Origin of the sequence: Actinomycetospora sp. CA-053990 (assembly GCF_050948445.1) — a bacterium.
Taxonomy (GTDB): domain Bacteria; phylum Actinomycetota; class Actinomycetes; order Mycobacteriales; family Pseudonocardiaceae; genus Actinomycetospora; species Actinomycetospora callitridis.
In genome coordinates, this window is sequence record NZ_CP192043.1 from 3,413,833 (window position 1) to 3,469,611 (window position 55,779).

Here is a 55,779-nt window from a genome sequence, read left to right on the forward strand (position 1 = left end):
GGCGAGGTGTGCGCGCTGCGGGAGATCCTCACCGACGAGGACGGCAGCCGGACGCGTGCGCTGATCATCGGGCATGCCGACGAGGAGCGGGTCATCCACCTGGCCGACTCGCTGCTCGGGGCGGACGGCCCGGAGCTCAAGCCGGGCGATTCGCTGATGGTCGACTCCAAGGTCGGCTACGCGTACGAGAAGGTGCCGAAGGCCGAGGTCGAGGAGCTCGTCCTCGAGGAGGTCCCCGACGTCGCCTACACCGACATCGGCGGTCTCTCGCGGCAGATCGACTCCATCCGCGACGCGGTGGAGCTGCCGTTCCTGCACGCGGACCTGTTCCGGACCTACCAGCTGCGCCCGCCCAAGGGCGTGCTGCTCTACGGCCCGCCCGGCTGCGGGAAGACGCTCATCGCCAAGGCGGTGGCGAACTCCCTGGCCAAGAAGGTCGCCGAGACCCGCGGTGAGGACAGCCGCGACGTCAAGGCGCACTTCCTGAACATCAAGGGCCCGGAGCTGCTCAACAAGTTCGTGGGCGAGACCGAGCGGCACATCCGGATGATCTTCCAGCGGGCGCGCGAGAAGGCGTCCGAGGGCACGCCGGTCATCGTGTTCTTCGACGAGATGGACTCGATCTTCCGTACCCGTGGTTCGGGCGTCAGCTCGGACGTCGAGACGACGATCGTGCCCCAGCTCCTCTCGGAGATCGACGGCGTGGAGGGGCTCGAGAACGTCATCGTCATCGGCGCCTCCAACCGTGAGGACATGATCGATCCCGCGATCCTGCGGCCGGGCCGGCTCGACGTGAAGATCAAGATCGAGCGTCCCGACGCGGAGTCGGCGATGGACATCTTCGGCAAGTACCTCATCGACGGGCTCCCGGTCCACGAGGAGGACATCGCCGAGTTCGGCGGCAACCGTGCGGCGTGCCTCGAGGGCATGATCGAGCGCGTCGTCGAGCGGATGTACGCCGAGACCGACGACAACCGCTTCCTCGAGGTCACCTACGCCAACGGGGACAAGGAGGTCCTGTACTTCAAGGACTTCAACTCCGGCGCGGTGATCGAGAACATCGTGGGGCGGGCGAAGAAGGCCGCGATCAAGTCGCACCTGGAGTCGCAGCAGTCCGGTCTGCGCGTGCAGCACCTGCTGGACGCGGTGGTGGACGAGTTCGCCGAGTCGGAGGACCTGCCCAACACGACCAACCCCGACGACTGGGCCCGGATCTCGGGCAAGAAGGGCGAGCGGATCGTCTACATCCGCACGCTCGTCACCGGCAAGGGCGCGGCGCAGGGCAAGGAGATCGACACGGCCTCGAACACCGGCCAGTACCTGTGACACGAGAAGCTGTGTACGCCCAGTACCGGTAATCTCGGGTCATGACCGACGAGCACACCCGGCCGTCCCGCACCCCGGAGCGCACCCCCTCGAGGGATCGCAACGAGGTCCGCGGGGCGGCCGGCGTCGCGTCGGAGGCGATCGACATCGTGTCGCGCCCCGTCCAGGGCACGCACGAGGCCGTCGCGGGCACCGTCTTCGGCGCGCTGCGCAGGGTCGGGCTCGGCCCGGCGTCGCGGCCCGTGCAGGTGGTGCACGACGGCATCAGCTCGGGCGTCTACGCCGCGGTGCGTGGCATCTCCCAGCTCGCCGGGCGCGGCATCGGCGTCGCCGCCGGCCTGGCCCGTCCCGGGGAGTGGCGACCCATCACAGGCAACCCCACGGGCGCCGTGATCACCGGGGCGATCAACGGCCTGGTCGGCGACCACATGGTGGCCCTCGACAACGACCTCGCCGTCCCGATGGCGCTCTACACCTCGACGCTCGAGGACGAGCACGACGCGCTGCCCGCCGACCCCGAGGAGCTGCGCGCGGCCGTCGCCGACCACCCGGAGCGCGACCTCGGCCGCCTCGTGCTGTTCGTCCACGGCCTCGGCGAGACCGAGCACGCCTGGCGGCTCTACGGCGAGGCGAGCGCGGGGGAGGGCTACGCCGAGCGCGTGGCGTCGGCCACCGGCGCGACGCCCCTGCTGCTGCGCTACAACTCCGGCCTGCGGATCGCCGACAACGGGGCCGCCCTGTCCCTGCTGCTCACCGACCTCTGGAACCGGTGGCCCGCCGAGGTGCGCCGGCTCGACCTGGTCGGGCACTCGATGGGCGGGCTCCTGCTGCGCCACGCCTGCCACCACGCCGTCGAGACCGGTCAGCCGTGGGTCACGACGGTCCGGCGCATGATCTACCTCGGCTCGCCGCACCGCGGGGCGCCGCTGGCCCACCGCGTCGACCAGCTCGCCTCCGGGCTCTCGCGCTGGTCGCGCTCGGCCACCTGGGGCGAGTTCCTCGACCGGCGCTCCGCCGGCATCCGCGACCTCGTGGCCGGGGTGTCCGACGCCGAGGTGCCGCTGCTCGCGCACGCGTCGCACCACGCCGTGGCCGCGTGCGTCACCAGCTCCGAGCACCACCCGCTGGCCAACGCCCTGGGCGACATGCTGGTGCCCGTCGACTCGGCGGGCGGCGCGATCGCCGACGTCCAGCCACTGACGTCGTCGCACCACTTCCACCTGCTCAACGACCCGGACGTCCACGACCACCTGCTGCGCTGGCTCACGGCGGAGGACCCGGCCGACACCGGGGACGACCCGGCGTGACCGGGCCCGCCCCGTCGGAGGACCCGACGGCAGGGGCGGGGGAGGAGCGGACCGGCAGCCACACCCTCAGCAGGCGCGCGCACCGCGCCCGGCTCGTGGTGCTCGGTGCGCTCACCGCCGCCGCCCCGCTGTCGCTGGACACCTACCTGCCGGCCCTGCCCGCCCTCACCGCGGATCTGGCGACGACGCCGTCGGTCGCCCAGCTCTCGCTGACCGCCTGCCTGGTCGGGCTGGCGCTCGGCCAACTGGTCGCGGGCCCGCTGTCCGACGTGCTGGGGCGGCGGCGCCCGATGCTGATCGGGTCGGCGGGGTTCGCGGTCGCCTCGGTGCTGTGCGCGGTGGCGCCGACCGTGGAGGTCCTGATCGGGCTGCGCCTGGCGCAGGGCCTGCTCGGGGCCGTGGGCATCGTCGTGGCGCGCGCGGTGGTCCGCGACACCAGCGACGCGACGTCGTCGGCGCGCTCGTTCGCCACGCTGATGCTCGTCTCCGGGGTGGCCCCGATCGTCGCGCCGGTGCTCGGCGGCCAGCTGCTGCGCGTGACGAGCTGGCGCGGGGTGTTCGTCGTGCTCGCCGTCTACGGGACCCTGGCGGGCGTCGCGGTGCTGTTGCTGGTGCGCGAGTCGCTGCCCCGGTCGCGGCGCCGCTCCGGGAGCGCGGCGGCCACCGCGGCCTCGTTCCGCGTCCTGCTCTCCGACCGGCGGGTCCTGGCCTGCGTCCTGACCGCCGGCCTGCTGTTCGCGGCCATGTTCGCCTACATCTCGGGCTCGACCTTCGTGCTGCAGGATCTCTACGGGCTCTCGCCGCAGGGGTTCTCGGGGGTGTTCGCCGCCAACTCGGTGGCCATCGTCGCGTCGGTGCAGGTGGCGGGCCGTCTCGCGGGATCGGGGCGGGTGCGCCCGGAGCGGCTGCTCGTCGTCGGGCTGGGCGTCGCGGTCACCGGCACGAGCGTGCTGCTGGCGTCGGCGCTGCTCGACGTGGGCCTGGCCGGCATCCTCGCGGGCCTCGTCGTGACCGTGATCGGCGTCGGGTTCGTCCTCCCGAACGCCACGACGCTCACCCTGGCCGATCACCCCGAGCACGCCGGGAGCGCGTCGGCGCTGCTCGGCACCGCCCAGTTCCTGGTCGGGGCGGGCACGGCCCCGCTCGTCGGGATCGCCGGCGGCCGCTCCGCGCTACCCATGGCGGCGACGATGGCGGGGGCCGTCCTGGCAGGTGCGGTGGTGTTCGCGGTCCTGTGGCGGGCCCCGGAGCGGGGCCCCGGGTCGGAGCAGGCCCCGCGCCCGTCGCACCCGTAGGGTCGAGAGCATGACCGCGCGCCGCATCATGGGCACCGAGATCGAGTACGGCATCTCCGTCCCCGGCGACCCGGCGGCGAACCCGGTGATCACCTCGACCCAGATCGTGCTGGCCTACGCCGCGGCGGCCGACGTGCCCCGCGCGCGCCGCGCCCGGTGGGACTACGAGGTCGAGTCGCCGCTGCGTGACGCCCGCGGGTTCGACCTCGGGCCGAGCGCGGGCCCGCCGCCGGACACCGGCGACCTCGACGACCTCGGCGCCGCCAACGTCATCCTCACCAACGGCGCCCGGCTCTACGTCGACCACGCGCACCCGGAGTTCTCCGCCCCCGAGGTGACCACCCCGCGCGACGCCGTCATCTGGGACAAGGCGGGCGAGCGGGTCATGGAGGACGCCGCCGAGCGCGCCGCCACCGTCCCGGGCACCCCGCGCATCCAGCTCTACAAGAACAACATCGACGGCAAGGGCGCGAGCTACGGCTCGCACGAGAACTACCTCTGCGCCCGCCAGACGCCGTTCCCGACGATCATCACCGGCCTGACGCCGTTCTTCGCGTCGCGGCAGGTCGTCTGCGGCGCCGGCCGCGTCGGGCTCGGGGCGTCGGGCGACGAGGCGGGCTTCCAGCTCTCCCAGCGCGCCGACTACATCGAGGTCGAGGTCGGGCTGGAGACCACGCTCAAGCGCGGCATCATCAACACCCGCGACGAGCCCCACGCCGACGCCGACAAGTACCGCCGGCTGCACGTCATCATCGGCGACGCGACGCTGGCCGAGTACTCGACGTTCCTCAAGTGCGGCACCGCGGCGCTCGTGCTCTCGATGATCGAGGGCGGGGTCCGCTTCGACGACCTGCGCCTGCTCGAGCCGGTGCGCTCGGTGCACCGCATCAGCCACGACCCGACGCTCAAGACCGTCGTCGAGCTCTCCGACGGGCGCAAGATGACCGCGCTCGACCTCCAGCACGCCTACCTCGAGCGCGCCTGGAAGCACGAGGAGACCACGCAGGACGGCGAGATCGACCCGATGACCCGCGAGGTGCTCGACATCTGGCAGCAGGTCCTCGACGACCTCGGCAGCGACCCGTTGCGCTGCGCCGACCGCCTCGACTGGGTGGCCAAGCTCAACCTGCTGCAGAGCTACCAGCAGCGCGACAACCTGCCGTGGGACTCGCCGAAGCTGCACCTCATCGACCTGCAGTACGCCGACGTCCGCCAGGCCAAGGGTCTCTACAACCGCCTGGTCTCCCGCGGCTCGATCAAGCGGCTGGTCGACGAGGAGGCCGTCCGCGCCGCGGTCACCAACCCGCCGGAGGACACGCGGGCCTACTTCCGCGGCCGGTGCCTCGAGCGCTACCCCGGCGAGGTGGCCGCGGCGTCGTGGGACTCGGTCATCTTCGACCTCGGACGCGAGTCCCTGGTGCGGATCCCGACCCTGGAGCCCCTGCGCGGCACGCGCGGGCACGTCGGCGAGCTCATCGACAACTCCGCGGACGCCAGCGCGCTGGTCGAGGCCCTGACGCGGGGTTAGTGATCCGCGGTACGGGCGGATGTCGCTCTCGATGGGTAGGGTTCCACCTGCAGTACCGAGGACCCGGGAGGCAGCCATGGCGCAGGAACAGACCCAGCGGCAGGGCGGGGGCGACGACGGCGACGGCGGCGAGGACTCGACCGCCGCCGGCCAGGAACGCCGCGAGAAGCTCGGCGAGGACGTCGACACGATCCTCGACGAGATCGACGACGTGCTCGAGGAGAACGCCGAGGACTTCGTCCGCGCGTACGTCCAGAAGGGCGGCCAGTAACCTCCCGGCGGAGCCTCGCGGCCCGCGCCGGACACCTTGAGAACCCCGCCGCCCCCGCGGCCCGGTACGCCGGGTCTCGGGGGCGGTGTTCCATCACCCGACAGCCCCGCTCGACAGCCCCGCCCGACAGACCCATCCAGCCCACACGACCTGCCTAGGAGCGCCCCCACCGATGGAGCCCTCGTCGGCCCTGCACCCGGCCTACTTCCAGGCAGGCACGGCCTCGTTCGTCGATTTCCTGCGCGAGGTCCGGCCCGACCTCCTGCCGGGGGGGAACGCCCGGCCCGTGACGCCCGAGCAGGCGGGGCACGTCGCCGCCGCGCACGGCACGACGATCGTCGCCGCGGTCTACGACGGCGGCGTCGCGATCGCCGGCGACCGTCGCGCCACGATGGGCAACCTCATCTCGTCGCGCGACATGCAGAAGGTCTACGTCACCGACGACTACTCGGCGGCGGGCATCGCGGGTACGGCCGGGCTCGCCGTCGAGGCCGTGCGGCTGTTCGCGGTCGAGCTGCAGCACTACGAGAAGCTCGAGGGCGTCCAGCTCACCTTCGACGGCAAGGCGAACAAGCTCGCCGGCATGGTGCGGGGCAACCTCGGCGCCGCGATGCAGGGTCTGTCGTTCGTGCCGCTGTTCGTGGGCTACGACCTCGACGCCGCCGACCCGGCCCGCGCCGGGCGCATCGTGTCCTACGACGTCGTCGGCAGCCGCAACGAGGAGACCGACTACGCCGGCGTCGGCTCGGGGTCGCTGTTCGCGAAGTCCGCGCTGAAGAAGCGCCACGACCCCTCCGCGTCGGCCGCCGACTGCGTGCGCACCCTCGTCGAGGCGCTCTACGACGCCGCCGACGACGACAGCGCCACCGGCGGCCCGGACACCATCCGCGCGATCTACCCGATCGTGGTCACCATCGACGCCGAGGGCGCCACGACGCTGCCCCAGGAGGAGACGGCCGCGGTCGCCGAGGCCGTCGTCGCCGGCCGTCGCGAGAAGCCCGGCGGCTGAGCCGCACCCACCGGACAGCACCCCCTCCCGCCCGACCCCACCCGACCGCCCGACCCCAGGAGCGCTCCCCGCCATGACGATGCCGTTCTACGCGTCGGTCGACCAGCTGATGCGCGACCGTTCGGAGCTCGCGCGCAAGGGCATCGCCCGCGGGCGCAGCGTCGTCGTGCTGACCTTCGCCGGCGGCGTGCTGTTCGTCGCGGAGAACCGCTCGAACTCCCTGCGCAAGGTCTCCGAGATCTACGACTCGCTCGGGTTCGCCGCGGTCGGGCGCTACAACGAGTTCGAGAACCTGCGCACCGCCGGCATCCGTTTCGCCGACGTCCGCGGCTACTCCTACGACCGGCGCGACGTCTCCGGTCGCTCGCTGGCCAACGCCTACGCCCAGATCCTCGGGGCGAGCTTCATCGAGCAGCAGAAGCCGTTCGAGGTGGAGCTGTGCGTGGCCGAGGTCGGCGCGACGCCCGACCGCGACCAGATGTTCCGCATCACCTACGACGGGTCGATCTCCGACGAGCCGCGCTTCGTGGTCATGGGCGGCACCACCGAGCCCATCAGCGCGGCGCTGCGCTCGTCGTACGAGCCCGACCTCGAGATGCGCGACGCGCTGCGCATCGCCCTCGAGGCGCTGCAGTCCCAGAACGGGACCTCGTCGAGCTCCTCCGCCGCCTCGACCGCCGAGCCCCTCGGCGTCGACGCGCTCGAGGTGGCCGTCCTCGACCGCGCCCGCCGTCCCCGCCGCACGTTCCGACGGGTGACCGGCGCCGCCCTCGCGGCCCTGCTGCCCGGCGACGAGAGCCCTGCGGCCGAGGAGACCCCCGCCCAGGACACCGGCGCGGGCGACGAGGTCTCCGGCGCCGGCGGCGCCGACCCGCAGGCCTGAGCGTCCCCTACGGTCGCGGGATCTCCTCCCGCGACCGGTACACCGGCACCGGCTTGGGCGCGATCCGGAAGACGAAGCGCTCGCTGTCGGGCTGCACCTCGCCGTCGGTGGCCAGGCCGACCGGCGGGCCCACCACCCGCACCGACAGCCGGGTCCGCGTGTTCGCCACGTAGACGCGGCTGCGGGCGAGGGTGCCGGCGAGGACCGAGATCATGAATCGGGTGCGGGAGAACGGCACGTCGGCGCGCAGGTAGCGGACGTCGAGCACCCGCGCGTCGAGCCGCGGGCGGGACAGCGGAGCCATGCCGCGCGGCTGGTAGCCGCCGTTGCCGACGAAGAGGAGCCAGAGGCTCTGGCGCCGGCCGTCGATCTCGACGACGAGCGGGGTCGCCTCGGCGAGCACCCGCACGAGGGCCATGGCCGCCGACGGCCACTTGCCCCACTGCTCCTCCCAGTCCTCGCGCAGCTTGACCATGTCGGGGTAGCCGCCGAGGCTCGCCGTGTTGACGAAGGCGACGGTGCGCTCCTCGCCCTCGGCGGGGGTGATGTCGACGAGCCCGACGTCGACCAGCACCGCGTCGCCGTCACGGGCGGCGGCCAGCGCCGAGGGCGAGTCGTCGATCCCGACGTCGCGGGCGAAGTGGTTGAGCGTGCCCTCGGGCAGGACGACCAGCGGGACGTGGCGGCGCTGGGCCAGCCCGGCCAGGGCCGCCACCGAGCCGTCGCCGCCGGCGACCCCGATCGCGCGGGTGGCGCCGCCGTCGACCATCGGGCGGTCGAGGGCGGCCTCCACCTCGACGACGAAGTCCTCGCCCGGCGTCGGGATGACGACCTGGGCCTTCGGGAGCACCGCGTGGATCTCGGCGTGCACCTCGGCGACCGGGTCCTCCTCGTCCTCGTCCCCGCCGACCCCGACCACGGGCGCCACGATCTGACCGAGGGTCTCGAGCGGGCCCGGGGTGCCGGCGGACCGGTTGGCGACGATGACGAGCCCCGCGCCGTCACCCAGCGCCGGCGCGCCGCCCGCGGGACGGGCGCGGGCCGGGGCGTGGCGCACCACGGGCCACCAGCGTCGGGTCAGCGTCGCGATGCCGGCGCCGAGCACCGCGCCGGCGGCGACGTCGGCGAAGGTCCGCTCGCCGAGGGACACCCGGGCGGACGACACCCCGACCGCGAGCGGCGCCAGCGCCGCCCCGAGCAGCGGCGACTCCATGGCCGCGCCGGTGACGAACGCCGTCGAGGACGCGGCGTGGGCCGACGGGAAGCGCCGCGACCACGGGCGGGAGCGGGGGAGCAGGGGCTTGGCCAGCGCGTGGGCGACGGTCGACGTGGCGGCGGCGGCCAGGATCCCGCGGACCCCGGCGCGGCGCAGCGGCCCGCGCCCGGAGGCCACGAGACCACCGGCCACGGCGGCCCAGATGAGGCCGCGGTCGGCGGTGCGGTCGAGACGCTGGAGCCAGGAGGACCAGGCGGGGGAGTCGGAGCGGGGAGCGGCCACGACCGGGAGCACGGCTGGGGTCACGGGATGCTTTCGGGTCAGCGGGCGGTGGCGCGGTGCGGCCACAGAGCCTCGTCACGGCGGTAGATCGGCACGGGGTGGTCGGCCACCCGGTAGCGCAGGCGTTGTCCCTTGCCGACGACCTCGCCGTCGGCGGCGACCTCGACCGGTCCGTCCAGCAGCTCGATGTCCAGCGACCGCATGGCGCTCTCCTGGTAGATCCGGTTGTGGCCGAGCACGCCGGTGGCCAGCGCCACGAAGGCGCGGGCACGGGCGAAACGCCGGTCGGCGCGCAGGTAGCGGACCTCCAGCACGCCGGTGTCGAGGCGGGGCCGGTACGACGGCACCATCCCGGTCGGCACGTAGGGCCCGTTGCCGACGAACAGCATCCACACCGACCGCTCCACGCCGTTGAGGCGGACGCGGATGGGCCGGCTGCGCTTGAGGGTCACCAGCAGAGCGGCCACCGCCGAGGGCCATTTGCGCCACCGCGGCTGCCACTTCTCGCGGAGCCGGACCATCTCGGGGTAGCCGCCGAACGCCGAGGTGTTGACGAAGACGACGCGCTGGGGCTCCTGGCGGCCCTCGGCGTCGGGATGGATGCGCAGCTCACCGAGGTCGACGGCGACGGCCTCGCCCGCGCCCGTCGCGTCGATGGCCTCCTGGGTGTCGTAGACGCCGACGTCACGCCCGAAGTGGTTGAGCGTCCCGGCGGGCACGACCGCCAGGGGGAGGTCGAGGTCCTCGGCCACCCGCGCGGCGGCGGCCACGGAGCCGTCGCCGCCGGCGATGCCCAGCGCCCGCACCCCGGGCTGGCGGGCGGCGTCGGTGAGGGCCTCGGCCAGGTCGGCGTGCTCCTCGAGGCGCAGCACCCGGGCACGCGGCAGGGCGCTCACGAGCTCGTCGTACGGGTCGACGCCGGCCTTGCCCGAGCGGCTGTTCACCATGACGACGAGGCCCTCGCCGTCGGGGAGGCTCGGCGCGCCGGCGACGGGGCGGGCGGCGGCCTCGTCGATGTCGCGCACCGGCAGCCAGCGCCGTGTGGCCAGCGCCACGCCGGCCCCGAGCGCCGCGCCCGTGGCGACGTCGCTGGTCCAGTGCACGCCGACGTGCACCCGGGAGTACGCCACGGTCAGGGCCAGCGGCACGACCCACGTCGCGGCCTTCGGGCTCTCCATCGCCACGGCGGTGGCGAACGCGGCGGCCGAGGCGGCGTGGCCGGAGGGGAACGACGACGACGTGGGCGGGAAGTCCAGCGAGCGGTACTCCGGCAGCAGCTCCGCCGCGGGCCGGCGGCGGGGGACCAGGGGCTTGAGCACGCCGTTGGCCAGCAGGCTCGCCCCCGTGATGGCCAACGTGCCGCGTAGCGCGCCGCGGCGGGTGTGGCGGGTGCCGGCGGCGAGCACGGCAGCGACGCCGAACCAGAGCTTGCTGTGGTTGGCCGACCTCGTCAGCGCGGCCAGCGCAGGGTCCGCGGCCGTGTAGGGCAGCGCGCCGATGGCGGTGGTGATCCGGCAGTCCTGCTCGTTGACGTCCGCGAGGCGCCGCCGGCTGCCGCGCGCGCCCTGGCGTACTCGTCGTCCCACGCCGTGGGAGAAGTCCGATGCCAGTCCACGTCCCGGGAGTGCCACGGGGCCGACCGTAGTGATCCGGTCGGGCAGACCCGGGACCCGGCCGCTCGAGGAGCATCACAGGGCCCCTCGAACGCTTAGGGTGGTGCGCATGCAGCGGAGGATTTACGGGGTCGAGACCGAGTTCGGTGTCACCTGCACCTTCCACGGCCAGCGGCGACTCTCGCCCGACGAGGTGGCCCGCTACCTGTTCCGCCGGGTCGTGTCGTGGGGGCGGTCGTCGAACGTCTTCCTGCGCAACGGCTCGCGCCTCTACCTCGACGTCGGCTCGCACCCGGAGTACGCCACCGCGGAGTGCGACTCGCTCACCCAGCTGGTGGCCCACGACAAGGCCGGCGAGCGGATCCTCGAGGACCTGCTCCTCGACGCCGAGCGCCGCCTGGCCGACGAGGGCATCGGCGGCGACATCTTCCTGTTCAAGAACAACACCGACTCGGCGGGCAACTCCTACGGCTGCCACGAGAACTACCTCGTCGGGCGTTCGGGGGAGTTCTCCCGCATCGCGGACGTGCTGCTGCCCTTCCTCGTGACCCGCCAGCTCATCGCCGGCGCCGGGAAGGTCCTGCAGACGCCGCGGGGCGCGGTGTTCTGCCTCTCCCAGCGCGCGGAGCACATCTGGGAGGGCGTGTCGTCGGCGACGACGCGCTCGCGCCCGATCATCAACACCCGCGACGAGCCGCACGCCGACGCCGAGCGCTACCGCCGCCTGCACGTCATCGTCGGCGACTCGAACATGAGCGAGGTCACCACGCTGCTCAAGGTGGGCACCACCCACCTCGTGCTCGAGATGATCGAGCAGGGCGTGCAGTTCCGGGACTTCACCCTCGACAACCCGATCCGCGCCATCCGCGAGATCAGCCACGACCTCTCGGGACGCCGTCCGGTGCGCCTGGCCGGCGGACGGGAGGCCAGCGCACTCGACATCCAGCGCGAGTACCACGCCCGCGCCGTCGAGCACGTCGCCCGGCGCGGCTCGGACCCGGTCACCGACCGCGTGCTCGAGCTCTGGGGCCGCACGCTGGACGCCGTCGAGCGCCAGGACCTCTCCCTGATCGACCGTGAGATCGACTGGGCCATCAAGCACCGCCTGGTGCAGCGCTACCGCTCCAAGCACGACCTCGGCCTGTCGAGCCCCCGGGTGGCCCAGCTTGACCTCGCCTACCACGACATCCGTCGTGGTCGCGGCATCTTCGACCTGCTCCAGCGCAAGGACATGGTCGACCGCGTCACTGACGACGGCGAGATCGAGGCGGCCAAGGACACCCCGCCGCAGAGCACCCGCGCCAAGCTGCGCGGCGACTTCATCGCCGCCGCCCAGGCCGCCGGCAGAGATTTCACCGTGGATTGGGTCCACCTCAAACTGAACGACCAGGCCCAGCGAACCGTCCTCTGCAAGGACCCCTTCCGCGCCGTGGACGAACGCGTCGACCGACTGATCGCGACCTTGTAACCGCGCTCACGTCGGCGGCGTGCGTCGGGGGCGCACGAGGTAACCCGGTTCGCACTGCCCCAGCACGCACCGACCGACGACGCCCGAGGACGGCACGAGAACTCGATGCAGCACCAGCCCCGCACCTCCCGCCTGCACCGCCCCGTGGCGGCGCCGAGCACGATGCACGACGCCGCGCCGGTGCCGGTCGACGCGTCCGTGGCCGGCACGGTGCTCGGCGGCCGGTACCGGATCGGCGAGTGCATCGGCTCCGGCGCGATGGGCGTCGTCTGGACGGCCTGGGACCGGCGTCTGCGGCGCACCGTCGCCGTCAAGCAGCTCGCCGACGGCGGCCACCGCGACGCCACCGAGGAACGCGTCGCCCGGGCCCGCGCCATGCGCGAGGGCCGGATCGCGGCGCGCGTCGTGCACCCGCGCGCCATCGCGGTGTTCGACGTCGTCGTGGACGGTCACCCGGATACCGGGCACGGCCCCTGGCTCGTCATGGAGTACCTGCCGTCGCGCTCGCTCGCAGCCCTCATCGCCGAGCACGGGCCGCTCGAGCCCGCCGAGGCCGCCTGGGTGGGCGCGCAGGTGGCCGACGCCCTGGGCGCCGTCCACGAGGCGGGCATCGTCCACGGCGACATCAAGCCCGGCAACGTCCTCATCACCGACGACGGCGTCGCGAAGATCACCGACTTCGGCGTCTCCCGGGCCACGTGGGACACCACGGCGACCGGCGGCGGCACCGTCGCGGGCACCCCGGGCTACTTCGCCCCCGAGGTCGCCCGGGGCGGCGACCCCACGCCGGCCTCCGACGTCTTCTCCCTCGGCGCCACGCTCTACGCCGCGGTCGAGAACGAGCTGGTATGCGGGCACCACGACAACACCCTCGCCGTGCTCCACGCCATGGCGGAGGGCAAGCTCCGCCCGGCCACCCGCGCCGGCGTGCTCGGACGCCCCCTCGCCGCGATGCTGCGCCTCGACCCTGCCCACCGGCCCGGCACCGGCGCCGTCGAGCGGGCCCTGCGCAGCCGCGGGACGGCGCCCTTCGTCCCGGCGCCGCGCGAGGCCGCCGTGCCCGCGCCGCGGGTGACGGGCACCGCCGAGGTCCCGGTGCCGGCGCCGTCGGCTCCGTCGGACGAGGAGCCGGGGAGGACGTCCCCGCCGAGGGGACGCCCGCCGTCGCGCCGCCCCCGCCGGTGACCGGCCCGTCGGAGGCCGTCGCCGCCGGTCCGGCCGAGGTGGGTCCGGCGGAGGTGCGTGCCGCCGACGTGCGCCCTGCTGACGTGCGACCCCGCCGCACCTCCCGCGGCGGTTCCGACCGCAGCCGTCCCTCGCGCTTCGGCTCCCGTCGCGTCGCCGTCGTGGCCGCGGCCTCGGGCGCCGTCCTCGCCGTGGGCGTCGGCGTGGCGGTCGCCGTCGGGACCGGCGACCGGACGGCGCCGCCCGTCGCCGCGCCCGCGGAGCCCGCCCTCTCCTCGGAGTCGCCCGCGGATCCCTGGGCGGCGGCGCCCCGGCCTCCCCGACGCCCACGCCGCGGGTCGCCGAGCCGCTCTCGCCGGTGGACCCGGCCGCGCCCGGCGACCCCGCGTCCGTGGTGGTGAACTACTACTCGTCGCTGCCCGGCGACATCGACGGCGCCTGGGAGGTGCTGTCGGACCGCGCCCGCGACGAGTCGGGCGGCTACGACGAGTACCGCAGCTTCTGGTCCGGGATCCGCGAGGTCCGGGCGACGAACGTGGCGGTGCGGCGCGACACGGTCACCGCCGACATCGAGTTCACCACCGCGAGCGGGCGCACCAGCCGCGAGAGCTACCGCTTCGAGGTCGACCGCGACGACGACGGCCAGGTGCGGATCGAGCGGGCGCAGCGCAGCTCGGACTCGATCTGATCCGACTCGCCGGGGCACCGGCGTTCGAACACCTGCGCGAGGGGCCGTAGGCTCCCGCGAGTGACGACCAGCCCGTCCGCGCGCGCCGAACGCCTGGTCAACCTCGTGCTCTGCCTGCTCTCGACGCGCCAGTTCCTCAGCGCCGAGCGCATCCGGGCCACGGTGCCGGGCTACGCCGACGTCGCGTCCGACGAGGCGTTCTTCCGGATGTTCGAGCGGGACAAGGCCGAGCTGCGCGAGCTCGGGGTGCCGCTGGAGACCGGGCGGTCCTCGATGGCCGAGCCCGTCGACGGCTACCGGATCGCCCGGCGCGACTACGAGCTCCCCGACATCGACCTGGCCCCCGACGAGGCGACGGCGGTCGCGCTGGCCGCGCGGCTGTGGGACTCGCCGGCGCTGGCGGGGGCCGCGCGCACGGCGCTGCAGAAGCTGCGGGCGGCGGGGATCGCGGTCGACCCGGATGCCGCATCGGCGGTGCAGCCCCGGCTCCGCGCCACCGAGCCGGCGTTCGCGCCGCTGCTGGCCGCGAGCCGCGCCGGCCGCGTCGTCACCTTCACCCACCGGTCGAACCCGTCCGCGCAGGCCCGGACGCGCACGGTCGAGCCGTGGGCGTCGTGTCCTGGCGCGGCCGCTGGTACCTCGTCGGCCACGACCGCGACCGCGACGACGTCCGCTGCTTCCGGCTCTCGCGCATCGGTGACGACGTCCGGGCGACGGGGCCGCGCGGGGCCGTGACGCCGCCCCCGGACGTCGACCTCGTCGCGCTCGTCGCCGCCTCCGCGGGGCCGCCGCCGCCCACGGGCCTGGCCCGCATCCGCCTCACCCCGGGGCGCGCGGAGGGCCTGCGGCGCGGCGCCCGGCCCGATCCCGGCGGCGACCCGGACGTCGTGGAGATCGACCTCTCCCGCGTCGACACCGCGGCCCGCTGGGTCGCCGGCCACGGCCCCGACGCCGTCGTCCTCGAGCCCCCGAGCTGCGGGACGCCGTGGTGGCGCTGCTGCGGGGGTCGCTGGACCGTGCGCCCGAGGCCGCCGACGCCGGGAGCCTGCGGTGACGGCCGGGGTGGCCGAGCGGCTGCCGCGCCTGCTCACGCTCGTGCCCTACCTGCTCGCCCGTCCCGGGATCGCCGTGGCCGAGGCGGCCGCCGACTTCGGCGTCGCCGAGGCCCAGCTGCGGCGTGACCTCGAGCTGCTCTGGATGTGCGGGCTCCCGGGGTACGGGCCGGGCGACCTGGTCGACCTCTCGTTCGAGGGCGACACCGTGACCGTCACGTTCGACGCCGGCATGCGCCGTCCGCTGCGCCTGTCCGGCGACGAGGCCGCGACGCTGGCCGTGGCGCTGCGGGCGCTGGCCGACGCGCCCGGGGTGGTGGACGCCGACGCGGTGCAGCGGGCCCTGGCGAAGATCGAGGACGCCGCGGGCCGGGTCGGGGTCGAGGCCGCCGAGCCCGTCACGGGGGAGGGCGTCGCCGTCGGGCTGGGCCGCGCGCCGGGCGGGGCGGAGGACGCGGTGCGGCGCGGGGTCGAGACGGGCCGCGCGCTGCGCCTGACGTACTACTCGGCGTCCCGCGACGCCGTCGGCCGCCGCGTCGTCGACCCGATGCGCCTGCTGCTCGTCGACGCGTCGGTGTACCTGGAGGCATGGTGCCGCCGCGCCGAGGGCGTGCGGCTCTTCCGCCTGGACCGCGTGGACGACGCGGAGGTCCTCGACGAACCCTCCGCCCCGCCGCCCGGGGCCCGCGGCCGCGAGGGGTCGGGGAGGACCTGCTGCGCCCCGACGACGGCGCCCACGTCGCCGCCCTCGTGCTGCGCCCCGCCGCCCGCTGGGTGGCCGAGTACTACCCGGTCGAGGGCCTGCACGCCGACGACGACGGCTCGGCCCGGGTGACCATGCGCTACGGCGACCGCGACTGGATGGTCCGCCTGCTGCTCGGCCTGGGCGACGCCGTCGAGGTCCTGGCCCCGCCGGACCTGGTCGAGGCCCGCCGCCACCGGGCCCGGGAGGCCCTGGCGGCGTACGGCGAGGGCGCCTGACCAGGATCAGGAGAGCGCCGTCCACCTCGACGTCCACCGTGAGGTGGACCGTGCGCTCCTGATCACCGCGCACGCCCGCGACACCGGCCCCCGGCGGCACACGGGCGTTCACCGCAGGGTCACGACGCCGGGTTAGGGTCGGCGCCGTGCCGTACCTGTGGAGCATCGTCGCGGTCGTCGCCGCGGTGGTCGTGCTCGGCCTGGTCGTCGTCGCCGCGCTCAAGCCGGTCAAGCGGTTCGCCCTCGTCGCGGGCGTCGCGCGGGAGCAGCTCGGCCGGGAGGCCGGGATGCTCACGGCGCGCACCGCCGCGCTGCGGGTCCGGCTCGAGCAGCGGCGCACGCGTAGCATCAGCAGCACCGTGGAAGGAGCCACACCGTGAGCGAATGGGTCATCATCGCGATCGTGGGCGTGGTGCTGCTCTTCAGCGCCAAGAAGCTGCCCGACATGGCACGCGGCCTCGGGCAGTCCATGCGCATCTTCAAGGCCGAGACCCGCGGGCTGAAGGAGGACGAGCAGGCCTCCAAGCCCGGCGAGGCCTCCGCTACGCCGCAGGCTCCGGGTCGCGCGCTGGACGAGGGCTCGTCGGGCACGAACGGCGTCGCGCCCTCGTCGCCGGACGCCACCCCGACCCCGCGGCCCGGCTCCACCTCCTGAACCCTCGATGACTGCGTCCTCCGGGTCGCGTGCCCGGTGGTGGCGCGGTCTGCGCCGGCCCGGGTCACGCCGTCGTGCCAATCCCGACGGCACGATGACGCTCGTCGAGCACATCTACGAGCTGCGACGACGCCTCGCGATCGCCCTGCTGGCCGTCGCGATCGGTACCGCGCTCGGGTTCTTCTGGTACACGGCCTACCCGTTCGGCCTGCCGTCGCTGGGGCAGATCCTCACCGAGCCCTACTGCGCGCTGCCGCCGGAGAACCGCGTGCAGCTCGGGGGCGGGCAGGAGTGCCGCCTCGTCGCGTTCGGGGTGTTCGAGCAGTTCACCCTGCGCCTGAAGGTCGCCGCGACGGCCGGGGTCCTGATGTCGAGCCCGATCTGGTTCGCCCAGCTCTGGGGCTTCATCACGCCCGGCCTGTACGCGAAGGAGAAGCGCTTCGCGTACACGTTCGTCACGGTGGCCGTGGTGCTGTTCACCGCCGGGGCGGTGCTCGCGTACTACGTCGTCACCCAGGCCCTGCAGTTCCTGTTCACCGTCGGCGGCGACATCCAGACCACGGTGCTGCGGGGCTCCGACTACTTCAGCCTGCTCATCGCCCTGTTGGTCATCTTCGGGGTGAGCTTCGAGCTCCCGCTGCTGGTGGTCATGCTCAACCGCGTCGGGATCGTCTCCTACGCCCAGCTCTCCTCGTGGCGGCGCGGACTGATCTTCGGGCTGTTCGTGTTCGCGGCGCTCGCGACGCCCGGTCAGGACCCGATCTCGATGCTCGCCCTGGGCGTCTCGCTCGTCCTGTTGCTCGAAGTCTCCATCCAGGTCGCCCGCGTGCACGACAAGCGGGCGGCTCGCCGGCGGCTGGAGCAGGGCTGGGACGGCTTGGACCCCGATCAGCCCTCACCGCTGGACGACCGCCTGGGCTCGTCGACGCCGGCCCCCGCGCCGGCTCCGCGCATCGAGCCGCTGCCCCCGCCGTCACAGGCCCCCGATCGGGGCAGCGACGGCTCGACCGACCGGTGGGACGCCACCTGATCCGGCGGCGCCCCGCCCGGATGTGACACTGTGGAGGCGTGGCCACTCGCTCTCCTGCCGAGGCCTACGAGCAGGCTCGCACCCGCTCCTCGCACCCCCAGCTCTCGCAGTTCGCCGCCGAGCTGTCGTTCGAGCTCGACGACTTCCAGCGGCAGTCCTGCCTGGCCCTCGAGCAGGGTCACGGCGTGCTGGTCTGCGCGCCGACGGGCGCGGGCAAGACGGTCGTGGGCGAGTTCGCGGTGCACCTCGCCCTGGCGCGCGGCCAGAAGTGCTTCTACACGACGCCGATCAAGGCGCTGTCGAACCAGAAGTACACCGACCTCGTCGAGCGCCACGGCGCCGACGCGGTCGGCCTGCTGACCGGCGACGCGGCGATCAACGGCTCGGCCCCGGTGGTGGTCATGACCACCGAGGTGCTGCGCAACATGCTCTACGCGGAGTCGCCGGCGCTCGAGGGTCTCGCCTACGTCGTCATGGACGAGGTGCACTACCTCGCCGACCGCTTCCGCGGCGCGGTGTGGGAGGAGGTCATCCTCCACCTGCCCCAGCACGTGCAGATCGCGTCGCTGTCGGCCACGGTGAGCAACGCCGAGGAGTTCGGCGACTGGCTCGTCACCGTCCGCGGTGACACCACCGTCGTCGTGGACGAGACCCGCCCGGTGCCCCTGTGGCAGCACATGGTCGTCGGGCACCGGATGTTCGACCTGTTCGCCGAGGAGCGCCGCGGCGGTACGACGGCGCTCAAGGTCGACCCGACGCTCGTGCGTGCCGTCGCCGAGGTCGACCGCGGGCCCTCGATCCGGGGCGGGCGCGCCCGGTCCGGGCCGCCCGGCCGTGGCGGACGCGGGAACGACCGGCGCGGCGGACCGGCACGCTCCGGACCGCCGGGGCGCGGCGGGGGATCGGGCTTCCGGCCGCCGTCGCGCGTGGACGTCATCGAGCGCCTCGACGCCGCCGGGCTCCTGCCCGCGATCACGTTCATCTTCAGCCGGGCCGGGTGCGACGCCGCGGTGACGCAGTGCGTGCGCTCCGGTCTGCGGCTGACGGGCCCGGACGACGCGGCGGTCATCCGCGAGGTCGTCGAGCGCAAGACCGCGGGCCTGCCCGAGGCCGACCTCGACGTCCTGGGCTACTGGGAGTGGCGTGACGGCCTCGAGCGCGGGGTCGCGGCCCACCACGCGGGCATGCTGCCGGCCTTCAAGGAGACCGTCGAGGAGCTGTTCGTCCGCGGCCTCGTCCGGGCGGTGTTCGCCACGGAGACGCTCGCGCTGGGCATCAACATGCCCGCGCGGACGGTCGTGCTCGAGAAGCTCGTGAAGTACAACGGCGAGGCCCACGTCGAGCTGACGCCGGGGGAGTACACCCAGCTCACCGGCCGGGCGGGCCGCCGCGGCATCGACGTCGAGGGCCACGCGGTGGTGCTCTGGGTGCCCGGCGTGGACCCCGAACAGGTCGCCGGCCTCGCCTCGACCCGCACGTACCCGCTGCGCTCGTCGTTCCGCCCCGGCTACAACATGGCGGTCAACCTCGTCGACCGCGTCGGGGTCGAGAGCGCCCGCGAGCTGCTCGAGCAGTCGTTCGCGCAGTTCCAGGCCGACCGCAGCGTCGTCGGGCTGGCCAAGCGTCTCGAGCGCAACCGCGAGGCCCTCGCCGGCTACGCCGAGGCCGCCGGCGGACACTCCGGGGACGAGGGCGACTTCCGGTCCTTCGCCGAGTACATGGACCTGCGCCGCCGGGTGACCGACCGCGAGAAGCTCCTGTCGCGCCAGGGCCGGTCGGCGCAGAAGGCCGAGGCCGCGGCGTCGCTCGAGGCGCTCAAGCCGGGCGACGTCATCGCCGTCCCGGGCGGCAAGCGCGCCGGGCTGGCCGTCGTGCTCGACCCGGGCATCGACCGCAGCCCCCGCGACCAGGAGCCGCGCCCGCTCGTCCTCACCGAGGACCGGTGGGCCGGGCGCCTCTCGCTCGCCGACTTCCCCGAGCCCGTCGCGGCGCTCGGCACGATGAAGCTGCCGCGCAAGATGGACCACCGCGTCCCGCGGCTGCGCCGCGACCTCGCCAACGCGCTGCGCGAGACGGGGATCGAGCCGCCGACCCGGTCGGGGTCGTCCCGGCGTCGCCGGGGCGCCGAGAACGAGGATCCCGAGCTCGCGTCGCTGCGCCGTGCGTTGCGCGCCCACCCGTGCCACGGGCTGGCCGACCGGGACGACCGCTCGCGGTGGTTCGAGCGCTACCAGCGCCTCGAGCGCGAGACCGAGCAGCTCCAGGACCGCGTGCGCTCGACGACGCACTCGCTCGCCCGCACGTTCGACCGCATCCGCGGGCTGCTCGGCGAGCGCGGCTACCTCGACGACGAGGACGTCACCGAGAACGGGCGTCGGCTCTCGCGGCTCTGGGGGGAGTCCGACCTCCTCGTCGCCGAGTGCCTGCGCCACGGCGTGTGGCGCGGGCTCGGCCCGGCCGAGATCGCGGCGGTGGCGTCGTCGCTGGTCTACGACAGCCGCCGCGACGACGGCGGCGTGCCCCGCGTGCCCGAGGACGCGACGTCGGCGGTCGAGGAGACGGTGGCCCTGTGGCACGACCTCGTCGCCGACGAGCGCCGCCACCGACTCGACCGCACCCGCGAGCCCGACCTCGGCTTCGCGTGGCCGGTGCACCGGTGGGTGCGCGGCGACTCGCTCGCGGTCGTGCTCGCCGGGGCCACCTCGCACGGCACCGAGCTGTCCGCGGGAGACTTCGTCCGTTGGTGTCGGCAGGTCGTCGACCTGCTCGACCAGATCCGCGCCGTCGCCGGCAACGAGGACACCGTGGGCCGGGCCGCGGGCGACGCGGTCCGCGCCATCCGGCGCGGTGTCGTCGCCGTGGGGGAGGGCTAGGACCGTGAGCACGCCGCCGGAGGAGCCGAGCGCCCGGCCGGAGTCGCCCTGGGCGCCGCCCGCGGCGGGGGCACGGGCTCCGAGGCGGAGCGCCCGGCATCGGACGACCCGAGGCCGAACGGTGCGGGCTCGGCCACCCGCGACGACACCCCGCCCGAGGGGATGCCCGGGCAGACGGCCCCGGCGACCACCGCCGACGATCCGAGCCCGTGGGCGCCGCCCGGCGGCCCGTCGCCGCAGCAGCCCGGCCAGCAGGAGCCCGGCCAGCAGCCCGGCCAGGCCGAGCAGCCCTCGGCCGCGCCGTCCGGCCAGGCCACGGGATACGGACAGCCCGGCTACGGGCAGGGGTACGGACAGCCGAGCTATGGCCAGCAGCCGGGGTACGGCCAGACCGGCTACGGCCAGACCGGCCAGCAGACCGCCTGGGGTCCGCCGGGACAAGGGCAGCAGCAGGGTTACGGCCAGCAGGGTTACGGCCAGCAGGGTTACGGCCAGCAGGGTTACGGCCAGCACCAGGGCCACGGTCCCCAGCCCGGCTACGGCCCGACCGGCTACGTCCAGCAGCCCGCCCCCGGCCCCGGGCCGAACCCGACGTCGGTGTGGGCGGCGCCCGGCACCGCGACGGGGTGGGGTCAGCCGGGTCCCGGCTGGGGCGGCCCGTACCCGCCGCAGCCCCGCAAGCCCTTCCCGTGGAAGGCGGTGGGCCTGGTCGTCGCGGCCCTCATCGTGATCGCGCTGATCGTGCTGGGGCTCCTGGCGTTCGTCATCGGGCCGCGGTTCGCCCGGGTCGACGTCCTCGACCCGGACTCGGTGACGCAGGGCGTCACGCGGGTGGTCACCGAGGACTGGCGCCGCCAGATCACCGGGGTCACCTGCCCGTCGGACCAGGAGGTGCGGCCCGGGGCGACGTTCACCTGCTCGGCGACCGTCGACGGCCGGCCCGCCCAGGTGCCCGTCTCGATCATCGACGCGAGCGGCACCTACTCGGTCGGGCAACCACGCTGATGGCGACGCTCGACGACGTCCGCCGTCTCGCGCTGGCCCTGCCGCGCACCGACGAGGCGGTGTCGTGGGGGTCGGCGCACTGGCGGGTGTCGAAGAAGGGCTTCGTCTGGGAGCGCCCGCTGCGCCGCTCCGACGAGGCGGCCCTCGAGGCCGCGGGCGTGCCGCTGCCCGACGGCGACGTGCTCGGCGTCCGGGTGGCGGACCTGGGCGTCAAGGAAGCGCTGATCGCCGACGACCCGGCCGTCTACTTCACGACGCCGCACTTCGACGGCTTCCCCGCGGTGCTCGTGCGGCTGGAGCGGATCGGGGTCGACGAGCTGCGCGAGCTGGTGGAGGACGCCTGGGTCGATCGCGCGCCGAAGACCGTCGCAAAGGCGTGGCTCGCCGACCAGGGCCGCGGCCAGGACGGCTGACCGACCCGCCCCTACTCGCCCCGCAGCGCGGAGACGAGACGGTCGACCGAGCCGGTGAGGTTCCAGCGCTCGGCGAGCGCCGCGAGCGCGTCCGGGTCGGCGGGTTCATGGGGCAGGGTGCGCCGCTCGCCGGTCCAGTCGATGGGGGCGTCGGGGGCGACGCGGACGACCTCGGGGGCGGCCACCAGGTACTCGCCCGCCCGCGCCATCTTCGCGCGGACGGCCGACGACATCCGCGTGTCGGAGCGGTCGAGCACCGCGGCGATCATCTCGTCCCACGAGCCGAACTTGGAGATCACCTGCGAGGCGGTCTTCTCCCCGATGCCCGCGACGCCGGGCAGGCCGTCGGAGGGGTCACCGCGCAGCATGGCCATCTCCGCGTAGCCGTCGCCGGCCCGGGCCACGGGCACGCCGTAGCGGGCGGCGACGTCCTCCGGCCCGTACAGCTCGTACTTCGACACGCCGCGGGCGATGTAGACGACGCGGACCGAGGTCGGCTCGTCGCGGACGAGCTGGAGCAGGTCGCGGTCGCCGCTGACGACCTCGATCGCGTCGGTGGACTCGGTGGCGCACAGGGTGCCGATGACGTCGTCGGCCTCGTAGCCCTCGGCGCCCGCGGTCGGGATCCCGATGGCGGCAAGCGTCTCGAGGATGAGGTCGACCTGCGGGCCGAGCTCGGGGGGCGCGGCCTCGGCGTCGGGGGCGCCGCCGACGGGGGAGGACGGGTCTCCCATCGTGGGGTCGACACGGTGGGCCTTGTACGACGGGATCGCCCGCACGCGGAACGCCGGACGCCAGTCGCGGTCCAGGCAGGCGATCACGGCGCCGGGGCGGCGCTCGCGGACCAGGCGGGCGACCATGTCGCAGAACCCGCGGGCCGCGTTCACCGGCGTGCCGTCCTGCGCGGTCAGGGTGGCCGGGACCCCGTAGAAGGCCCGGAACCACAGGCTGGCCGAGTCGAGCAGCATCACCGGCGCGTCCATGAGCGGCAGCCTCCCACCCCGGCGCCGAGGCACGGCGCTTGACGGGCCCACGCGACCGGAGTCCTCTGGTCGGCACCGATTCCCGGGGGAGCCGCCATGGACACCGTCGTCGTCGGCGCCGGACCCGTGGGGCTCGTCGGTGCCGTGGCGCTCGCGCGGCGGGGCCATCGCGTCCGGCTGGTCGACAACGACCCCGGGCCGGTGTCCGAGGACCGCTGGGACCGCCGCGGGGTCATGCAGTTCCGCCATCCCCACGGCTTCCGCGCGCAGGCCGTCGACGTGCTGCGCGCCGAGATGCCCGAGGCCGTGGACGCCCTGCTCGCCCGGGGTGCGGAGCCGATCGTGGTGCCGGGCGGGCCGGACGCCGACGCGACGGAGGGCATCGGTCTGCGCTGCCGCCGGGAGGTGGTCGAGCGGGAGATGCGACGGGTCGCCGAGGCCGAGCCGGGCGTGACGATGGTCCGGGCCCGCGCCGACGGCGTCCTCGCGGAACGCGGGCGCGCCGCCGGGGTGCGTGCCCGCGACGCCACGCTGGACGCAGGCCTCGTCCTCGTCGCCACCGGCCGGACGGCGAGCCTGGCCGACGACCTGCGCCCTACCGGCGAGTCCGTCGACTGCGGCCTGGCCTACACGTCGCGTCAGTACCGCCTGCGTCCCGGCGCCGAGCCCGGGCCCGTGAACTCCCCGATCGGGGCGGTGGCCCAGCACGACGGCTACGTCGTCATCGTCTTCCGCCACGACCTCGGGACGTTCTCCGCGCTCATCGCCCGGCCGAGCGGCGACGCCCGCCTGACCGCCCTGCGCCACGACGCTGCCTGGGAGGCGGCGGTGCGCGCGATCCCGATGCTCGACGTCTGGACCGACCCCGGCCGGGCGACGCCGATCTCCCCGGTGCTGCCGGGCGGGCGCCTGCACAACACCTACCGGGGCCAGCTCGACGAGGACGGCGGCGTCCCGCTCCCGGGTCTCGTGTTCGTCGGGGACAGCGTCTGTACGACGAACCCGACCGCGGGGCGCGGGGTGGCGACGTCGTTGATGCAGCTCGAGCACCTGCTGGCGCTCCTCGAAGAGTCCGGAGGCGACCTCGAGTCGCTGACCCTCGCCCACGACTCCTGGTGCACCGAGCGGATCCGACCGTGGTTCCTCGACCATGTCGCCGCCGACGCCGCCCAAGAGGACCGGTGGGCGGGCCACGACGTGGACCCGACCCGGCCGCCGACGTCCGACCTCGTCGTGTCGGCGACCGCGGTCGACCGCTCGCTGTTCGCCGTCGTCGGGCCCTACCTGACGATGCGGGCCCTGCCGGACTCGCTGGTCTCGGTGCACCCGCGGGTCCAGGAGATCTACGCCTCGGGCTGGCGGCCGCCGGTCGCCGAGGGGCCGACGTCCGACGAGCTGGCCGAGCTCGTCGTGCGGTCCGCCCCGGACGCTCCCGGCGCCGCGGCCACGGCCTTGGCGTAGCGCGACCCGGCCGCGAGCAGGACCAGGCCGGCCCCCAGGAACGCCGCGACGCGGGCGAGGCCGTCGAGGGCGGTGAGGTCGAAGGTCACGAGCTTCACCACCGCGGCGATCACCAGCACGCCGCCGAGCACCCGCGACAGCGAGTCCTTCAGGCCGCGCGCGAGCAGGACCAGCGCGATCGCGGTCCAGGAGATGGTGACGAGGACGTGGCCGACGAGGAACGCGTCGCGGGTGGGCGAGATCAGCAGCGCCGCGGTCACGACCGCACCGGCCGCTCCGTAGAGCGCGACGACGCCGAGCAGGCCGGCAGCCGTCGCGGCCCGGCCGCGGTCGCGCAGCCACCCGAGCCGGCCCAGGGCGACCAGGGCGACCAGGGCGACCGCCGAGAGCAGGAGGTCGACCGCGAGGGCGGCGGCGAGCTCGCCGACCGCGCCCGCGGTGACCGCGCCACCCGGCAGGGTGACGACGAACGGGCGGGCCGGGAAGCTCGCGACGAGCTCCATCGGGGCGTCCAGCCCGAGCGCGACCAGGCCCCCGACGACGCCCAGCACGGCGGCGGCGAGCAGCGGACCGGCCCGGCGGGTCACCACGGCGGCGACGCCGAGCACCAGGGCCTCGGCGAGCAGGGGAGCGACAGCGGGCCGGAGCCCATGGCGAGAACGGTCGCGACCAGCAGCGCGCCGGTGGCGCCGGCTCCGGCGACGAGGGCGAGCGCGCGGTGTCCCGTCGGAGCGCCGGCACGGTCGAGGGCGACCACGACGAGCAGCAGCGCGACCGCGACACCGCCGGCGACGAGGGTGCCGGGGATGCGGGCCAGGCCGATGCTGACGAGCAGGACCGGCAGCACCGGGGCCCCGAGCACGGCGGTGGCGGCCACCCGGCCCGACGCACCGAGAAGGACGGCCGAGACGCCGCCCGCGACGAGGACCGCGAGCACCGCGACGGTCGTGGCGAGGTGGGTGTCGGGGACGCCGGCGAGCAGCCGGATCGCGGCGCCGAGGGCCGCGAGGGTCGAGACCACGGCGGCGGTCGTCGCGACGGCGGGCCAGGTGCGACGGCGGGCGACGAGCACGGCCGCGACCTGGGCACCGAGCACGAGGGCGACGAGCGTGGGCGTCGGACCGCCGACGACCAGGGGAGCGGCCAGCCCGGCGGCGACGAGCACGCCGAGGGCGAGTCCCTGGTGGCGCCAGTGGTCGGCCAGCACCAGCCCGCCGGCGGTGACCGCCAGGGCGAACGGGGCGCCGAGCGCGAGGGAGAAGCCCGAAGAGGGCGACCGCGGCGGCCACGGTCAGGAAGAGCGCCGACACGCCGGTCGCGGCGAGGGCGACCGCGGCGGACGGCACCGCGGCATCCGCGGCATCCGCGGCATCCGCGGCATCCGCGGCCCGGCGTCGCACACGGACCCCGATCCCGACCAGCGCCAGACCGAGCACGGCGCCGCCGACCACCCGCGCCTCGGGCCCGAACCAGCCGCGCCCGGCCGCGAGGACGAGCAGCAGCACGACACCGAGCACCGTCGTCGCCGCGCCGGTGACGGCGAGCAACTTGGCCGGCGACCAGGCGGCGCGGGGAGCGCGGGGCGGACGGGGCGCGCGCACGGGGCGAGCCGGCGGCGACGGAGGCCCCCAGCCCGCGGGCGCCGGGGCCCACGCGACCGGCGGGGCCCAGGGCCCGGGCGGCGGGGGAGCCGGCACGGGCGACGGCGCCGGGAGGCCCGGCCGCGGGGCACTCTGCAGCGTCAGGAGGGTCGTGCGGATGCGGTCCACCTCGCGGGCCACGCCCGCGAGGTCGTCACCGAGGCGGGCGACGAGCGCGTCCTGCGGCACCGGGGTGTTCATGGCACGGAGCCTGGCCTGCCGGGACCGGCCCGCCCAGGGGAGGACTACTCAGTCCGGAGGATGAGTATCGCGTGACGCCCGCGACGAGCGGGCACAGGCCGCTTGCCAGTCCCACACACCGGAGGGAGACCCACCATGGGTGACATCGCGTCCAAGCTCGACAAGGACTACGAGACCAAGTCCGCGCAGGAGATCGCCGACGCACCGGTCGCCGCCCTGCAGGGCGTGAGCGAGAGCGACGCCGAGAAGCTCAAGGAAGCGTTCAACATCAAGACCGTGCGCGACCTGGGCACGAACAAGTACTTCCTCTGGGCGCAGGCGTTCGCGAAGCTCGCCGAGTGATCCCGCGGGTGCGCCCCGGGCACCTGACCCGGGGCGCACCCCGCACGGCCCCGCCTGTCCTAGGCTCGGCGACCATGAGCAGCACCCTCGCGTCCGACCGCGTGACGGCCCGGCTCGAGCGCGCCCGGGCCGCCGCCCGGCAGGCCGGGGTCGACGCCCTGGTGATCACGCCCGGGCCCGATCTCCAGTACCTCACGGGCGTCGTCAAGCACTCCCACGAACGGCTCTCGGCCCTGCTGCTGCCCGTCGACGGCGACGCCGCGTTCGTCGTCCCGACGCTGGAGCGCCCCGGCCTCGACGGCACCGCCGTCGACACGATGGAGGTGCTGACCTGGACCGACGGCGTCGACCCGCACGCCCTCGCCGCCTCCCGTCTCGGGGATGCCCGCCGCGTCGCGGTGGTGGCCGACATGCCCGCCCTGCACGTCCTCGGCCTGCGTGACGCCCTGCCGCAGGCCTCGCTCGAGCTGGCGACGCCGGTGCTGCGCGAGCTGCGCATGCGCAAGGACGACGTGGAGGTCGACGCGCTGCGCCGGGCCGGCGCGGCCATCGACGCGGTGCACGCCCGCGTCCCGGGATGGCTCGTGGCCGGGCGCACCGAGGCCGAGGTCGGCGCGGACATCACCGCGGCGATCCTCGAGGAGGGCCACACCGAGGCCGCGTTCGTCATCGTGGGCTCCGGGCCGAACGGCGCGAGCCCGCACCACGAGGTGTCCGACCGGGTGATCCAGGCCGGCGACGTCGTCGTCGTCGACATCGGCGGGCCGCTGCCGGAGGGCTACAACTCCGACTCCACGCGCACCTACGTGGTGGGGGAGCCCGGCGACGAGGTCCGCGACGTCTACGCGGTGCTCCAGCGCGCCCAGGCGGCGGCGGTCGCCGCGGCGCGGCCCGGCGTCACCGCCGAGAGCGTCGACGAGGCCGCCCGCGCGATCATCCGGGACGCCGGGCACGGCGAGTACTTCGTGCACCGCACCGGGCACGGCATCGGCCTCGAGGTGCACGAGGAGCCCTACATCGTCGCCGGCAACGACCTCCTCCTCGAGCCGGGCATGGCCTTCAGCATCGAGCCGGGGATCTACTTCCCGGGGCGCTGGGGTGCCCGCATCGAGGACATCGTCGTGGTCACCGACGACGGCTGCGAGCCGGTGAACCGGCAGCCCCACGACCTGCTCTCGTGCTGACGGCCCACCCCGAGCCCGCCCGGACGACACCCGCACGCTCCGCCCGGGGCGCCGTCTGGCTGCGCCTCCTCGGCGCGGTCGTGGCGGGGCTCCTGCTCTACGTCGCGTTCCCGCCGTTCGGCGCCTGGTGGGCCGCGCCGCTGGGCCTCGCGCTGATCGTCGCCGTCGTCGACGGGCGCCGGGTGCGCAACGCGTTCGGGCTCGGGGCGCTGGTCGGCGTCGCCTACCAGCTGCCGCTGCTGCACTGGACCGGCGAGTACGTCGGCGCCGTCTGGCTGCTCCTGCTCGTCGCCCTCGTGGTGGTGGTCGCCCTCCCGGTCGCGCTGTTCCCCCTGGTGACGCGCCTGCCCGGGGCGCCGGTGTGGGTGGCGTGCGTCTGGGTGGCGGGCGAGGCCCTCATCGAGCGCTGGCCCTTCGACGGCTTCCCCTGGGCGAAGGTCGCGTTCGGCCAGCCCGGCGGGCTGTTCGCCCCGCTGGCCTCGCTCGGCGGCGCGCCGCTGGTGAGCTTCGCCGTGGCGCTGTCCGGGGCCGGCCTCTGGGCCCTCGTGCGCGCGCTGCGCCCCCGCGCCGTCCCCGCGCCGCGGCGGGCGCCCTGGTCGCCGTCCTGCTCGGGCCCGTCGCGGGGCTCGCGACGCTGCCGTCGGTGCGCGCCGACACCCCGGGTCCGGCGATCACGGTGGCCGCCGTGCAGGGCAACGTCCCGCGCGCGGGCCTCGACTTCAACGCCCAGCGCCGGGCCGTGCTCGACAACCACGTCGCGCAGACCCGCCGCCTCGCCGACGACGTCCGGGCGGGCCGCACCCCCAGGCCCGACCTGGTGATCTGGCCCGAGAACGCCTCGGACATCGACCCGATCCGCAACGCCGACGCGGCCCGGGAGATCCGGGCCGTGACCGACGAGATCGGGGTGCCGGTGGTGGTCGGCGCCGTGCTGTCGGGCACCCGCGGCCCGGACGGGACGCTGGTCCAGGGGCCGCGCAACGCCTCGATCGTCTGGGTGCCGGGCCGGGGTCCCGGCGCGACGTACGTGAAGCGCCACATCCTCCCGTTCGGTGAGTACATCCCGCTGCGCGGCGTCGCCGAGCTCGTCTCACCGCTGGTCGATCGCGTCACCGACTTCGAGCCCGGCACCGGCACGGGCGTGCTGCCCGCCGGTCCGGCCCGGCTCGGCGTCGTGACCTGCTACGAGGTCGTGTTCGACGACTCCGTGCGCGACGCCGTCCGCGGCGGGGCCGACCTGCTCACGGTGCCCACCAACAACGCGACCTTCGGGTACAGCGACATGACCTACCAGCAGCAGGGGATGTCGCGGCTGCGCGCGATCGAGCACGACCGCGCCGTCGTCATCGCCGCCACGAGCGGGCAGAGCGCGATCGTGGCGCCCGACGGGACGCTCGTCGCGCGCACCGGGCCGCTGTTCACGCCCGGGCTGCTCGTCGAGACGGTGCCGCTGCGGACGACGACGACGCTCGCCACGCGGCTGGGGGCCGCCCCGGAGTGGGTCCTGGTCGCGCTGGGGCTCGGCGCGGTGGCCGTGGGGCTGGTGCGGCGCCGGCGGGACGCCGCGTGACGGGACCACGTCCGGACGGGTCCGACGTGCTGGTCACCGTCCCCACGTACAACGAGCGCGAGAGCCTCCCCGGTCTCGTCACCCGGCTGCTCGACACCCTGCCCGCGGTGCGGATCCTCGTCGTCGACGACGGCAGCCCCGACGGCACCGGGGCACTCGCCGAGTCGATCGCCGCGACCGACGCCCGTGTCCGGGTGCACCACCACGCGCCACGGGCCGGTCTCGGCGCGGCGTACGTGGACGCCTTCGGCGCGGTGCTGGACGGCGGGTGCGACGGCTTCGCCGACGGCGTCGGGTGGATCGTGCAGATGGACGCCGACGGCTCGCACGCCCCGGAGCAGCTGCCCCGTCTGCTGGCGGCGGCCCGGGAGGCCGACGTCGTCCTGGGCTCCCGCTACGTGCCCGGCGGCGGGACGGAGGGTTGGGCCTGGCACCGGCGCCTGCTCTCCCGCGCGGGCAACGTCTACTCGCGCCGGGCCCTGCGGCTCTCGCTGCACGACGTCACCGGCGGCTACCGCTGCTTCCGGCGCGGTGCGCTGGCCGAGGTGGGCATGGCGACGGTCGCCTCGGAGGGCTACTGCTTCCAGGTCGACGTCGCGTTCCGCGTGCAGCGGGCCGGGATGCGGGTGCGCGAGGTCCCGATCACGTTCGTCGAACGCGCCCACGGCGAGTCGAAGATGAGCGGTGCCGTGGTCCGCGAGGCGCTGTGGCGGATCACGTCCTGGGCCGTGCGCGACCGGGCGCGATGCCGCCGGGCGCGGCCCCGCTGAACAGGCGAAAGGGCCGCCCCGGCGAATGCCGGAACGGCCCTCACGATCTCGTGAACGCTCAGGCGCTCTCGGAGCGGCGCTCCTTGAGCAGGCCGAGACGCTCGTCGAGCAGCTCCTCGAGCTCGGGCACCGAACGGCGCTCGAGCAGCATGTCCCAGTGGGTACGCGGAGGCTTGGACTTCTTCTGCTCGGGCTCGGTGCCGTCGATCCGCTTGCCCTCGTCGCCGTGCAGGCGGCACTCCCAGGTCACGGGCGCCTCGGCGTCGTCCGAGAACGGCACCTCGAAGTCGTGGCCCTTGGGGCAGCGGTAGGCGAAGGAACGGCGGGGGGCGAGGTCGTGGTCGCGGTCGGTCTCGTAGCTGACAGCGCCGAGACGGCTGCCACGGAGGACGCGGTCGGCCATGATGGTGTCCTTTCCTCGACTGCGAGTGCACCCGAGGACGCACGGCCTTCGGGCACGCGTGGTTCAACGCCGCACCACCACGGTTCGTTCCCGCGGTGCCCGCCGTTCATCCCGTGCGTGACCCGACTCACGGGTGCACACCGGCCACGGAGTACCCCGACCGGCGCGCCTCCACACGGTATCGGGTCATGCGCGATGAATTGCGCGCCATCCGGATCTCAGGCCGGCGCGGTCCACGCCCCGCGGGTGACGAGCACGTCGCGCAGCAGATCGGGCCGATCGGTCATGAGCCCGTCGACGCCGAGGTCGAGCAGGCGGTGCATCTCCGAGGTCCGGTCGACGGTCCAGACGTGCACCTCGATCCCGAGCGCGTGCGCGGCGGCCACCATCGCGGGGTCGATCACCGTCAGGGCCCCGAGCCGCACCGGCAACTGCGCGAGGTCGCCGTGCACCCGGAGCACACGGTCCAGCGGGCGCCGGAGCAGCGAGGGGGTCACGGCCCGGCCGCGCAGACGCAGCGCCGAGCGGCTCGCGAGCCCGGTGACGACGCGGTCGCCGAACCGCGCGCGGACGGTCTGCAGGCGGCTCTCGTCCATGCTGGCGACGGCCACCCGCTCGGCCACGTCGTCGCGTTCGAGCAGACGGAGCATCGGCGCGACGGCGCCCGGCGCCTTGAGGTCGACGTTGAACCGCGTGTCCGGCAGCGCCTCGAGCACCTCCTCGAGCCGTGGCAGCGGCTCGCGCCCGCGCAGCCGCACGCCGGCGAGGTCGGCCCACGGCATCGTGCGCAGCACCCCGGGGTGGCCGGCGACGCGACGCAGGGTCGCGTCGTGGTGCACGACGAGGACGCCGTCCGCGGTGGCGTGGACGTCGGTCTCGACGTGGGTGTAGCCCTCCTCGACCGCCCGGCGGAAGGCGGCCAGCGAGTTCTCCAGGCCCTCGAGCTCGCCGATGTGCCAGCCGCGGTGCGCGAACGCGCGCGGTGTCCGTCCGGCCAGGTACGGGTGCTGCGCCGGGGTCACGCTCGCGGAGTCTGCCCGCTGGGCGGCCATCCTGCGCACCGCACACGATGCGGGTCTCGTTCCCCGGACGGCGGCTGCGCAGTGCCGTGACCCGTGACACGTTTCGGTGGCGGCCCGGGTCACCGTGCAGGCGTTCGTGCACATGCAGTAGTCTCGGCGATCACGCTGGGCTGAGGGGAGCGCAGATGCCGAAGGGGTCGGGGGGTGAGCCCTCCTGGTGGTCGTCCGGGTCCGTCCCCGACGACCTCCCGAGCTGGGCCCGCCGTGGCCTCGACGAGGCCCCCGAGGAGCTCGCGCCCTCGCCGCCGCCCCCGCGGTCCCGGCACCGTCGACGCGGCGCTGCGGCCGCCCCCGTCGCTGCCGGTGGCTCGCACCGTCTCCGGGGCTGGGGCTGGCCGCCGCCTCGGTCGCCGCGGCCGCCGCCGTGGTCCTGCTGGCGGTCTCGACGCTGGCGAACAACGGCGAGAACACCGCCCTGCCGCGCGTCGGCACCTTCCCGGTCGTCGCCCCGGGCACGCTCCCGGACGGCACCGTGCCCCCCGGCACGGGAACCCGCGGCCCGCAGCAGCCGGGGTCGCCGGCCGACGCCTCGGTGCTCCCGCCGCTGCAGGACCCGAGCGTGGCGCTCGCCGAGCCCCCGCGCACCGTCACCGTCGCCCCGCGGGTGCTGGCCCGCGACGACGACACCACGACACCGTCCACCCGCCGCACCACGACGACCTCCGCGGCCGAGGACGACGACGAGACCACGGCCGGCGGCAGCAGCGGCGAGACCCGGACGCCCCGTGACACCGACGACGACGAGGGCTCGGGCGGTAGCTCGGGCAGCGGCTCGGGTGGCTCCGGCGGCGGTTCCGGAGGCGGCTCGGGTGGCTCCGGCGGCGGTTCCGGGAGCGGCGGCGGGTCCGGCTCGGGCTCCCGCGGTGGCGGGATCGTCGGCGGGCTCGGGGACACCGTCGGCGGTGTGGTGAACGGCGTCGGCCGCGTCACCAACCGCGTGCTCGGCTGAGGGGCCCGAAGGCAGCTCTCCCGTTCGATGTCCCGAGAGTGCTGTGGGAGTTCCCGCGCTGACGGCACTGCCGAGAGATCGAGAGGGAGAGACCGCGCCTCAGCTCGCCGACGGCTTCTCCGGGAGGTCGGGGCGCTCGGTGTGATCCGGGCCCTCGCCGAGCGCCGCGGCGTAGAGGTCGCCGTGGGCCTCGATGCGCGCCAGCACGTCCGCGGGGGAGAAGGTCAGCTCCCGGACCTCGGTCGCCGCGGTGACCTCGTCCCACGTCAGCGGCGTGGAGACCGTCGGTGCGCCGTTCGCCGCGCGCGCACGCATCGAGTACGGCGCGACGGTGGTCTTCGCGGTGTTGTTCTGGCTCCAGTCGACGAAGATCTTCCCGCGTCGCCGGTCCTTGGCCATGATCGCGGTGACCGAGCGCGGGGTCTCGCGGGCCAGGAGCTCGGCGACGTTCTTCGCGTAGGCGGACGTGCGCCCCGGGTCGTCGACCCGCACCGCGGCGCTGACCTGCATGCCCTTGCTACCGCTGGTCTTCGGGCAGGGCGTGAGCCCGTCGGCGGCGAGGACGTCGCGCAGGCGCTCGGCCAGGCGCGCGCAGTCGACCACCGTGGTGCCCTCGCCGGGGTCGAGGTCGAACACCAGCTCGTCGGGCGGCTGGACGACGTCGTCGTCGTCGACGCGCCACTGCGGCACGTGCAGCTCGAGGACCGCGAGGTTGGCGAGGTAGACCAGCGTCGCGAGCTCCTCGACCACCACGAAGTTGGCCGTCGTCGTGCCCCGGCTGCTGCCGGGGGTGGGGACCTCGACGCTGCGCAGCCACTCCGGCGCCTTGGCCCCCGCGTTCTTCTCGTAGAAGGACGGGGCGGAGATGCCGTCCGGGAAGCGCCGCAGCGTCAGGGGCCGGCCGGCGAGGTGGGGGAGGATCGTGTCGGCGACCCGGGCGTAGTAGTCGATCACCGACGCCTTCGGGACGTCGGGGTAGAGCTCCTTGTCCAGGTTGGACAGCCGCAGCGACCGGCCGCCCACCGCGACCCGCGGGGACTGTGCCGCCTTGTTCCGGGCGGGCGCCGGAGCGTCGGACTTCCGGCGCTGGACGAGCCAGTCCTTCTCGTCGTGGTCGCTCCGGTCCGGCTTGAAGAAGACGAACCGGCCCTCCACCCGCTCGCCGTGCAGCGTCACCGCGACCTCGGTGTCCGACCACTTCTCGACCTCGTAGCGCCCGGCGTCCCAGATCGTCATGGCTCCGCCGCCGTACTCGCCGGCGGGGATCTCGCCGTGGAAGTCCAGGTACTCCAGCGGGTGGTCCTCGGTGTGCACCGCGAGCCGGGGCGCCCCGGGCTTGTCGGGCAGCCCGCGCGGCACCGCCCAGCACACGAGCACGCCGTCGCGCTCGAAGCGGACGTCGTAGTGCAGGCGGCGCGCGTGGTGCTCCTGCACGACGAAGCGCTCCCCGGCGGGGGCCTCCCCGACCTCTCCGAACGGCTCCGGCGTGCGCGCCGGATCCCGCTTCGCGTTGTACTCGGAGAGGTCGGGCATGTCGGATATCTACCCGACCTCGCGGCCCTGGTGCACCCCGGTCCCGCTGAACCCGAAGAATGCGAACATCGCCGCGGCGACGTCCGGACCCGCGGGGTCGGCGTACTGCTCCCCGGCGCGGCCCCCGGACCAGTCGTGGCCCATGCCGTGCACCGTCCACGACTCCGCGAGCACCCGGCCGCCCGGCTCGGACCAGCGCTCCCGCGTCCAGTCGCGCCCGGCCTCGGTGCGCCCGGTCTCGCGGACGTGCTCGGTGGCGCCCTTCGCGGCGAGCGCCGCCCGCACCACGGCCTCGCCGTTGCCGGCCGCGACGGTGCGGTCGGCGTCGCCGTGCACGACGATCAGCGGGACCGGACCGGCGTCCGTCACCGTCCGGGGCGGGCTGGACATCGCCGCGAACGCCGAGCCGACGTCGCGGGCGGCGCCGTGGGGGAGTCCCGAGTGCACGCCTGCGCCGCAGAACAGGTCCGGGTAGGTCGCCGCCATCACCGCGGCCATCGCGGCGCCCGCGGAGAACCCGGCGACGGCGACCCGCGATGGGTCGACGCCGTGCTGCGCGGTGACCTCGCGGGTCACGGCGGCGATCATCGCGGGCTCGCCGGCGTCGCGGGCCTGGTCGCCGGGGCGGAACCAGTTCCAGTAGCCCATCGCGTTCGCCGAGCGCGACTGCTCGGGGTAGGCGACGACGACCCCGGCCCGTTCGGCCGCCTCGTCCATCCCGGTGCAGGCGGCGAACGCGTCGGCGTCCTGGGTGCCGCCGTGCAGCATCACCAGCAACGGTGCGCCAGCGGTCCTGTCACTGGAGGCACCGGTGGGCACGTACAGGCGGTAGGCCAGGCCGCCGGCCGAGCCGCGGGTGACGGTGCCGGGCGCGCGATCGGACGTCCCGGCGCCGGCGGCGCCCCGGGGCCCGGGCATCGAGCCGCCCGGCATCGAGAAACCGCCCGGCATCGTGCTCGACGGCATGGTGAAGGCCGGCATCGTGCCCCCGCTCATGGGAAGGCCGCCGCCGAGGCGCTCCTGCAGGGCGGAGGTGGCCTCCATGAGCCGGCCCGAGCGCATCAGGCGCGCGGCCTCGCTCGTCCCGTTCATCGCCGTCCCGGCGCGCAGGGTGTCGCGGATCAGCTTGGCGGTACGGAACACGGTGCCTCCAGGGACAGCGGTCAGACGGTGCGGGACCCGAGCGCCGACTTGACGGCCCGGCTCGCGCGGAAGGCCCCGAGCACCTCGACCGAGGCGATCGTGGCCAGCGCGAGCTCGGGCGTGACGTCGTCGGCGACGGTGGCGAGCCCCAGCACCCGGATGTGCACCTGCTCGCCCCGGTCACGCATCGCCTCCAGCTCAGGGCGGGAGAAGTGCTGCGTGCCGAGCACGAGGGTGCGGCGCGCGACCGTGTGCTCGATCGCGGGGGCGCTCGCCGTGAGTTGGTTGCGCACGGCGGTGCGGATGAAGTCGGTGCGGTTGGTGAAGTGTCCTTCCTGCACCAGGAGGTCGATCCGGCCGAGGTCGACCGGCCCGAGGTTCACGGTGATCTTCTCGGTACGGTCCGGCTCACCGGCCATCATGCCCTCCTTAAGCCATCCATATGGATGGTGCATGGAGGGCGGCATGCGCGCAAGTCCTAGCCCTGGGCGGCGTAGCGGTGCAGGACGAGCGACGAGTCGGCGAGCTGCCGGGCCTCGAGCAGCCGCAGAGGGACACGACCCGTTCCGTTCAGCGCAGCCTCCGCCAGCAGCGGCATCCCGGCCCCGAGCAGCGCCGGACCGACCAGGACGTGCAGCTCGTCGACCAGACCCGCGACGAGGAGCGGGTTCCAGGTCCGGAAGCTGCCGAACGCGAGGACGTCGCCGCCGTCGCCCGCGGTGAGCTCGGCGACCGTCGCCGCCGCGTCGGCACGCGGGACGACCCGGGTGATGTCGGCCCAGGGCGCGCCCGGCTCGATCACCAGCGAGTCCGAGACGACGACCTTCTCCAGCCTGTCGTGCTCCCGGGCGATCTCCCGCTGGCGCTCGTCCTGCGCCGGGTCGTCGGCCACGGCGGGCCAGTAGGACCGGAACTCCTCGTAGGTCTGCCGGCCGGCCAGCAGGGTGCCGGCGGCACGGATCCGCTCGAGGGCGTAGACGTTGAAGCCCTCGTCGAAGGGCATGCCCACGAGATCGCCCCCGGGCCCGGCGACGAACCCGTCGAGCGAGGTGATGGCGGTGACGACGAGCGTGCGCATGGTCGGTGCTCCTCCGGATCGGCGCGCCGGTCGCGCGCTCTCGGTCCGGGGACGGAACCGACGCGGGATTCTCGACACGACCGCGCCCGGTCTGGGTAGCGTCCTCGCCGTGACCACGACGGCGATCCCCGACGACGGGCTCGTCGTGGTGGTCAAGCAGGACTGCCCGACCTGCCAGCTGGTCGCGCCGGTGCTCGGGGACCTCGACGCCATCGTCTACAGCCAGGACGACCCGGCGTTCCCCGACGGCGTCGCCGTCGTCGACGACACCGGACTCGACGCGAGCCTCGCGCTGGGCATCGACGTGGTGCCGACGCTGCTGCGCCGCCGCGAGGGCGCCGAGACCGACCGCGCCGAGGGCTGGGACCGGGCGCGCTGGCGGGAGCTGTCCGGCGTCGCCGACCTCGGCGCGGACCTCACCGACTGGAAGCCGGGCTGCGGCTCCCGCACCCACGACCCGGCGGTGGCCGAGGAGCTGCTGGTGCGCACCCGCGGGCACGAGCTGCACGCCCGGCGCGTCGAGCTCGCCGGGCTCGAGGACGAGGCCGAGGCGCTCTACGACCGCGGCTGGACCGACGGCCTCCCGGTGGTGGCGCCGACGCCGGCGCGGGTGCTGCGGATGCTGGCCGGGACGTCGCGCGCGCCCGACGAGGTCGTCGCCACCGTGCCCCCGAACCTCGTGCCGGCGACCGTCGAGAAGGTCGCCATCAACGCCGTCCTCGCGGGCTGCCGTCCCGAGTACCTCCCCGTGGTGCTCGCCGCCGTGGAGGCCGCCTGCGCCGAGGAGTTCAACGCCCATGGCCTGCTCGCCACCACCTGGGCCGCCGCACCGGCGGTCCTGGTCCACGGCCCGATCGCGCGCCGGATCGGGGTGAACACGGGGGGCAACGCGCTGGGGCAGGGCACCCGGGCGAACTCGACGATCGGGCGCGCGCTGCAGCTGGTGATCCGCAACGTCGGCGGCGGCCGTCCCGGCGAGGTCGACCGCGCGACCCTGGGCCAGCCCGGCAAGGTCGGGCTCTGCTTCGCCGAGGACGAGCAGCACTCGCCGTGGGAGCCGCTGTCGGTGTCGCGCGGGGTGCCGGCGGGGGCCTCGGCGGTGACGGTGTTCGCCGCCGAGGGCGCCCAGGGCGTCGTCGACCAGATCTCGCGGACGCCGGGGTCGCTGGCGCGCTCGCTCGCCCGGGGCTGCGCGACGTCGGGCACCCCAAGATCGCGCCCGGGTTCGACGCGGTGCTCGTCGTCGTCCCCGAGCACGCCGCGGTCTTCGCCGAGGCGGGCTGGGACCGGGCCCGCCTGCACGCCGAGCTCGACGAGCTGCTCCTGCTGGCGCCCGAGGAGATCGCGCGCGGCGCCGACGGCATCGACGAGGGCATGCCGGCCCCACTGCACCGGCCGCTGGGGCCGCGTCCGAAGTTCCGGCCCGGCGGGCTGATGATCGCCGTCGCCGGCGGGGGAGCGGGGAAGTTCTCCGCCGTCCTCGGCGGCTGGGTCGGCGGCCCCGGCGGCAGCACGCCCGTCACCCGCGTCATCGAGGAGGACCCGTGAGCTCATCGATCGTCCTGGACCCCACCGACGAGGCACGCCCCGCCGCGCGCACCGTCGGGCCGCGGCCCGACGACCTCGCCGGGCGCACCGTCGGGCTGCTCGACATCTCGAAGCCCCGCGGCGAGGTCTTCCTCGACCGCCTGGAGACCCTGCTCGCCGAGCGGGGTGCGGCGGTCCGGCGCTACGCCAAGCCGACCTTCACCCGCCCCGCGCCCGCCGACCTGCGCGCGGAGATCGCCGCCGAGTGCGACGTGGTGATCGAGGCCCTCGCCGATTGAGGCTCGTGCACGTCGTGCAGTGTGCACGACCTGGCCGCCCTCGAGGCCGACGGCGTGACGGCCACGTTCGTCGCGTCCACGGAGTTCGTCACCGCCACCGACGCCCAGGCGCGCGCCCTGGGTTTCGCGAGCGTGCCGGCGGTCTACGTCGCGCACCCGATCCAGGACCGCACCGACGCGGAGATGGCCGCGCTCGCCGACGAGGCGCTCCCGCGGGTCCTCGCGGCGGTCACCGGGGACGCCGGCGTCGGCCACTGAAAGGCCCCTGGACCACGGGGCGGCGGACCCCGGTGCGGTGTCCCGGGGCGGGCGTGGTTGCCTGATCCGATGGCACCGGTGGGGTGGCGGCCACGGGTCCGCCGGCCGATGACCGGACGGATGGCGCCGTCGTGGCGGCGTCTGCGCGAGACCCGTCGGCTCTACCGCGCCCGTCACGGCGACCACCTCGCCGCCGCGGTCACGTTCTTCACCGTGCTCGCCCTGGTGCCGCTGCTGATGCTCGCGGTGTCCGCGGTCGGGTTCGTGCTCTCCTCGAGCCAGAGCGTGTTCGACCGGGTGGAGGGCCTCCTCGCGGTGGCGCTGCCCCAGCCGGTGAGCCTGGAGGTCGTCGACGTCGTCCACGTCGTCGTGGCCGAGCGCGGCACCCTCGGCGTGCTCGCGCTGACGGCCGCGGCGGTCTCCGGGTGGAGCTGGATCAGCCACCTGCGCGACGCCGTGACCGCGCTGCTGGGACGGCCGTGTCCGGAGCACCGGCTGCGCCACGCGTTCTCCGACGTCGGCGCGCTGCTGGGCATCGGCGTCGCGCTGGCCGTCTCGTTCGCGCTGGCGTCGCTCACCGGCGTCCTGGGCAGGCGGCTGCTCGACCTCCTGGGCCTGACCAGCACCCTCGGTGCCCGGGCGGTGCTGGCGGTCGGGTCGATCGCGATCGGGCTCGCCGCGAACTGGCTCGTCGTCGCGTGGTGCCTGGCCCACCTGCCGCGCCCGACGCGTGCCCTCCGCCCGTTGCTGCCGGCGGCGGCGGTCGCCGCGGTGGGACTCGTCGTCCTGCAACAGATCGGTGGCCTGTACTTCCGCCTCATCGGCACCTCGCCCGCGGTGGCGGCGCTGGGCGCCCTGATCGGCTTCCTGCTGATCGTCTATCTCGTGGTCCGCTGGTTGTTCCTCGTCACGGTGTGGACCGACACCCGCGCGCCGGAATCCGTCTCGGATCGCAGCGAGGCCGGTCGCACCGGGATCGAGCTGGTCGCCGACCTGGTGGGGTGAACCCGCTCCACCGACGACCCACCCATCCCTCAGGTGGCGTACGGAACATCGGATTGCCGGTGCTCTCGGGCTCACGGCGGGCATACGCTGCTCCGCGAGATCCGGGAGGAGGCACCCAGATGACCGTCGGCGCGGACGCCGGAATCGCGCATCGTGACGCCGTGGACGCCGTGCGGCGGGGGCTCGCGGAGCTCCCCCCGGACGCCCCGGTGCGGCTGCGCAAGAAGACGTCGAACCTGTTCCGCTTCCGGGACGGCGGCGGTGCTCGTGGGGGGCTCGCCGTCGACGGGCTGGACCGCGTGCTGTCGGTCGACCCCGTCGCCCGCACCGCCGACGTGGCCGGGATGACGACCTACGAGGACCTCGTCGCCGCGACCCTCCCGCACGGGCTGATGCCGCTCGTGGTCCCGCAGCTCAAGACCATCACGCTCGGCGGCGCCGTCGTCGGGCTCGGCATCGAGTCGACGTCGTTCCGCGACGGCCTGCCGCACGAGTCGGTGATCGAGGCCGACGTCCTCACCGGCACCGGCGAGATCCTCTCGACCGTCGACCACCCCGATCTCCTCGCCGGCCTGCCCAACTCGTACGGCACGCTCGGGTACGCGCTGCGCCTGCGCATCGAGCTCGCCCCGGTCCGGCCGTTCGTGCGGCTGCGCCACCTCCGCTTCGACACCGCCGAGGAGACCGCGGCGGCGCTCGCCGAGATCACCGCGACCGGGCGGTGGGCGGGGGAGCGGGTGGACTTCTGCGACGGCACCGTGTTCTCCCCGCAGGAGCACTACCTCTCGCTCGGCGAGATGGTCGACACCGCGCCGTACCTCTCGGACTACACCGGGCAGGGGATCTACTACCGGTCCATCCAGGAACGCGACACGGACCACCTGACGATCCACGACTACCTGTGGCGCTGGGACACCGACTGGTTCTGGTGCTCGCGGGCCCTCGGCGTGCAGAACCCGACGGTGCGGCGCCTGTGGCCCTCGCGCTACCGCCGCTCCGACGTCTACCGCCGGCTCGTCGCCCTGGACCGTCGCCTCGGTCTGTCGCAGGCGATCGCCCGCCGGAACGGGGCGGCGGGGGTCGAGCCGATCATCCAGGACGTCGAGGTGCCGGTGGACCGGCTCCCGGGTTTCCTCGAGTTCTTCCATCGGGAAATCGGCATCAGCCCGGTGTGGTTGTGCCCGTTGAAGCAGCGTGACGGGCGTGCGTGGCCGCTCTACCCCTTGGACCCCGGCACCACCTACGTCAACGTCGGCTTCTGGTCGGACGCCGAGCTCGCCCCGGGCCAGGCGCCCGACCACCACAACCGGCGCATCGAGGAGGTCCTCATGGATCTCGACGGGCACAAGTCGCTGTACTCCACGTCGAGCTACCGGCGCGAGGAGTTCGACGCGCTCTACGGGGGAGCGACGTACCGCGAGCTCAAGGCGCGGTACGACCCGGACGGTCGCCTCCCCGACCTCTACACCAAGACCGTGACGGGCTGAGGAGGACAGACGTGCAGGTCGCCGAATTGTTCCGACCGGTGCTCGGGGACGAGGCCCCCGTCGCCATCCGCGCCTACGACGGCAGCGCCTCGACGCCGTCGGCCGCCGAGCCGGTGGCCACCGTCGACGTCCGCAGCGAGACCGCCCTCGCGTACCTCGCCGCCTCGCCCAACAGTCTGGGCCTGGCCCGGGCCTACGTCTCCGGCCACCTCGACGTCGAGGGCAGCCTCTACCAGGCGCTGACCGCGATGAGCGAGCTGACGGTCTCCGACGTCACACCGTCGACACTGCTGAAGATGGCGGCGCGCATGGCGCCGCTGCGCTTCCGCCACCGTGTCGCGCCGCCGCCCGAGGAGCACCGCCAGCGCGGCCGCCGGCACTCCAAGGACCGCGACTCGACCGCGATCGAGCACCACTACGACGTCTCCAACCGCTTCTACGAGCTGGTGCTGGGGCCCTCGATGGCCTACACCTGCGCCGTCTACCCGTCGGAGACCGCCACCCTGGAGGACGCGCAGTTCGCCAAGCACGCGCTGGTCGCCGAGAAGCTCGCGCTCCAGCCCGGGATGCGGCTGCTCGACGTCGGGTGCGGCTGGGGCCAGATGGCGATGCACGCCGCCGAGCACCACGGCGTGCAGGCGCTCGGCGTCACCCTCTCGCGCGACCAGGCCACCTGGGCGCAGAAGGAGGTCGCGCGCCGGGGGCTCGGCGACCTCGTCGAGATCCGGCACTCCGACTACCGCGACGTCACCGAGGGCGACTTCGACGCGGTCAGCTCGATCGGGCTCACCGAGCACATCGGGCGCCGCAACATCTCGTCGTACTTCCAGTTCCTCTACGCGAAGCTCCGGCCGGGCGGGCGTCTGCTCAACCACTGCATCACCCGGCCCGATCACCACCACCGCGCGGCGGCCGACCCGTTCATCGACCGCTACGTCTTCCCGGACGGCGAGCTGCTGCCGATCGGCTGGCTGATCTCGCGGATGAACGCCGCCGGCTTCGAGATCCGGCACGAGGAGAACCTGCGGGAGCACTACTCGCGGACGCTCGCCGGGTGGTCGGCGAACCTCGAGGAGAACTGGGACGCCTGTGTCGAGGAGGCCGGCGAGGGACGGGCGCGGGTGTGGCGGCTCTACATGCCCGCGTGCCAGGTCGGGTTCGACGTGAACAACATCCAGCTGCACCAGGTGCTGGGGGTCAAGCTCGGCCCCGACGCCCGCTCCGGCTTCCCGCTGCGTCCCGCGTACTGAAGATCCCGCGGGGCGGGGTGTCGTCGGGCCCGGCCCGGTCGTCGGGATCGTTGAGCACGCCGCGCAGCTTGGCGACGGCGCGGTGCTGGGCGACCCGCACCGCGCCGGGCGTCGAGCCGACGGCCAGCGCGGTCTCCTCGGCGGACAGGCCGACGACCACGCGCAGCACCAGGATCTCGCGCTGCTTGGGCGGCAGCTGCGCGAGCAGGGCGCGCATCTCGGCGCTCGCCGACGCCTCGAGCGCGTGCTGCTCGGGGCCCGCGGCGTCGGTGAAGCCCTCGGGCACGTCGTCGGTGGGATCGGAGCGGTCGCGGCCGGCGTGGCGGTGGGCGTCGACCACCTTGTGCGCGGCGATGCCGTAGACGAAGGCGAGGAACGGCTTGCCCTGGTCGGTGTAGGTCGGCAGCGACTTCAGGACGGCCAGGCAGACCTCCTGGGCGACGTCGTCCGCGGCCACCCCGGAACGCTCGGTGCCCAGCCGGGAGCGGCAGTAGCGCACGACCAGGGGGCGCAGGATCACCAGCAGCTGGTTGAGCGCGGCCTTGTCGCCGGCGACCACCGCGGCGACCAGCCGGTTGATCTCGTCGGACTCCTCGGTCACGAGCTGCACCGCCGCCCGCTCCGCGGTGCCCCCACCGCCGCGCGTCCCACACGTCCCCCCACGTCGACTGAGCGTGACCGGCGATCACTCTACGGAGATACAGAGTCCGTCACGCGATCCGGTCGTGTCCTCACCGTGCTCGATGCGCCGCGAGCTGTGAAGGAGGCGCGCGGTCGGCGGCGCCACGAACCGGTCAGCGGCCGATCGGTCGCGTGCGATGCGTCGAGTGCGCGCCGTCACCGGTCGTTTGGCTCCGACGAGCGGATCTCGATCACGGAGCGGGACGGCGACGGTCGGGCGCCAGCGCGGCTTCGCACATGGCGTCGCCGACCCAGTCCTCGTACTGCTCGCCGGTCCAGCCCCGCGCGCCGGTGAGGAGATGCCAGACCTCGGCGCTGTTGAGTGTCCACAGGCGGTCCCGCGCGACGTCCTCGTCGAGGCCGGGGGAGAGGGCCCCGAGCTCGACCACGCGCCCCACGACCATGCCGGTGCCGATCAGGCGCTCCTGGTCGGTGGTCGCCCGCAGGGCCACGAGGTCCGGGTCCCCGGAGAGCGCGCCCGCGCCGATCTGCAGCGCCAGCGGCCCGAGGCGGTCCAGCAGCGCGCGTCCGAGCCGCGCGTAGCCCCGCAGGAACGCGGCCGGGTCGGGATCGGCGTACAGCGCCCGCACCTCGGGCCGCTCGGCCAGCGGGACGTCCTGCGCGTCGCCGGCGAGGACGAGGTCGTAGCCCTCTTTGAGCAGCGCGGCCTTCGTCCCGAACCCGTTGTAGACCGTCTGCGCCGACACCCCCGCGGCCTTCGCCACCGAGGCCACCGACGTCGTGGCGTAGCCCTGCGCCACGAACTGCTCGACGGCGGTCAGGGCGATCTGCTGGCGCGTCAGGGCGGCGCGGCGCTCGCGCCCGGAGGCGTCGTACCGACGTCGTGCCGACATTTCGTTTGACTCCCGCCCAAATCGAGTTAGTATCACTCTAACCAAAGAGCGGGAGGACCGCGATGACCGACACGAGAACCATCCGTCCCCGGATCATCGGGGGAGTCGGCACCAGGGCCGACTGGCGCCGACCCCACCTGGTGGCCCTCACGGCCCTGACGGCGTACTCCACGGGCGTCGGCTGGCAGGCCCAGGCGGTGTCCTATCCACTGTTCCGTGCCGTGCCGCCCGAGGACTTCCTCGCGTACCACGCGCAGTACAACGAGGCGATCCCGCTCGTCGTCATCGTGCCCGGGTTCCTGTCGTTCCTCGCGTGCGCGGCGTTCCCGTGGACCCGGCCGGTCGACGTGCCGCGCGGGCTGGCGGGCGTCGTCGCGGGCAGCGGGCTCGTGTCGCTGGTGTCGACGGTCGCGTGGGCGATCCCGAGGCACGACCGGCTCGACAGGATCGGCCAGGACGAGGCGACGATCGCGAGCCTCCTCGACGCGAACCTCGTGCGGTCCCTGGCCCTGACGGCGGGCACGGTGGCCCTGATGGTGGCGACCACCCGGAGCGGCCGGCCCTCCCGCATCACCAGCCCGATCCGATAATCGACATTATGTCATTTCGACAGGAGAGAGCCGACGCGGCGACCCATCCCCTCGTGCCCGATTGATCGTTACGATCCAGCCCCATCCGCACCGGGCGTCGAGGGGGCACTCACGGGTGGACGGCAGCGAGTTCGGGCGGTACCGCCTCGAGCGTCTCATCGGCTCCGGCGGGATGGGTGACGTCTACCAGGCGGTCGACACGGAGCGGGACCGTGTCGTCGCCCTCAAGCTGCTCCCCCCGCTGTTCAGCGGCAGCGCCGAGTTCCAGGAGCGCTTCCGCCGCGAGTCCCGCGTGGCCGCCCGGCTCCGCGATCCGCACATCATCCCGATCCACGACTTCGGGGAGATCGACTCCCGCCTCTACATCGACATGCGGCTGGTCGACAGCGGGCGCACCGTCGCGACCCTGCTGCGCGAGGAGGGCGCCCTGCCCCCGGAGCGCGCGGTCCACCTGGTGGGCCAGATCGCGGAGGCGCTCGACGCCGCGCACGGCGACGGGCTGATCCACCGGGACGTCAAGCCGTCCAACGTGCTGATCACCGATCGCGACTTCGTCTACGTCATGGACTTCGGCATCGCGCACTCCGTGGGCCAGACGGCGTTCGGTCTGACGATGTCGGGCTCCACCGTCGGCACGATCGACTACATGGCCCCCGAGCGGTTCACCAACGGGCCGATCGACACGGGCGTCGACGTGTACGCCCTCGGGTGCCTGCTCTACCAGTGCCTGACCGGACGGACGCCCTTCGAGGGTTCCGAGGCCCCGGCGCTCATGTACGCCCACGTGCACCTCGATCCCCCGCGTCCCAGCGCCGCCGTCCCGGGGCTCCCCGACGCCCTGGACGAGGTCGTCGTGACCGCGATGGCCAAGGACCCCGCGGACCGCTACGCGACCACCGGTGAGCTCGGCGACGCGGCGCGCGCGGCGCTGGGCGGCACGGCGACCGTGCCCCCGCGCGCCGTCCCCACCACGGAGCGGGCCACCGTGGTCACACCGCGGAGCACCCGCCCCGAGGTGGAGGCCGGCGACGACCCGCCGACCGGCCAGGTGGCTGACCCACCGGCTGACCCACCCACCGAGCAGCAGTCCCCGCCGCCCGCGCCGGTCCCGGACCCGGCACGCGGAGGCGATCCGGGCGACGGCCCCGCGCAGTCCGGGCGCCCGCGCCTGCAGACGATCGTCGTCCTCGCGGGCTCCGCCGTCGTCGTCCTGGCGCTGCTCGCCGTGCTGCTCGTGGCGCTCCGGGGCGGGGACGATCCCGGCACCGGGGCCGTCGGCGCCCCGGCCGGCGCCGTCGTGGCGTCGGCGAGCAGCGGGACGGCCGAGGTGGTCGGCTCGGTCCCGACGCCGGCCACGCCGGGGTCGATGACCGTGGCGCCGGGTGGGCGCGTCGCCTACGTCGCGAACCGCGACCCCCGGGTGGTCACGGTGGTCGACCTGGCCGCAGGGGCGGCGATCGACACGATCCCGGTGCCCGCCGCTCCCCCGCGCTTCATCGCCTTCTCGGTCGACGGCGCCCGTGCCTACATCAGCGCCTACACCGACGACGACGCGGTCAACGTGGTGCAGGTGGTGGACACCGCCACCCGCGCCGTGGTCGCCGTCGTCCCGGTCGACCGCCGGCCCTACGCCCTCGCCGCCGCGCCGGACGGCCGCACGGTGTGGGTGCCGAGCCACGACGACGCGACGATCGACCTCCTCGACACCACGACCAACACGATCACCGGGCGCCTCCCGGTGGCCGCCAACCCGCACTGGGTGGCGTTCAGCGCCGACCGCGCCTACGTCGCCAACCACGAGTCCGACCTCGTCACCGTGATGGACGCGGGCACCGGCGCGACGCTCGCGACGGTCCCCGTCGGCGTCAGCCCGCACGCGCTCGCCCCCTCCCCCGACGGCGCGCGGGTCGCGGTCGCGAACTACGACGACGCCTCCGTGTCGATCGTCGACACGGCCACCGACCAGGTGGTGGCGACGACGGTGGTCGGCGCGGGCCCGCAGTACGTCAGCTACGCCGCCGACGGCCGCCACCTCTACACCGCGAACGTCCGGGACGGCACGGTGTCGGTGGTGGACACCGCGACCTCGCGCACCACCGCGACCGTCCCGGTCTGCAGCTCGCCGACGAGCGTCGTCATGGCCCCGCCCGCCAACTCGACCGCCCGCGTGACCTGCCTCGACGAGGCCCGGCTCGCCGTGCTCGGGATCGGCGGCTGAGCGGCCCTCGGCCCCGCCGCACGAGCTCTGACGGCACTCCCGAGAGATCGAACCGGCGAGCTCGTCAGGACGGTCGCAGGCGCCGCAGCAGCGGGATCGCCGCGATCTTCTCCTCGGTGAGCTCGTCCCAGTCGATGCGGCCGGGGTGGCGCACCTCCCGGGTGCAGGTGACGACGCGGTCGGGCGTGACGAGCAGGTCGAGGCGCACGTCGTGGTCGGTCACGGGGATCTCCCCCGTCGCGACGACCTGCTGCTCGTGCACCGTCGTCACCACCGGGGTGTCCGGCGCGACGAGCCCGGCCTCGCCGGCGACGGCGAACTCGAGGTCGGAGAACCCGCCGCCCTTGCCCAGGCGCGCGCCGTCCTCGGCGACGGCCACGCACCCGGTGACGACGAGGTCGACCGGCTCGAGGTCCTCGATGGCCACCGTGCGCCCCGACCGCGAGGCGCCCTTGATGGACGACGCCTTGCGCGGGGTGTCGTCGAGGTCGTCGGGGTCGAGCAGGAAGAACGGCGCTTCCTCGGCGAGGCGCGGCACCGCCATGTAGACGGTCTTGCCGTCCTCGAGCGCGCGCTGGCGCACGGGCCACTGCGCGGAGTCCGGGTTGCACTTCAGCGTGCGGGCCTGCTTCCAGACGTCGGTCTCCCGCAGTCGCTCCGCGGCCGCCTCGGCGCCGACGAAGTTCGGGATGCGGCCGTGCGCCCCCGGGAACCGCGCGATCTTCCCGTCGCGCAGGGCGTCCCACACGCGCTGGCGGACGGCGTGCTTCGCCTCGACGATCTCCGCCGGTCCCCCGGCGTCCGCGTCGTGCCGTCGGGTGCGTGCCACGACGACACTGTACGACCCGAGTCGTATTGACAAAATCTTTTGTCAATGTTCTGGTGGGTCCGTGCTCGACGTGGACGTGATCGACGAACCGGCCGCCGCCGCCGCGGCCCTCGACCCGCTGCGCGCGCGCCTGTTGGCCGCGCTCGCCGAGCCCGGCTCGGCCTCGACCCTGGCCGGGCAGGTCGGCCTGACCCGCCAGAAGGTCAACTACCACCTGCGCACGCTGGAGGCCCACGGCCTGGTCCGCGAGGTGGGGCAGCGTCCGCGGCGCGGGCTCACCGAGCGGATGGTCGAGGCGACCGCGGCGTCGTACCTGATCTCGCCGGCCGCGCTCGGGGCGGCGGCCACCGACCCCGCCAAGGTCTCCGACCGCCTCTCCGCCCGCTACCTGCTCGCCCTCGCGGGCCGGATCGTCGGCGAGGTCGGCGACCTCGCCCGCCGGGCCGACCGCGAGGACAAGCGCCTCGCGACCCTCGCCCTCGACACCGAGATCGCGTTCGCCTCGCCCGCCGAGCGAGCGGCCTTCGCCGACGAGCTCGGCGCCGCGGTGCGCGACCTCGCCGCCCGCTACCACGACCCGGCCGGGCGACCCCACCGACTCGTCGTCGGCGTCCATCCGACCCCGGCCCCCACCCCTGAATCCGAGGAGGACCCCTCGTGACCGACCAGGACCCCCGCACCGTCGACCTCGAGGTCACCGTGCCGGGCACCCCCGAGCAGGTCTGGGACGCGATCGCCACCGGACCCGGCATCAGCTCCTGGCTGCACCCGACCCGCGTCGACGAGCACGTCGGCGGCGCCTTCGGCTTCGACATGGGCGGGTCCGCCGAGGCGGCCGAGCAGGAGCCCCAGGGCACCGTCACCGCCTACGACGCCCCGCACCGCTTCGCCACGGAGGCGCCGTGGTCCACCGGCGGGCAGTCGACGACCCTCGCCACCGAGTGGCTGGTCGCCGCCCGCGACGAGGGCACCTGCGTGGTGCGCATGGTCATGAGCGGCTTCGGGCCGGGCGACGACTGGGACGACGAGATCGACGCGCTGCGCGAGGGCATGGGCGTCGCCCTGGAGACGCTGCGCCTCTACCTCGCGCACTTCGCGGGGCGGCGTCCGGCCGTCGTCGAGTCCGGGACGAGGGTCGCCGGTCCCCCGCGCGCCGCGTTCGACGCCCTGCTCCGAACCGTCGGTCTGGACGGGGCGATGGTCGGCGATCGCGTCGTCCTCACGGGCACGCCCTCGCTCGCGGGCACGGTCGAGGTCCTCTCCCCCGGCGAGCACCGCTGCGACGTCGTCCTGCTCGTGGACTCCCCCGGCCCGGGCGTCGCCGACCTCGCGACGTACGGCGCCGACACCGGCGTCGGCGTCCACCTCACGGTGTTCGACGCGCCGGGCACCGACGCCGCCCGGGTCGCCGAGCGCGAACAGCCCCTCTGGACCGCCTGGACGGAGGCGCTGCGATGACCCCCTCACCCGCCCGCGCGCGGCTCGCGCTCGCGGTCCTCACCCTGCCCGCCCTGCTCGTCGCGCTCGACCTGTCGGTCCTGCTGGTCGCCCTCCCCCAGCTCTCCGAGCAGCTCGGTGCGGACGCCGCCCAGCAGCTGTGGATCACCGACGTCTACGGGTTCCTCGTCGCCGGCTTCCTCGTGACCATGGGGACGCTCGGCGACCGCGTCGGACGGCGCCGGCTCCTGCTCGTGGGGGCGGCCGCGTTCGGGGCGGCGTCGCTGGCCGCGGCGTTCGCGCCCACCCCGGAGCTGCTCATCGCCGCGCGCGCCGCGCTCGGGATCGCCGGCGCGACGCTCATGCCGTCGGCGCTGGCCCTGGTCACCGAGCTGTTCCCGGACCCGCGCGCCCAGGGCTCCGCCGTGGCCGTCGTGTTCTCGGCGATCATGGCCGGCGGCGCGCTCGGACCCGCGGTCGGCGGGCTGCTGCTCGCCCACTTCTGGTGGGGCTCGGTGTTCCTGCCCGGTGTCGCGGTGATGGTGCTGCTGCTCGCGGTCGGGCCGCGCCTGCTGCCCGCCGGGCGCGGGCGCGCTCACACCCAGGGGGCGCGGCTCGACCCGCTCTCGGTCGGGCTGTCCCTGCTCGCGCTGCTGCCCCTGGTCTACGGAGTGAAGGAGCTGGCCCGCGGGATCGTCGACGTCCCCACGGTGGCCGCGCTGGTCGTCGGCGTCGTCGCGGGCGTCGCGTTCGTCGTCCGGCAGCGGCGTCTCCCCCGCCCGCTGCTCGATCTCGCCCTGTTCACGCGGCCGGCGCTGCGCGGGGCGCTGCTGACCATGCTGCTCGGCGGCGTGGTCATGGGCGGCGTGTTCCTCGTCGTCACGCAGTACCTGCAGCTGGTGGCCGACCTGTCCCCGCTCGCCGCGGGCCTCGCGACGGTGCCGGGCACGGTCGCGATGCTGCTCGGGGTGCTCGCCGGGCCGAAGCTCGCGACCCGGGTGCGTCCCGCCGCCGTGATGGCCGGCGGCCTGGCGCTGGCCGCGGTCGGGCTCGGTGCCGTGGCGCTCGCGGCCGGGCACGGCACGGTGTGGCTGGTCGTCGCGTTCACCGTCGCCCTGGCGGGCATGGGCCTGCCGGGCGGGCTGGGGGTCGGCCTGGTGATCGGCTCGGCGCCCCCCGAGCAGGCGGGATCCGCCTCGGCGCTCTCGGAGACCGGGCAGGAGCTCGGGATGGCGGCCGGGCTCGCGGGCATCGGCAGCCTGGCCGTCGCCGTGTACCGGCTGCTCGTCCCGGCCGACGTCCCCGCGCAGGCCCGCGACAGCCTCGCCGGCGCCCACGCCCTCGGCGACGAGACGGTGCTCGCCGCCGCCCGGGAAGCGTTCACCGGGGCGCTCGGCGTCGTCGCCGCGGTGTGCGCGGCACTGCTGGTCGGCGTGGCCGTGCTCGCCGCCGTCTCGCTGCGCCACGTCCCGGCGGTGGGCGCCGAGCCCGAGCGCGAGCTCGCCCCGGTCTGACGAGGGCCTGGTCAGGCGTGGTGCACCGACGCGACGCGGTACAGCGACGGCTCGCAGGACGCCAGCTCGAGGGCCCGACCCATGTGCTCCCGGCACACCGGGTCCTCGAGCATCGCCCGGTAGGCCTCCTCGGTCTCCCACTGCGCGTAGTTGGCGACGTGGGTGCCGTCCAGGCTCGCGTGGAGGTTCGCGGAGACGAACCCGCGCCGGTGGCGCATGACGTCCTCGGTCGCCTTGTCCAGCAGGGCGACGAGCTCGTCCTGGCGGGAGGGGTCGACGGTGAAGACGTTGATGAGCGCGATCGCGGTGGCATCGGGGTCGATCGTCGACGTGGCCATGGGGTCCTCCGTTTGTGTGTCAGGTTCCTGACGAACTCCTCCATTGTGTGTAAGGTTCCTGACATGAGTCAAGCCCCGGTCGACGACCGGCCCGGGTACCGGGTCAAGCAGGTGCAGCAGGCCCTGCGCCACGCCGGCGACGGCGCGCTGCGCGACATCGGGCTCTCCGTGAGCCAGTACGCGGTGCTCCGCGCGCTCGCCGACCTGCCCGGGGCCTCGTCCGCGGCGGTGGCGCGACGGTGCTTCGTCACCCGGCAGTCGCTCGCCGACGTCCTGGGCGCGCTCCGTACGGCGGGGTCCGTCACCCCCGGCGAGCCGGGGCGCGGGCGGGCCCGGCCGATGGCGCTCACCGACGCCGGCCGGCAGCAGCTCGCCGCCGCCGAGACCGTGATGGCCGAGGTGGAGCAGCGGATGCTCGCCGGCCTGTCCGCCCGCGAGGTGGCGACGCTGACCGAGCTGCTCGCCCTGTGCGCGGCGAACCTGGAGGAGTAGCGCGGGGCTCAGGCCCGGTCGATCAGCGCCGTGATCGCGGCGACCGACCGGCTGATGTCCCCGGGCGTCGTCGACCAGTTCGACACCGAGAAGCGGACGGCCGGGCGGTCGGCCCAGACGGTGGTGCCGACCCAGCAGGTGCCGTCGCGGGCGACCGCCCCGGAGAGCTCGCCGGGGTCGACGTCGCGGGGGCGGAACAGCACCTGGTTGAGCTCGACCTCGGCGAGGACCTCGACGCCGGGATGGTGTCCCAGCTCCTCGGCGGCCTGCCGGGCGAGGGCGCAGCACCGTTCGACGAGGTCGGCGACGCCTCGGCGCCCGAGGCTGCGCACCGCCGCGTAGATCGGGAGCGCGCGGTGGCGCCGCGAGCTCTCCGGGGTCCGGCCCGACGGGTCCCGGGCGTCCACCGTCAGGTAGGCGGCGGAGAGGCTCAGCGCCCGGGTCAGCGCCGTCGGGTCGCGGACGATCGCCATCCCCGAGTCGTAGGGGACGTTGAGCCACTTGTGGGCGTCGACGGCCCATGAGTCGGCGCGCTCGACGCCGGTGACGAGGTGCCGACGCGACGGCGCGGCCGCGGCCCACAGCCCGAACGCGCCGTCGACGTGCAGCCACGCCTGCTCGCGGGCGTGCACGACGTCGGCGACGGCCTCGAGCGGGTCGCACGCCCCGGTGTCGACCTGGCCGGCCTGGGCGCAGACGAGCACCGAGCCGTCGACGGAGGCGAGGAGGTCGCGCAGCAGATCGGGGCGCATCCGGCCCTGGTCGTCGGCCGGCACCCGGAGCGCCCGGTCCGACCCGAACCCGAGCAGCCGCAGGGCCTGCAGCACCGTGGAGTGGACCTTGGCCCCGACCAGCACGGTCGGCACCGGCGCCCCGGCCAGCCCGTCGGCGCCGACGTCCCACCCCTGCGCGTCGAGCAGGGCGTGGCGGGCCGCGGCCAGGCACGACACGTTCGCCATCTGGGCGCCGGTGACGAACCCGATCGCCGCGTCGGGCGGGAGCCCGAGCAGGTCGAGCACCCACCGCGTCGTCACCGCCTCGACCGCGGCCGCGGCGGGCGACATCACCGCGGCGGCGACGTTCTGGTCGGTCGCCGAGACCATCCAGTCCGCGCCGAGCGCCGCGGGCAGCGCGCCGCCGGTGACGAACCCGAAGTACCGCGGTCCCCCGGTCGCCACGAGGCCGGGTTCGAGAGCGGCGGCGAGCTCGTCGAGCACCTGCGTGGCCGGCAGACCCTCGGGCGGCAGGGGCCCGTCGAGGCGGGCGCGCATCGCGGCGGCGTCGACCGGGACCCCGACCGGACGCTCGGGCAGCGAGGCCAGCCACTCCCCCGCGAACCGCCGGGCCCGGTCGAGGCTGTCGTCCCACACCTCGCGGGACGGTACGGCTACTCGGGCCGGGCGACCACGGACCGCCGGGCGTGCGCCAGCGCCCAGAGCCCGAGCAGGGCGACGACCAGCACCTCGGCCAGGGCGAGTCCCCGCTCGAGCAGGCCCAGCGGCACCGCGCGCCACCACGGGAGGCCGATGGCGCCGCGCAGGGCGATGGCCCCGACGATCGGCAGGAACGACGCGAGCGCGAGCCAGGATCCCCACCGCACGCCGAGCCGGAAGGGCCGGGCGGCCGGATCGCCACGGTGGCGCCGGGCGAGCAGCAGGGCGCCGAGCGGCAGGGCGATGAACGCCACGAGGCTCGCGTACCGGTGGATGTAGCCCGAGACGCTCGGCCCGATCGACCAGTTCGTCTTCTCGAACGCGACGACGAGCAGCAGGCCGACGCACCACGCGCCGACCAGCACCGACGGCAGCGAGCGGGCGGGCGTCAGACGCGCGGCGACCAGGGCCGCGAGCACGCCCGCCGAGCCGAGCGCGAGGACGACCACCGCGACGTCGAAGAGCCAGCCGCCCGGCAGGAGCGCGTACTCGCTGATCGTCCGGCGGACGGGGTCGACCGCCGACGACGGGCCCACCAGGTGCATGGCCCCGATGACCAGGAGCGCCAGGACCACGGCGGCCACGCCCCACCGCGCCCCGGACCGCACCACCGTCTCCGCCTCGCGCGGCGTCGTCGTCGGCGTCCTCATCACGGCCGGAGCCCGGCGCCGGTCGGGTCCAGCGGCCCGGCGGCGCCGAAGCCGTCGGCGAGCCCCACGCACCGCTCGCCGGAGAACAGACCGGCCCGGTAGTGCAGGCCGTCCGCCGCGGCGTCGACGGCGAGCACGACGTCGTAGGTCCGCGGGTGGGCGACCTCGTCGACGTACTGCACCTCCCACGCGGTCGCCGCCAGCTCCTCGGGCGGCCCGCCGTCGGGGTCGCCGAGTCGCCCGGACTGCCAGGCCGCGACCGCGTCGGCGTACCAGGACAGGATCGCGACGTTGTTGACGTGCCGGTTGGTGTCGACGTCGCCGATGCGCGAGGTCAGCCGGTGCACGGTCGGGTAGCGGCTCCGGTCGCGGCGGGCCGGCTCCGGGCGCGGGGCGCCGGCCCCGCCCGGCTCGTCGATCACCATCGACGCGAGGTCGGCGCGCAGCTCGTCCGGGAGCTCGCTCGGGCCCGACCTGGTGGCCACCACGGTCACCGAGTCGCCCACGGCGACGCAGCGGTCGCCGGCGAACACCCCGTAGCCGTAGGAGAACGAGGACCCGCCGATGCGCCGGACGCCGAGCCCGATCCGGTACCCGTCCCCGCGCGCGACCGGCGTGAGGGCGCGGAGACGCTGCGCGGCGAGCACGATCCGGAAGCGACCGCCGCCGTCCGCGACGAGCGCCCGGAAGCGCGGCAGCTCGGCCTGCACCCGCGCCTCCTCGAGCCAGCGGGTGAGCGCCACCGTCGTGACCCGCCGGTCGCCACCGAGGTCGGAGTAGCGCGGAGTGACCGGGCGCAGGACCGGGAACGCCGCGAGATCGGTGAGGCCCCCGCCGTCGCCGGCCAGCGACGGCGCGGCGGGCGGGAGGACCACTGCGTGCTCGGCCATGGCGACCATGCTCCCCACCCCGCGCGGACCGGACGACGCGGCACCGCCCGGATCACATGTGACGACCGCCCCCGGGGCACCCGGGCGACGTGACCGACTACCCGCCCGGGTTCTTCGACCGTGCCGACACCGGCGACGACGCCCGCTTCTACGGCCCGCCGCGGCTGGTGCAGCACATCGACGACGAGGCGATCGCCGCGGTCGGCGCGTACTACGACGAGGTCGGCGTCACCGGCGACGTCCTGGACCTCATGAGCTCGTGGGTCTCGCACCTGCGCACCCGCCCCCGGCACCTCACCGTCCTCGGGATGAACGCCGCCGAGCTCGAGGCGAACCCGATGGCGGACGCGCGGGTGGTGCGGGACCTCAACGCCGACCCGGCGCTGCCCTTCGACGACGCCGCCTTCGACACCGTGATCTGCACGGTCTCGGTCGACTACCTCGTCGCTCCGGTCGCGGTGTGCGCCGAGGTCGCCCGCGTGCTCCGGCCCGGCGGGACGTTCGCGCTGACCTTCTCGAACCGCTGCTTCCCCACCAAGGCGGTCCGCGGGTGGCTCGCCGCCGACGACGAGGGGCGCGCGGGCATCGTCGCGTCCTACCTGCGCGACGCCGGCGGCTTCGGCGAGCCCGTCGCGCAGCGCCGCCCGTCGCGAGGGGACCCGGTGATCGCGGTGCACGCGCACAGGACCGAGCGTCCCGCCGTGCCGCGAGGGGCACGTTCCGCATGATCGACGGGCGGGCGCGCCTGCCGAACGTGCCCGTCGTGCGGTGTGGCGGCGGGTACTCGTCACCCCCCGGCCGCGGCCAGCCGCTCCAGCACCGCGCGGGACTCCGCGTCGGCGGGGACGAACGACTCCAGCGAGAGCTCGTCGAGCGTGACGTCCCAGGCCGCGCCGAAGTGCGTGATCGTCGAGTAGAAGCGCAGCTCGCCCTCGGGGTGGTCGAGGTGCAGCGGGAGCATGACGTGCGCCGCGCGGGCCGCCGGGCCGCCCTGCGGGGGTGGGGGCGCGAACTCCGCCAGCTCCTCGCGCAGCGCGACGAGGCGCGGGTCGCCGGTGAGGTCGGCGAGGCGTTCCAGGCGGTGCAGCAGGTGCCCGGCCCACTCGGAGAGGTTGCGCACGTGGGGCGCGAGGCCGTCGGGACGCAGGCTCAGGCGGTAGATGTTGACCGGCGGGGCGAGCACCGCGGGGTCGAGCACGGCGAGGAGGGCACCGACGGCGCGGTTGGCCATCACCACGTCGCCGCAGCGGTCGACGACGAGCGCCGGGAACGGTTCGTGGCCCGCGAGGAGGTGCTCCAGCGCGCCGCGCACCGCCTCGAGACCCCGCGCGTCGAGACGCGACTCCGCGTAGGTCGGGGCGAAGCCGGCGGCGAGGAGCAGGGTGTTGCGCTCGCGCAACGGGACCTCCAGGTGCTCGCACAGGTCGATCAGCAGCTCCCGGCTGGCCCGGGCCCGCCCGGTCTCGACGAAGCTCAGGTGGCGGGTGGAGACGCCCACGTCGAGGGCGAGGTCCATCTGGCTGCGGCGGCGCCGGGTGCGCCAGCCCCGCAGCAGGTCGCCGGGGCCGGGGCGGGCGTCGAGCGTGCTGGTCACGAGATCGACCGTAG

53 protein-coding genes and 4 pseudogenes (1 of these 57 only partly in view) are annotated in these 55,779 nt (G+C 74.9%); 37 read left to right on the forward strand and 20 right to left on the reverse strand.

Annotated features, from left to right (window positions below; all coding sequences use genetic code 11):
* The 7 genes from arc to prcA form a co-directional block, all read left to right on the forward strand.
* Positions 1-1,326, forward strand: partial view of a proteasome ATPase gene (gene arc, locus ACQPYN_RS17550; protein WP_328307264.1) — the 3' portion only. Its footprint begins 477 nt before the window's first position; only the last 1,326 of its 1,803 coding nucleotides appear in the window; its start codon lies beyond the left edge, outside the window; its stop codon occupies positions 1,324-1,326.
* 41 nt (positions 1,327-1,367) lie between these two features.
* Positions 1,368-2,633 (forward strand): esterase/lipase family protein, encoded by a 1,266-nt coding sequence (locus tag ACQPYN_RS17555; protein ID WP_433025333.1) that lies wholly within the window; start codon positions 1,368-1,370, stop codon positions 2,631-2,633.
* The gene (locus tag ACQPYN_RS17560; protein WP_433025336.1) at positions 2,630-3,928 is read left to right on the forward strand and encodes a multidrug effflux MFS transporter; all 1,299 of its coding nucleotides are present in this window, start codon (positions 2,630-2,632) and stop codon (positions 3,926-3,928) included. The genes ACQPYN_RS17555 and ACQPYN_RS17560 overlap by 4 nt, the downstream gene beginning before the upstream one ends.
* Positions 3,929-3,938: 10 nt before the next feature.
* Positions 3,939-5,456 carry a depupylase/deamidase Dop gene (dop, locus tag ACQPYN_RS17565; protein ID WP_433025339.1) on the forward strand — a complete coding sequence of 506 codons (1,518 nt, stop codon included), beginning with the start codon at positions 3,939-3,941 and terminating at the stop codon, positions 5,454-5,456.
* A gap of 76 nt (positions 5,457-5,532) precedes the next feature.
* Positions 5,533-5,727 (forward strand): ubiquitin-like protein Pup, encoded by a 195-nt coding sequence (locus ACQPYN_RS17570; protein ID WP_274194800.1) that lies wholly within the window; start codon positions 5,533-5,535, stop codon positions 5,725-5,727.
* Between the two features lie 172 nt (positions 5,728-5,899).
* Positions 5,900-6,736, forward strand: coding sequence for a proteasome subunit beta (gene prcB, locus ACQPYN_RS17575; RefSeq protein WP_433025343.1), 837 nt, complete (start codon positions 5,900-5,902; stop codon positions 6,734-6,736).
* A gap of 73 nt (positions 6,737-6,809) precedes the next feature.
* The gene (prcA, locus tag ACQPYN_RS17580) at positions 6,810-7,619 is read left to right on the forward strand and encodes a proteasome subunit alpha (protein WP_433025346.1); all 810 of its coding nucleotides are present in this window, start codon (positions 6,810-6,812) and stop codon (positions 7,617-7,619) included.
* A gap of 7 nt (positions 7,620-7,626) precedes the next feature.
* Here the strand turns inward: prcA and ACQPYN_RS17585 are convergent, their stop codons facing one another.
* Positions 7,627-9,141: a bifunctional phosphatase PAP2/diacylglycerol kinase family protein gene (locus tag ACQPYN_RS17585; RefSeq protein ID WP_433025349.1), complete on the reverse strand. Its 1,515-nt coding sequence runs from the start codon at positions 9,139-9,141 to the stop codon at positions 7,627-7,629.
* Between the two features lie 14 nt (positions 9,142-9,155).
* Positions 9,156-10,703, reverse strand: coding sequence for a bifunctional phosphatase PAP2/diacylglycerol kinase family protein (locus ACQPYN_RS17590; RefSeq protein ID WP_433038930.1), 1,548 nt, complete (start codon positions 10,701-10,703; stop codon positions 9,156-9,158).
* 136 nt (positions 10,704-10,839) lie between these two features.
* On the opposite strand from ACQPYN_RS17590, the gene pafA reads away from it, so the two are divergent.
* The 11 genes and pseudogenes from pafA to ACQPYN_RS17645 all read left to right on the forward strand — a co-directional run bounded on the left by pafA (position 10,840) and on the right by ACQPYN_RS17645 (position 22,080).
* On the forward strand, positions 10,840-12,198 hold the full coding sequence (pafA, locus tag ACQPYN_RS17595) for a Pup--protein ligase (protein WP_274190452.1): 1,359 nt from the start codon (positions 10,840-10,842) through the stop codon (positions 12,196-12,198).
* Positions 12,199-12,303: 105 nt separating this feature from the next.
* Positions 12,304-13,383: a serine/threonine-protein kinase gene (locus ACQPYN_RS17600; RefSeq protein ID WP_433025353.1), complete on the forward strand. Its 1,080-nt coding sequence runs from the start codon at positions 12,304-12,306 to the stop codon at positions 13,381-13,383.
* Between the two features lie 358 nt (positions 13,384-13,741).
* Positions 13,742-14,071 (forward strand): hypothetical protein, encoded by a 330-nt coding sequence (locus tag ACQPYN_RS17605; protein WP_433025356.1) that lies wholly within the window; start codon positions 13,742-13,744, stop codon positions 14,069-14,071.
* 60 nt (positions 14,072-14,131) lie between these two features.
* Positions 14,132-15,039 (forward strand): annotated as a pseudogene (locus ACQPYN_RS17610) (helix-turn-helix transcriptional regulator); the annotation flags it as partial.
* A gap of 82 nt (positions 15,040-15,121) precedes the next feature.
* Positions 15,122-16,104 (forward strand): annotated as a pseudogene (locus ACQPYN_RS17615) (helix-turn-helix transcriptional regulator).
* Between the two features lie 146 nt (positions 16,105-16,250).
* Entirely contained in the window at positions 16,251-16,484 is a 234-nt protein-coding gene (locus tag ACQPYN_RS17620; protein WP_433025359.1) for a hypothetical protein, read from the forward strand.
* Positions 16,481-16,759 (forward strand): Sec-independent protein translocase subunit TatA, encoded by a 279-nt coding sequence (gene tatA / locus ACQPYN_RS17625; protein ID WP_433025362.1) that lies wholly within the window; start codon positions 16,481-16,483, stop codon positions 16,757-16,759. The genes ACQPYN_RS17620 and tatA overlap by 4 nt, the downstream gene beginning before the upstream one ends.
* 94 nt (positions 16,760-16,853) lie before the next feature.
* Entirely contained in the window at positions 16,854-17,789 is a 936-nt protein-coding gene (gene tatC, locus ACQPYN_RS17630; RefSeq protein ID WP_433025365.1) for a twin-arginine translocase subunit TatC, read from the forward strand.
* Between the two features lie 38 nt (positions 17,790-17,827).
* The gene (locus ACQPYN_RS17635) at positions 17,828-20,662 is read left to right on the forward strand and encodes a DEAD/DEAH box helicase (RefSeq protein WP_433025368.1); all 2,835 of its coding nucleotides are present in this window, start codon (positions 17,828-17,830) and stop codon (positions 20,660-20,662) included.
* A gap of 162 nt (positions 20,663-20,824) precedes the next feature.
* A complete protein-coding gene (locus tag ACQPYN_RS17640) occupies positions 20,825-21,667 on the forward strand; it encodes a DUF4333 domain-containing protein (protein ID WP_433025371.1) in 843 nt (280 codons plus the stop codon).
* The gene (locus ACQPYN_RS17645; RefSeq protein ID WP_433025374.1) at positions 21,667-22,080 is read left to right on the forward strand and encodes an MmcQ/YjbR family DNA-binding protein; all 414 of its coding nucleotides are present in this window, start codon (positions 21,667-21,669) and stop codon (positions 22,078-22,080) included. Before ACQPYN_RS17640 ends, ACQPYN_RS17645 begins: the two co-directional genes overlap by 1 nt.
* Positions 22,081-22,091: 11 nt before the next feature.
* On the opposite strand, the gene ACQPYN_RS17650 is transcribed toward ACQPYN_RS17645, so the two are convergent.
* Positions 22,092-23,063, reverse strand: coding sequence for a 5'-3' exonuclease (locus tag ACQPYN_RS17650; RefSeq protein WP_433025377.1), 972 nt, complete (start codon positions 23,061-23,063; stop codon positions 22,092-22,094).
* Positions 23,064-23,159: 96 nt separating this feature from the next.
* Between ACQPYN_RS17650 and ACQPYN_RS17655 the strand changes: the two genes are divergently transcribed.
* Positions 23,160-24,524, forward strand: a complete 1,365-nt coding sequence (locus ACQPYN_RS17655; protein WP_433025380.1) for an FAD-dependent oxidoreductase — start codon at positions 23,160-23,162, stop codon at positions 24,522-24,524.
* Here ACQPYN_RS17655 and ACQPYN_RS17660 read toward each other — a convergent pair.
* From ACQPYN_RS17660 to ACQPYN_RS17670, 3 genes and pseudogenes are all read right to left on the reverse strand, one after another.
* Positions 24,407-25,132 carry a DUF2339 domain-containing protein gene (locus ACQPYN_RS17660; protein WP_433038932.1) on the reverse strand — a complete coding sequence of 242 codons (726 nt, stop codon included), beginning with the start codon at positions 25,130-25,132 and terminating at the stop codon, positions 24,407-24,409. The genes ACQPYN_RS17655 and ACQPYN_RS17660 overlap by 118 nt on opposite strands.
* Positions 25,108-25,731, reverse strand: a complete 624-nt coding sequence (locus ACQPYN_RS17665) for a hypothetical protein (protein ID WP_433039159.1) — start codon at positions 25,729-25,731, stop codon at positions 25,108-25,110. The genes ACQPYN_RS17660 and ACQPYN_RS17665 overlap by 25 nt, the downstream gene beginning before the upstream one ends.
* A 55-nt stretch (positions 25,732-25,786) precedes the next feature.
* Positions 25,787-26,365: pseudogene (locus ACQPYN_RS17670) on the reverse strand (DUF2339 domain-containing protein); the annotation flags it as partial.
* Between the two features lie 135 nt (positions 26,366-26,500).
* On the opposite strand from ACQPYN_RS17670, the gene ACQPYN_RS17675 reads away from it, so the two are divergent.
* The 5 genes and pseudogenes from ACQPYN_RS17675 to ACQPYN_RS17695 all read left to right on the forward strand — a co-directional run bounded on the left by ACQPYN_RS17675 (position 26,501) and on the right by ACQPYN_RS17695 (position 30,231).
* Entirely contained in the window at positions 26,501-26,707 is a 207-nt protein-coding gene (locus tag ACQPYN_RS17675; RefSeq protein ID WP_433025382.1) for a hypothetical protein, read from the forward strand.
* Between the two features lie 74 nt (positions 26,708-26,781).
* The gene (locus tag ACQPYN_RS17680; RefSeq protein WP_433025385.1) at positions 26,782-27,891 is read left to right on the forward strand and encodes a M24 family metallopeptidase; all 1,110 of its coding nucleotides are present in this window, start codon (positions 26,782-26,784) and stop codon (positions 27,889-27,891) included.
* Positions 27,892-27,971: 80 nt separating this feature from the next.
* A pseudogene (locus tag ACQPYN_RS17685) lies at positions 27,972-28,361 on the forward strand (apolipoprotein N-acyltransferase); the annotation flags it as partial.
* Positions 28,362-28,534: 173 nt separating this feature from the next.
* Positions 28,535-29,461, forward strand: a complete 927-nt coding sequence (lnt, locus tag ACQPYN_RS17690) for an apolipoprotein N-acyltransferase (protein WP_433025388.1) — start codon at positions 28,535-28,537, stop codon at positions 29,459-29,461.
* Entirely contained in the window at positions 29,458-30,231 is a 774-nt protein-coding gene (locus ACQPYN_RS17695; protein WP_433025391.1) for a polyprenol monophosphomannose synthase, read from the forward strand. The genes lnt and ACQPYN_RS17695 overlap by 4 nt, the downstream gene beginning before the upstream one ends.
* Positions 30,232-30,289: 58 nt before the next feature.
* Here the strand turns inward: ACQPYN_RS17695 and ACQPYN_RS17700 are convergent, their stop codons facing one another.
* Positions 30,290-30,634 carry an RNA polymerase-binding protein RbpA gene (locus tag ACQPYN_RS17700; protein ID WP_274190467.1) on the reverse strand — a complete coding sequence of 115 codons (345 nt, stop codon included), beginning with the start codon at positions 30,632-30,634 and terminating at the stop codon, positions 30,290-30,292.
* 218 nt (positions 30,635-30,852) lie between these two features.
* On the reverse strand, positions 30,853-31,656 hold the full coding sequence (locus tag ACQPYN_RS17705; RefSeq protein WP_433025394.1) for a glycerophosphodiester phosphodiesterase family protein: 804 nt from the start codon (positions 31,654-31,656) through the stop codon (positions 30,853-30,855).
* A 217-nt stretch (positions 31,657-31,873) separates the two neighbouring features.
* Here ACQPYN_RS17705 and ACQPYN_RS17710 point away from each other — a divergent pair, with 217 nt between their 5' ends.
* The gene (locus ACQPYN_RS17710) at positions 31,874-32,665 is read left to right on the forward strand and encodes a hypothetical protein (RefSeq protein WP_433025397.1); all 792 of its coding nucleotides are present in this window, start codon (positions 31,874-31,876) and stop codon (positions 32,663-32,665) included.
* A 99-nt stretch (positions 32,666-32,764) separates the two neighbouring features.
* Here the strand turns inward: ACQPYN_RS17710 and ligD are convergent, their stop codons facing one another.
* The 4 genes from ligD to ACQPYN_RS17730 are packed head-to-tail and all read right to left on the reverse strand — an operon-like array spanning position 32,765 to position 36,419.
* Entirely contained in the window at positions 32,765-34,198 is a 1,434-nt protein-coding gene (gene ligD, locus ACQPYN_RS17715; protein ID WP_433025400.1) for a non-homologous end-joining DNA ligase, read from the reverse strand.
* A 9-nt stretch (positions 34,199-34,207) separates the two neighbouring features.
* A complete protein-coding gene (locus tag ACQPYN_RS17720) occupies positions 34,208-35,341 on the reverse strand; it encodes an extracellular catalytic domain type 1 short-chain-length polyhydroxyalkanoate depolymerase (protein WP_433025403.1) in 1,134 nt (377 codons plus the stop codon).
* A 20-nt stretch (positions 35,342-35,361) separates the two neighbouring features.
* Positions 35,362-35,760: a CopG family transcriptional regulator gene (locus ACQPYN_RS17725; RefSeq protein ID WP_433025405.1), complete on the reverse strand. Its 399-nt coding sequence runs from the start codon at positions 35,758-35,760 to the stop codon at positions 35,362-35,364.
* A gap of 59 nt (positions 35,761-35,819) precedes the next feature.
* Complete coding sequence (locus tag ACQPYN_RS17730) at positions 35,820-36,419, reverse strand: dihydrofolate reductase family protein (protein WP_433025408.1); 600 nt, start codon at positions 36,417-36,419, stop codon at positions 35,820-35,822.
* A gap of 109 nt (positions 36,420-36,528) precedes the next feature.
* Between ACQPYN_RS17730 and ACQPYN_RS17735 the strand changes: the two genes are divergently transcribed.
* The 5 genes from ACQPYN_RS17735 (at position 36,529) to ACQPYN_RS17755 (ending at position 42,245) form a co-directional block, all read left to right on the forward strand.
* Positions 36,529-37,854 carry a thioredoxin family protein gene (locus tag ACQPYN_RS17735; RefSeq protein WP_433025411.1) on the forward strand — a complete coding sequence of 442 codons (1,326 nt, stop codon included), beginning with the start codon at positions 36,529-36,531 and terminating at the stop codon, positions 37,852-37,854.
* A 109-nt stretch (positions 37,855-37,963) separates the two neighbouring features.
* A complete protein-coding gene (locus tag ACQPYN_RS17740) occupies positions 37,964-38,503 on the forward strand; it encodes a UGSC family (seleno)protein (protein ID WP_433025414.1) in 540 nt (179 codons plus the stop codon).
* Between the two features lie 108 nt (positions 38,504-38,611).
* On the forward strand, positions 38,612-39,508 hold the full coding sequence (locus tag ACQPYN_RS17745) for a YihY/virulence factor BrkB family protein (RefSeq protein ID WP_433025417.1): 897 nt from the start codon (positions 38,612-38,614) through the stop codon (positions 39,506-39,508).
* A gap of 119 nt (positions 39,509-39,627) precedes the next feature.
* Positions 39,628-40,995, forward strand: a complete 1,368-nt coding sequence (locus tag ACQPYN_RS17750) for an FAD-binding oxidoreductase (RefSeq protein ID WP_433025420.1) — start codon at positions 39,628-39,630, stop codon at positions 40,993-40,995.
* 11 nt (positions 40,996-41,006) lie between these two features.
* Positions 41,007-42,245, forward strand: a complete 1,239-nt coding sequence (locus ACQPYN_RS17755; protein WP_433025423.1) for a class I SAM-dependent methyltransferase — start codon at positions 41,007-41,009, stop codon at positions 42,243-42,245.
* Here the strand turns inward: ACQPYN_RS17755 and ACQPYN_RS17760 are convergent.
* Together ACQPYN_RS17760 and ACQPYN_RS17765 are read right to left on the reverse strand one after the other, a co-directional pair.
* Positions 42,193-42,846, reverse strand: a complete 654-nt coding sequence (locus ACQPYN_RS17760; protein ID WP_433038934.1) for a sigma-70 family RNA polymerase sigma factor — start codon at positions 42,844-42,846, stop codon at positions 42,193-42,195. The genes ACQPYN_RS17755 and ACQPYN_RS17760 overlap by 53 nt on opposite strands.
* Positions 42,847-43,117: 271 nt before the next feature.
* Positions 43,118-43,780: a TetR/AcrR family transcriptional regulator gene (locus ACQPYN_RS17765; RefSeq protein WP_433025426.1), complete on the reverse strand. Its 663-nt coding sequence runs from the start codon at positions 43,778-43,780 to the stop codon at positions 43,118-43,120.
* Between the two features lie 62 nt (positions 43,781-43,842).
* Here ACQPYN_RS17765 and ACQPYN_RS17770 point away from each other — a divergent pair, with 62 nt between their 5' ends.
* Positions 43,843-44,370, forward strand: a complete 528-nt coding sequence (locus tag ACQPYN_RS17770) for a hypothetical protein (protein WP_433025429.1) — start codon at positions 43,843-43,845, stop codon at positions 44,368-44,370.
* A 115-nt stretch (positions 44,371-44,485) separates the two neighbouring features.
* On the forward strand, positions 44,486-46,588 hold the full coding sequence (locus tag ACQPYN_RS17775; protein WP_433025432.1) for a protein kinase domain-containing protein: 2,103 nt from the start codon (positions 44,486-44,488) through the stop codon (positions 46,586-46,588).
* A 64-nt stretch (positions 46,589-46,652) separates the two neighbouring features.
* On the opposite strand, the gene ACQPYN_RS17780 is transcribed toward ACQPYN_RS17775, so the two are convergent.
* On the reverse strand, positions 46,653-47,417 hold the full coding sequence (locus ACQPYN_RS17780) for a 5-formyltetrahydrofolate cyclo-ligase (protein ID WP_433025435.1): 765 nt from the start codon (positions 47,415-47,417) through the stop codon (positions 46,653-46,655).
* A gap of 61 nt (positions 47,418-47,478) precedes the next feature.
* On the opposite strand from ACQPYN_RS17780, the gene ACQPYN_RS17785 reads away from it, so the two are divergent.
* Genes ACQPYN_RS17785 through ACQPYN_RS17795 form a run of 3 tightly spaced genes read left to right on the forward strand, consistent with a single transcriptional unit; the run spans position 47,479 to position 50,368 of the window.
* Entirely contained in the window at positions 47,479-48,078 is a 600-nt protein-coding gene (locus ACQPYN_RS17785) for an ArsR/SmtB family transcription factor (protein WP_433025438.1), read from the forward strand.
* Positions 48,075-48,875 carry an SRPBCC family protein gene (locus ACQPYN_RS17790; protein WP_433025441.1) on the forward strand — a complete coding sequence of 267 codons (801 nt, stop codon included), beginning with the start codon at positions 48,075-48,077 and terminating at the stop codon, positions 48,873-48,875. The genes ACQPYN_RS17785 and ACQPYN_RS17790 overlap by 4 nt, the downstream gene beginning before the upstream one ends.
* The gene (locus tag ACQPYN_RS17795; RefSeq protein WP_433025444.1) at positions 48,872-50,368 is read left to right on the forward strand and encodes an MFS transporter; all 1,497 of its coding nucleotides are present in this window, start codon (positions 48,872-48,874) and stop codon (positions 50,366-50,368) included. Before ACQPYN_RS17790 ends, ACQPYN_RS17795 begins: the two co-directional genes overlap by 4 nt.
* A gap of 11 nt (positions 50,369-50,379) precedes the next feature.
* Here ACQPYN_RS17795 and ACQPYN_RS17800 read toward each other — a convergent pair whose 3' ends face one another.
* Entirely contained in the window at positions 50,380-50,706 is a 327-nt protein-coding gene (locus ACQPYN_RS17800; protein ID WP_433025447.1) for an antibiotic biosynthesis monooxygenase family protein, read from the reverse strand.
* Positions 50,707-50,769: 63 nt separating this feature from the next.
* Here ACQPYN_RS17800 and ACQPYN_RS17805 point away from each other — a divergent pair, with 63 nt between their 5' ends.
* On the forward strand, positions 50,770-51,198 hold the full coding sequence (locus tag ACQPYN_RS17805) for a MarR family winged helix-turn-helix transcriptional regulator (protein WP_433025450.1): 429 nt from the start codon (positions 50,770-50,772) through the stop codon (positions 51,196-51,198).
* Positions 51,199-51,206: 8 nt separating this feature from the next.
* On the opposite strand, the gene ACQPYN_RS17810 is transcribed toward ACQPYN_RS17805, so the two are convergent.
* From ACQPYN_RS17810 to ACQPYN_RS17820, 3 genes are read right to left on the reverse strand one after another with little or no spacing between them, the layout of a single operon-like run.
* Entirely contained in the window at positions 51,207-52,568 is a 1,362-nt protein-coding gene (locus ACQPYN_RS17810) for a pyridoxal phosphate-dependent decarboxylase family protein (protein WP_433025453.1), read from the reverse strand.
* 17 nt (positions 52,569-52,585) lie between these two features.
* Positions 52,586-53,281, reverse strand: a complete 696-nt coding sequence (locus tag ACQPYN_RS17815) for a DUF998 domain-containing protein (RefSeq protein WP_433038936.1) — start codon at positions 53,279-53,281, stop codon at positions 52,586-52,588.
* Positions 53,281-54,171: a hypothetical protein gene (locus tag ACQPYN_RS17820; protein WP_433025456.1), complete on the reverse strand. Its 891-nt coding sequence runs from the start codon at positions 54,169-54,171 to the stop codon at positions 53,281-53,283. Before ACQPYN_RS17820 ends, ACQPYN_RS17815 begins: the two co-directional genes overlap by 1 nt.
* Positions 54,172-54,260: 89 nt before the next feature.
* On the opposite strand from ACQPYN_RS17820, the gene ACQPYN_RS17825 reads away from it, so the two are divergent.
* Entirely contained in the window at positions 54,261-54,899 is a 639-nt protein-coding gene (locus ACQPYN_RS17825) for a class I SAM-dependent methyltransferase (protein WP_433025459.1), read from the forward strand.
* Positions 54,900-54,958: 59 nt separating this feature from the next.
* Here the strand turns inward: ACQPYN_RS17825 and ACQPYN_RS17830 are convergent, their stop codons facing one another.
* Positions 54,959-55,765 (reverse strand): helix-turn-helix domain-containing protein, encoded by an 807-nt coding sequence (locus ACQPYN_RS17830; RefSeq protein ID WP_433025462.1) that lies wholly within the window; start codon positions 55,763-55,765, stop codon positions 54,959-54,961.
* Positions 55,766-55,779 lie beyond the last annotated feature (14 nt).

What these genes read in the sequence shown, in the direction of transcription:
- ACQPYN_RS17555 (WP_433025333.1), top strand. Translation starts at nt 1,368, where the DNA reads ATGACCGACGAGCACACCCGGCCGTCCCGCACCCCGGAGCGCACCCCC.
- ACQPYN_RS17675 (WP_433025382.1), top strand. Translation starts at nt 26,501, where the DNA reads ATGGGTGACATCGCGTCCAAGCTCGACAAGGACTACGAGACCAAGTCC.
- ACQPYN_RS17820 (WP_433025456.1), bottom strand. Translation starts at nt 54,171, where the DNA reads ATGGCCGAGCACGCAGTGGTCCTCCCGCCCGCCGCGCCGTCGCTGGCC.
- pafA (WP_274190452.1), top strand. Translation starts at nt 10,840, where the DNA reads ATGCAGCGGAGGATTTACGGGGTCGAGACCGAGTTCGGTGTCACCTGC.
- ACQPYN_RS17750 (WP_433025420.1), top strand. Translation starts at nt 39,628, where the DNA reads ATGACCGTCGGCGCGGACGCCGGAATCGCGCATCGTGACGCCGTGGAC.
- tatC (WP_433025365.1), top strand. Translation starts at nt 16,854, where the DNA reads ATGACGCTCGTCGAGCACATCTACGAGCTGCGACGACGCCTCGCGATC.
- ACQPYN_RS17805 (WP_433025450.1), top strand. Translation starts at nt 50,770, where the DNA reads ATGAGTCAAGCCCCGGTCGACGACCGGCCCGGGTACCGGGTCAAGCAG.
- ACQPYN_RS17700 (WP_274190467.1), bottom strand. Translation starts at nt 30,634, where the DNA reads ATGGCCGACCGCGTCCTCCGTGGCAGCCGTCTCGGCGCTGTCAGCTAC.
- ACQPYN_RS17645 (WP_433025374.1), top strand. Translation starts at nt 21,667, where the DNA reads ATGGCGACGCTCGACGACGTCCGCCGTCTCGCGCTGGCCCTGCCGCGC.
- ACQPYN_RS17765 (WP_433025426.1), bottom strand. Translation starts at nt 43,780, where the DNA reads ATGTCGGCACGACGTCGGTACGACGCCTCCGGGCGCGAGCGCCGCGCC.
- ACQPYN_RS17770 (WP_433025429.1), top strand. Translation starts at nt 43,843, where the DNA reads ATGACCGACACGAGAACCATCCGTCCCCGGATCATCGGGGGAGTCGGC.
- ACQPYN_RS17745 (WP_433025417.1), top strand. Translation starts at nt 38,612, where the DNA reads ATGACCGGACGGATGGCGCCGTCGTGGCGGCGTCTGCGCGAGACCCGT.
- ACQPYN_RS17815 (WP_433038936.1), bottom strand. Translation starts at nt 53,281, where the DNA reads ATGAGGACGCCGACGACGACGCCGCGCGAGGCGGAGACGGTGGTGCGG.
- ACQPYN_RS17650 (WP_433025377.1), bottom strand. Translation starts at nt 23,063, where the DNA reads ATGGACGCGCCGGTGATGCTGCTCGACTCGGCCAGCCTGTGGTTCCGG.
- prcA (WP_433025346.1), top strand. Translation starts at nt 6,810, where the DNA reads ATGACGATGCCGTTCTACGCGTCGGTCGACCAGCTGATGCGCGACCGT.
- ACQPYN_RS17655 (WP_433025380.1), top strand. Translation starts at nt 23,160, where the DNA reads ATGGACACCGTCGTCGTCGGCGCCGGACCCGTGGGGCTCGTCGGTGCC.
- prcB (WP_433025343.1), top strand. Translation starts at nt 5,900, where the DNA reads ATGGAGCCCTCGTCGGCCCTGCACCCGGCCTACTTCCAGGCAGGCACG.
- dop (WP_433025339.1), top strand. Translation starts at nt 3,939, where the DNA reads ATGACCGCGCGCCGCATCATGGGCACCGAGATCGAGTACGGCATCTCC.
- ACQPYN_RS17570 (WP_274194800.1), top strand. Translation starts at nt 5,533, where the DNA reads ATGGCGCAGGAACAGACCCAGCGGCAGGGCGGGGGCGACGACGGCGAC.
- ACQPYN_RS17680 (WP_433025385.1), top strand. Translation starts at nt 26,782, where the DNA reads ATGAGCAGCACCCTCGCGTCCGACCGCGTGACGGCCCGGCTCGAGCGC.
- ligD (WP_433025400.1), bottom strand. Translation starts at nt 34,198, where the DNA reads ATGCCCGACCTCTCCGAGTACAACGCGAAGCGGGATCCGGCGCGCACG.
- ACQPYN_RS17640 (WP_433025371.1), top strand. Translation starts at nt 20,825, where the DNA reads ATGCCCGGGCAGACGGCCCCGGCGACCACCGCCGACGATCCGAGCCCG.
- ACQPYN_RS17800 (WP_433025447.1), bottom strand. Translation starts at nt 50,706, where the DNA reads ATGGCCACGTCGACGATCGACCCCGATGCCACCGCGATCGCGCTCATC.
- ACQPYN_RS17725 (WP_433025405.1), bottom strand. Translation starts at nt 35,760, where the DNA reads ATGGCCGGTGAGCCGGACCGTACCGAGAAGATCACCGTGAACCTCGGG.
- ACQPYN_RS17600 (WP_433025353.1), top strand. Translation starts at nt 12,304, where the DNA reads ATGCAGCACCAGCCCCGCACCTCCCGCCTGCACCGCCCCGTGGCGGCG.
- ACQPYN_RS17795 (WP_433025444.1), top strand. Translation starts at nt 48,872, where the DNA reads ATGACCCCCTCACCCGCCCGCGCGCGGCTCGCGCTCGCGGTCCTCACC.
- ACQPYN_RS17730 (WP_433025408.1), bottom strand. Translation starts at nt 36,419, where the DNA reads ATGCGCACGCTCGTCGTCACCGCCATCACCTCGCTCGACGGGTTCGTC.